This window comes from Geomonas edaphica (assembly GCF_004917075.1).
GTDB classification, from domain to species: Bacteria; Desulfobacterota; Desulfuromonadia; order Geobacterales; family Geobacteraceae; genus Geomonas; species Geomonas edaphica.
Genome location: NZ_SSYB01000001.1, coordinates 461,016 through 518,450 on the forward strand (window position 1 = coordinate 461,016; position 57,435 = coordinate 518,450).

Consider the following 57,435-nt stretch of genomic DNA (forward strand, 5'->3'; position numbering starts at 1 on the left):
GGGAAGACAAAATACCTGGCCCTCAAGACCAAAACGCCCTTTCTGGATATCAACCACGGCCGCAGCCACCCCTACGCCGGTTATTCAGGCATGGTCACCTTCGCAAAGCAGCTCGACCTGACCGTGAACAACCCGATCTGGACCGCTCTGAACGCGAAGGCGCCGTGGGAGAAGGACGCCGCCTCGCTGGAAAAGGATCTCGCGTTCGCCGCGGGACACGCAGAGCGCCTTGCCGCCCTCGACATGAAAGCTTCCCGTGTGAAAGTCCCGACGAAGCACGCGACGGTGAACCCGCAGAAGAACTCTCCGGCGCTCGGCGCCACGCTCGCGTACCTCGGTATCGACGGGATGCTGGGACTTTTGCACGGCGCCCAGGGGTGCTCAACCTTCATAAGGCTGCAGCTCTCGCGTCACTTCAAGGAGTCCATCGCTCTCAACTCGACCAGCATGAGCGAGGAAGCCGCCATCTTCGGCGGGTGGGAGAACCTGAAGCTCGGGCTGAACCGCGTCATGGAGAAGTTCAAGCCGGCGGTGGTCGGCGTGATGACCACCGGTCTTACAGAGACCATGGGGGACGACGTGCGTAGCGCGATCGTGAAGTTCCGCGAGGCGCATCCCGAGCACGATCAGATCCCGGTGATCCACGCATCCACCCCGGACTACTGCGGCTCCATGCAGGAGGGATATGCCGCCGCGGTCGAGGCGATTCTCGCCACCATCCCGGAAGGGGATATCCCAGTACCTGGACAGGTAAGTATCCTGCCTGGGTGTCATTTGACACCGGCGGAAGTGGAGGAAATCGCGGAGTTGTGCCAGTCTTTCGGGCTCGACCCGATCGTCGTACCCGACATCTCCAACGCGTTGGACGGACACATCGACGCGACGGTCTCCGCCCTGTCCGTAGGGGGGATAGCCGTGGAACGGATCAAGGCTGCGGGTAGAAGCCAGGCGACGCTCTATTTTGGAGATTCGCTGGCCGATGCCGCCGCAGTTCTGAAGGACAAGTACGGCATCCCGAGTTACGGCTTCACCTCGATCACGGGACTCGCCGAGTCCGACCTCCTGATGGCGACGCTTGCCAAGGTTTCCGGGCGTCCCGTTCCCGAGAAGCTCAGGCGCTGGAGGAGCCGTCTCATGGACGCCATGGTCGACTGCCATTACCAGTTCGGGCAGAAGAAGATCGCTCTGGCGCTGGAGGCCGACCACCTGAAGGGGATGACCACTTTCCTCGCAAGCCTTGGCTGCGACATCCAGGTGGCCATCGCCGCGACAAGGACGCGGGGGCTTGACCAGTTGCCGGTGGAGCATCTCTTCGTGGGAGATCTGGAAGATCTGGAAAAGAGTGCTGCCGGTGCAGACCTCCTGGTGGCGAACTCGAACGGCAGGCAGGCCGCGAAGAAGCTGGGCATAGGGGCGCACCTGAGGACAGGGATGCCGGTGTTCGACCGGCTCGGCTCGCATCACAAGATGTGGGTGGGCTACCAGGGAACGCTGAACCTCATCTTCGAGGTTGCCAACATCTTCCAGGCAAATGCGAAAGAAGCGCAGAAGCTGGCGCACAACTAAAACAGTCCCCTCTCCCCTTGGGAGAGGGGCAGGGTGAGGGCGTCGGCAGATGTAATATCCTGGCATCGCCTTCAAAGGAGACCGCTATGAAGATCGCTTTTACGAGTAAAACCGGTGAATCCATCGACATGCACTTCGGGCAAGCTGATTCGTTTCACGTGTGGGAAGTGGGGCCGGAGGAAGCGCACTACGTTCAGACCCTCACCGTCGGCGAAAGCGGCAGCGACGAGGAGGACCGCATCGCCGCGAGGGCGAATCTTCTTAGTGACTGCGCCATCGTCTATACCATGCAGATCGGCGGTCCGGCCGCGGCCAAGCTGGTCGCCAAACGCATCCATCCCATGAAGACCAACGTGGAGGTGGGGCTCAAGGAATCGATCGAACGGATGCAGGAGGTGCTCAGAGGTAACCCGCCGCCCTGGCTGCGCAAGGCGATGAACAAGGACCATGCGACTTCTTTCCTCGACGAGGAGTAGCCAACTCCTCCCCCTCCAGTGGAGCGGACGCCTGGAGAGTTGCAGGAACAGTAAAGGTTAAAGCAATGAATCGATAATCAGCAGTCAATACATCGAAAAAAGGAGATTTGCCATGGCTTACATCACCGGTTTAACCAAGGACAAGAAAGAGTGGACCCCGCAGTTCATCACCTCCATTGACGAGGAAACCTGCATCGGCTGCGGCCGTTGCTTCAAGGTCTGCGCCCACAGTGTGCTCAATTTCGAAGAGGTCGACGAGGACGATTCCGCCAAGATGTTCATGAAGGTGGAGAACCCCGGCAACTGTATCGGCTGCCAGGCATGCGGCAGGACCTGCTCGAAGAAATGCTTCACCTTCGAACCGGTGGTGGCGTAAGGACAGATATTCAGGATCTACTAGTTCCCGCCCCCGGAGGGGGAGGGGAAGGGAGGGGGGCGCAGCGGCTCGATCAGTTTTCCCCCCTCCCATCCTCCCCCCTCCGGGGGGAGGGGGCTGGATCTTCCAATTGATTTGTGTTTAGGAGGTTCCGATGCTTTTTGCAGTCGCGTCCAGAGATGGCAAGGAAATCAACCAGCACTTCGGGCATGTCGAGCGCTTCCTGATCTATCGGGTCGAGGACGACACGGTCAGTTTCGTTGAGGAGCGTCCGGTCGAGAAGTACTGCCGCTTCGATCCGGAGCACCCGCTCAGGGCCCACACGCTGAAGGATACCGCCGACGCCCTCAAAGGATGCCGTGCCGTGGTCTGTTCCATGATCGGCGAAGCCCCCAAGGTTGAGCTAGAACGCCTCGGTGTCGAGCCGTACGTGATAGAAGGCGAGATAGAGCCCGTCTTGAAGGATCTTGCCAAAGTGCTATAGAAAGCCGGGTACTTGCTGGGGACTCCGGCTAACCCGTGCGAGTCCCGGATTCCAACCTTAACCTTAATCCGTAACAAAAGTGGCGATTCAATGGAGAATTCATTCAACCACTGCAACCTTCCCCCGTGGGTCATCGCTTCCCGTCACTTCAACGACCACCCGCAAACCCTCGAGATCCAGGGGGTGCGTGCGGTGAACCGTTTCCTCTTCGACAAGCTCGACGGCATTGATTCCGCCGAAGAGCGCGCCTCGGTCTTCAACGACTACATGTCGGTGAAATTCCAGTTGCATCAATGGCAGCAGGAAACCGCCCTGGCGCGCAAGAGCCTCAAAAACAGCTACCTCCGCTTTCTAAGGGGGTGGATGATGGATTCCAACTCGGTGGAGGGCGCCGTGCTGAAGGGATGGGTTGAGAGCCGGATGGGGCTTCCACCTACCTTCCACAACGTGCGCATAACCGGTATCCATGACCAAAACTACCTGCAGTACGCCGTCGACCGAACCAAGGGGAGTGCGCGGACCTCCGCCATCAATTCCCAGTTGGACCTGCTTTACGAATACTGCCAGTACGAACTCGCCAAACGCTATCCCGACCGTAAGCACCTCATCCTGTACCGCGGGACCTTCGAGCGTTCGGAGTACGATATACTGGAGACCGTTTCGAAGCGCGAAGAGATCGTGCGCCTCAACAACCTGAACTCATTCACCACCGATGAAGAGCGCGCTTGGGAATTCGGGTTCATCGTCTGGGAGGTTCAGGTCCCGCTAGCCAAGATCTTCTTTTTCAGTGAGCTGTTGCCAAACTCGATACTGAAAGGGGAGGGGGAGTGTCTTGTGGTCGGCGGGGAGTTCCGGGTCCGACGGATCATATGTACGGTGTAGATAGATGGATAAGCGGTTGGGAGCGATGCACGAGTCGTTGAGAGCGATGCACGAGTCGTTGAGAGCGATGCACGAGTCGTTGAGAGCGATGCACGAGTCGTTGAGAGCGATGGACGAGTCGTTGGGAGCGATGCACGAGTCGTTGGGAGCGATGGATGAGTCGTAGGGAGCGTTGGATGAGTCGTTGGGGGCGACGGATGAGTCGTTGAGAGCGACTGATGAGTCGTTGAGCGCGACTGATGAGTCGTTGAGCGCGACTGATGAGTCGTTGCGTGCGATGGACGAGTCGTTGGGAGCGGTGGATGAGTCGTTGGGAGCGGTGGATGAGTCGTTGAGAGCGATGGATGAGTCGTTGGGAGCGACGGATGAGTCGTTGAGAGCGATGCACGAGTCGTTGGGAGCGATGGACGAGTCGTTGGGAGCGACAGATGAGCCGTCGGGTGCCATTGATAAGCCATCAATAGTGATGTAGAGAACTTTCGTGCTTATAGTTCCTTTCTTTGAACAGCGGCGATAGCTGCACCAACTGCTCCGAGAGCTCAACAATCTCGCGCAAAAGTGCCTTGGGCAGCTTCTTCTTCCACCGTGCGGGAATCGATTCCTCACCGTAGTACGCACCGGCAAGTGCGCCGGCTATGGCGCCTGTCGTGTCGGCGTCACCTCCCTGGTTTACCGTTTCTGTAACACATCCCTCGAAAGAACGTGATCTGAAGAAGCAGTGGAAGACGGTCTGCATGGTGTCGACCACGTAGCCTGAGGCAAGCCCTTTGTACGGCTCGAAATTGAAACTCGGGTAGAGGGAAATCAGGTCGGCAGATTCGCGTCTCATGCGCTGCATGGAACGGCCGGCAAGGGCCAGATGCAGCAAGCGGCCGAGGTAAAGGGTGGCCGCATCGGAGAGAGGGTGATTGTGGGTCAGGTGGGCATGGTCGATGGTGCAGGTCTCGAGAAGGGTGGCGTCCCCAACGGTACAGAGGGCGACTGGAAGGGTGCGCATGGCGGCGCCGTTGCCGCCGTCCCATTCGTTCGGTTGGGTCTCCGTGGTGCCGTGCAGCATGTAGTTCCGAATGCCGCGCCGGCAGGTGTCTCCGACGTCTATCGGCTTGGACTTAAGCCAAGCGGCGAGGTTGTCGGCGGCGTCCCTTAGGCTCCAACCTCCGGCCCTGCTGATGGCCCGTGCGAGGCAGAGCGACATCTCCGTGTCGTCGGTCACCTGTCCCGGTTTGAGCCTGAGCCATCCGCCGCCAACCATTTCCCTTAAGACGCCGTACTTTCCCTTTATCTCGCCACGGGTCATGAATTCAACCGGAGCCCCGAGCGCGTCACCAACCGCGAGACCGATGAAGGCCCCCCGCGCTCTGGATACTGTCTCGCTATGGAAGGAATGGAAGCTCATGCAGACTACGGTGCAATATCCACTCCGATCGCCTTGAAATTGCTCATGCTGCGACGGAAGCGCGTGAAGCTGCGGTTTGCGCTTCTCTTCGAAACGTGTTCAGGAAGGTTATGCCGGCCTGCCGTGCACAAAAAATAGTCTCATGGGTACCTGATAGGCATCACAGCCTGTTGCTGACAGCGCCACCGCCCATTTACAACTGGCACTGTCAGGCACAATCAGGCACTACGGCGGCGATGTCGTATAAAAGCCCTTAAACCCTTTTGCTGCAATGGATGTGGAGGCGCTGAGACCGCCATGAATCCGCTTAACCGCCGTATCGTGAGGTTGTGTAGACGTCTTCAGCCCGGAAGCTGGCACGCTAAATGCTCAACGAGGATCAACAGATACAAAGAGGTATCTCACATTGACGGCAACGATGCCCGGCGGAGAACACTATCCGACCGGGCATTTTTCGTTTTCAGGACCAGCCTAGAGCGAGGATCAAGGAGGATATCATGGCAACGGCGTGCAAAAAGATGGAGAAGATCCAGGGGCATCCCTGCTTTGGCGGCAACCACCACAAAAACGGCAGGATGCACCTCGCCGTGGCTCCCAAATGCAACATCAAGTGCGGTTACTGCACCAGGCGGCACGACTGCGCCAATGAATCGCGCCCCGGCGTGACCAGCCGTCTGCTTTCTCCGGAAGAGGCGATCGTCAGAGTCCGCGAGGTGATGGCGAGCCCCATAACCGGCCCGATCATCAAGGTGATCGGCATAGCGGGTCCGGGTGATCCGCTTTTCAACGACGAGACTTTCCGGACGTTCCAGTTCGTGGACCAGGAATTCCCGCACCTCATCAAGTGCATGAGCACAAACGGCCTGCTGTTGCCTGACAAGATGCCGATTCTGCATGCGCTTGGGCTGCACAGCCTCACCGTAACGCTCAATACCCTCGATCCCAGGGTGGGGGGCAGGATTTACTCCCATGTGCATTACAACGGCACCACCTATACCGGCGAAGAAGGGGGCGAGATCCTGATGAGAAACCAGTTGGAGGGGATCAGGCTGGCGGCCGAGCTTGGGATGACCATAAAGATCAACACGGTGCTCATCCCGGGAGTCAACGACGAGCAGATACCGCTCATCTCCAAGAAGGTCAAGGAATTAGGCGCCTTCGTGATGAACATCATGCCCCTCATCCCGCAGGCCGACTTCGCCCACATCGAAGCCCCCTCGGTGGAAAGGCTCGATGCCTTGCGCCGCGACAACGAGAAGACCATAGGGCAGTTCAAACACTGCAAGCAGTGCCGGGCCGACGCGGTCGGGCTCATCGGCGAAAACCTGCAGCTTGCCACGACGCCCCTTTGATCATGACGGCACCGTTTCGCGACGACGATATAGCCCCTTTTATCGCCCTGGGTACTGACGAGGGGTGGGTTTGCGGCGAGTGGGAACTGAAGTTCCTGCTGCAGACCTTCCCAAAGGGGTGTCTTGTGAAGCGGGAAGGAAACGAGGTTCTGGGTTACGTAACCGCGGTGCGCCACGACAAAAGCGGCTGGATCGGCAACCTGCTAGTTGCCCCGCGACACCGCAGGCGCGGCATCGGGATGGAACTGATGCGCGGCGCTATTGACGCGCTGCTTTGTGCGGGTGTTAAAACGGTCTGGCTCACCGCATCGGCGAAAGGTGTGGATCTTTACCGCAAGCTTGGTTTCGTCACCATCGACAGCATCAACCGCTGGGTGGGAGAGGGGGGTGTCGTGCGCACACCCTTTTCCGCAGCTCCCATTGACCGGAACGTCATCGGGAAGGTGGATGCTTACGGCTGGGGTGACCGGCGCGAGTCCTTGCTACAGGTAACCAGCAGCAGGGGGCGGGTGTTCTGCGCGGAGGCCTCCTTTCTTTGTACGCAGCATTGGGAGGGGGGGATGCAAGTGGGACCGTGGGGTGCGCTCGGAGACGAGCAGGTGGCAGCTCTCTTTGAACTCGCTATATGTAGCACCGCCGAGCCTATCTTTCTGGATGTTCCCGCCGGCAATGTTGCGGCAGCCTCGCTGCTTGCACGCAAAGGTTTCTCGATCCGTGGCAACAATGCACTGATGTATCTTGGAGCCGTTCCCTACTACCATCCTCAAAGCGTCTATGCCTTGGCAAGTATGGGAAGTATGGGGTGATTAGCGATGATGAATCATAAGTTGGTAATTTGATATGTTAATACTGCTGTAAGCCGGTAAGTACAATGTTTAACCCGAGGCTATGCCATTAATGGAGGGCGTATGATAGTCGTTGCCTGTATCAAGCAGGTTCCTGATACGACGCAGGTACAGATCGATCCAGTGACCAACACGCTGGTGAGAGACGGGATTCCGTTCATCATCAACCCATATGACAGTCACGCCCTGGAGGAGAGTCTGCGCCTCAAGGACAGTCATGGTTTCAAGGCGGTGGCGCTTTCCATGGGGCCGCCCAACGCGGAAGCCATGCTCAGAAAAGCGCTCGCGCTCGGAGCAGACCGAAGCGTCCTTCTCTCCGACCGGGTCTTCGGCGGCGCCGATACCCTGTCCACCAGCAACGTCCTTTCCGCTGCCATCGCCAAACTCCGCGAAGATGAAGAAGTGGGGATCGTTTTTTGCGGCAAGCAGACCATCGACGGTGACACCGCCCAGGTTGGGCCCGGTATCGCGGTTCGTCTGGGCTTTTCCCAGCTGACCCTTGTCGACCGGATCGAGAAGATAGATCTGGTGGAGAGGACGATTACGGTGAGGCGCAAGCTGGAGGGGCGCTACGAGATCGTGGAAGCGCGACTGCCCGCGATGATCACCGTGGTGCGCGAATTGAATCGGCCGCGATACCCGACTGTCCCCATGCGGCTTGCTTCAGCTAAGGCCGAAGTAGAGGTTTGGAGCAACGAGCAGTTGCGGCTCGATGTGAACAGCGTCGGACTCAAGGGCTCCCCCACCTGGGTAAGCCGGATCTTCTCCCCGGAGAGGAAGGAAGGGGAGATCGTCGGCGATGGCATGAACGACCCCGCTGGTGCCGCCCGCCTGCTGCTCGAGCGGCTGATCGAGGGGGATATGCTGGCGGTGTAGCAGTCGAAGCTGCTGGAGCTCTCGAGCTGCCAAACCAGTCGGACCAGTCGGACCAGTCGGACCAGTCGGACCAGTCGGACTGGCACTAAAACAAACAGGTGACCCCATGACTGAACCACAAAAGTTGAAAAGGCCGCGCGGCAAGGCGCGGGTGATAAGCGGCAAGTGCATCGCCTGCGGCGCACGCTGCCAGAGCGTCTGCCCCGTGAACGGCGTAGAGATGAGCGAACAGGGCGAGCCGGTCATCGCTGCCGACAAATGCATCGGTTGCGTGAAGTGCGTTAAGGCGTGCCCGGCCGGCGCCCTGGAGATGTTCTACACCCCGGAGGAGCTGACCATCATCGCGAGCTTCGAGAAACACGGCGGCGAGGAGGCGGATGACGAGGAACTCGAGCGCCGACGCAGGATCTCGGCCTACAAGGGGGTCTGGGTCTTCATCGAACAAAACGACGGCGAAGCGGCCAAGGTCTCCTGGGAACTCACCGGCGTCGGGCGCGAACTAGCCGACAAGCTAGGTGTCCCGCTCTCGGCGGTGATCATCGGCAGCGGCATCCAGCCTCTTGCCGACCTCGCTTTCAGCTACGGGGCCGACCAGGCCTATCTCATCAACGATCCCGTGTTCCGCCAGTACCGCACCGAGCCCTTCCTCGAGGCGATGTGCTACCTTATCGGCAAGCATAAGCCCGAAGTCGTGCTGATGGGGGCGACGGGGATGGGACGCGATCTCGCGGGCGCCGTGGCAACACGGGTGAAGACCGGGCTCACCGCCGACTGCACCGGTCTCGGCATCGATGAAAAAGGGAACCTGATGCAGACACGCCCGGCCTTCGGCGGCAACATCATGGCCACTATCATGTGCGACCGCTTCCGTCCCCAGATGGCGACGGTCCGTCCGCACGTGATGCCCATGCCGGCGCAGCGCGCAGGCACCACCGGCATCATCATAGAGGAGAGCTGTCCCGTCACCGAGGCGTCGATCTTCACGCGCGTTCTCGAGGTCATCACCGAAAAGGGGGGCAAGGAGAAGGTCGACGTGGCAGGAGCCGAATTCATCGTCTCCGGCGGCCGCGGCCTCATGGCGAAGGAGAACTTCGCCATGCTCGAAGAGCTTGCCGATGAACTGGGTGGTGTGGTGGGGGGCTCGCGCAGCGCTGTCGACGCAGGTTGGCTCCCGCAAGACCGACAGGTCGGACAGACTGGGAAGACGGTGCGTCCGAAGATCTACATAGCCTGCGGCATCTCGGGCGCCATCCAGCACCTGGTCGGGATGCAGGACTCCGACGTCATCATCGCCATCAACCGCGACGCCGAAGCGCCCATCTTCGAGGTGGCGACCTTCGGCATCGTCGGCGACCTCTTCGAAGTGATCCCGGCACTCACCGCCGGGATCAGGGATGTGAAGGGAAATGCCGGGGAGGCATGTGCGCTAGTCTCGAAGCAGTGAGCATGGCAGCACGTTCCCACCTTTGCGAAGGTTTTTCAGGAAATTACGTGGAGGCACGTGAGTGTTGCCTCGGAGCAGTAAGCCTGCCAAACGTTCCCCCCTTCGCAAAGGGGGGAGCGCGAGATCACCTGCGGCGCGTCGTGGGCCACTTTTTTCGCCATCCCCGGAATTTCCATATGAACCTCCCGCAAGGGGAGGGGGCAAAGGCCGCTTCTTCCAAATTTCCTGCAACTTTAACGGAGCACCCATGGAACAGACTCTATTCATCTCCCTTTTGACTCTTTCCCTTGCCGCTTTCGCGGTGAGCTGTTATCGCCGCCTGGCGCTGGTCGCCGTCGGCACCAGTGACAACCGCTTCGACCGGCCGGTCGCCCGCTTCAGGGAGATGCTCATCTACGCCGTGGGACAGAAACGAGTGGTGAGTCGCCCCTTCGGCGTGAACCACGGTGTCATCTTCTGGGCCTTCCTTGTCCTCGCCGCTGCCAACCTTGAGTTTCTCGTTTCCGGCGTCGTTCCTGCGCTATCCTTCGATCTGCTCCCGGCGCCGGTCCATGCGACCCTGCTGTTCCTGTTCGACGTCTGCTCGCTTGCCGCGCTGGTCGCGGTGTCCGTGGCCGCGGTGCGCCGCACCGCGAACCCGCCCTTTAAAGGTGCCAGGACCTTCGAGGCGTACCTGATCCTGTCGATGATCGCGGCCCTGATGCTCGCCTATTTCGGACTGAACGGCGTGCGCATTGCGCAGGGGGCACTTGCGACGTCCGCGGCAACGCCCGTGTCCAACCTTGCCGCGCATCTGCTCCAGACCTCGCCCCTTGCCGCCAACCTGGATTCCGCCGGACGGCTCTTCTGGTGGATCCATGCCGTAGTGCTGCTCGGTTTCATGAACTTTCTGCCGTACAGCAAGCACATGCACATACTCACCGCCATACCGAACGTCTTCTTGCGGACCATGGGGAAGAGTAACACCCAGGAGCGCGAAGAATTCATGGAGAACAGCACTTACGGAGCCGCCACCGTGGACCGGCTTTCCTGGAAGGACCTGCTCGACTCTTTCTCCTGCACGGAGTGCGGCCGTTGCCAGCAGTCATGCCCAGCGGCGGCGACCGGCAAGGCGCTGAACCCGCGTGAGGTGATCCATGCCATCAAGGAGAACCTGCTGCGAAACGGTGCCGTGATGGAAAAACTCGCCGGCGATACTGAAGCGGAGCGCTGCGTCTCGCTCGTCGGGGGGGAGGGGAAGGATGCGACGAGCGAAGCCGCCCTTTGGAGCTGCACGTCTTGCGGCGCCTGCATGGAGGCGTGCCCGGTCTTCATCGAGCATCTGCCGAAGATAGTCAAGATGAGGCGTCACCTGGTGCAGATGGAGGCGCGGTTTCCGGAGGAACTGTTGAACCTCTTCGAGAACATGGAGCAGCGTTCGAACCCGTGGGGGATGGCGCCTTCTGAGCGGGGAAAGTGGAGCTCGCAGCTGGAGCTGCGCCCGTTCGAGGCGGGAAAGACCGAGTATCTGCTTTATGTTGGATGTTCCGGGGCCTTCGATGCGCGCAACAAGCAGGTTAGCGTAGCGCTCACCAGGGTGCTCGACGCGGCGGGCGTCTCCTACGGAGTCCTTGGGAAGGAGGAAAAATGCTGCGGCGACAGCATGCGGCGCCTCGGCAACGAATACCTCTTCGACCAGATGGCGCAGGAGAACGCGCGGCAGTTCCGGGAAAAGGGGGTTGCGAAGATCATCACCCAATGTCCGCACTGTTTCACCACGCTCAAGAACGACTATCGCCAGTACGGGATCGAATTAGAGGTGATGCACCACAGCGAGCTGATCCTGGATCTCATGCAGCGTGGAAGGCTCGAGTTATCGCAGAGGGTTGATCTCGGGAAGGTGGTGTTTCACGATTCATGCTATCTCGGGCGTCACAACGACGTGTACGATGCGCCGCGCGAGGTGTTGCGGAAAAGTACCGGAGCGGAATCCGCTGAGATGGAGCGCAGCCGCGAGAACGCCTTCTGCTGCGGCGCAGGTGGCGGCAGGATGTGGCTCGAAGAGCACGAGGGGACGCCGATCAACCGAAACAGGGTGGGGGAAGCGCTGGCGCAAAGCCCGGCTACCGTCTGTGTCAGCTGTCCGTTTTGCATGACCATGTTCGAGGACGGCATAAAGGAAGTATCCGGAAGCACGACTCAGGTGAAGGACATCGCCGAGGTCGTCGCTCTAGCGCTTTAGTGCCGGACGGTATCATGTCGAAGGCTGTCGTCCTTCCTCGAGCCACTTCATAAGCGCGACCGCCTGCTCTTCGGTCATGTGCAGGTTCGAGTAGAGGTATTCAGCCTCGGTCTCCGGGTGCACCAGCTTCCTTATGTCTTCGTATTCTGTTGCATTGAGCACCCGAACGATGCACGGCTGGAGCGTTGTGGGGGGGATGCTGTAGACCTGACTTGTGAAGGCGGAGACCTTCGTCGGTCTCGGGTAGAGGCGCGACTCTTCCCGTACCGTATCGACTATGGTCTGGCAGGCGTCGCTGACCGCGGATTTCGCAAGCATGCTTGCGTACTTCTCTGTTACATGGGCGTCGCAGTAGAGGTAAAGTTCGCCGCTCGTGGAAGAGACCGTTTTTATATCCCGGTAGTGCGCCTGTGTCTGCATCTCGTTCAGCATGGCACAGACCTTCACCGGAGTTATCTCTGGGAAAAGCGCAAACATAGCGTTTAGTGGCGTGAGTGCCGAGGCGATGCGTGAGTCTCTGCGGATCCTTTCTGCCATGGCTAACTTTACTTCCTCTAGTTGCCCTTTGGTCGCGGCATCTTCGATGCTCATATGGGCGATCGAGTAGAAGAAGAGCTGCCCCGACTGAGTCGAAAGGGTACGGATGTCACTGCAGAGCGGGTCGTGCGAGATGGATTCCAGAAGCGGGCGATGAAAGTTGGCGGGGAGGTCCTGGGCGATGACGGTCAGGATGTGAGAGGAGGTAAGAACGCCGTACCTTTTGGAGTTTCGTCTGACGTTGTGAATCAGCTTTGCCTTTACCTCGGCAGCCTGCTCGGATATAGAGATACGATGAAACGCTTGCGCTGCGGGACTATGGCTGTGGTTGCCTAGGAAATCCTCGTGCATTGTCATTGACACCTCGCTGTGAGACTGGCATGTAAAGACAATGGCTATGATAGATGATTTTATCCTTGTGTAAATGAGGCCGGTTAGTTTTTTTTCACCGTTGTCCTGCTCGCTCCGAGCTCCTACGTTGAGCCGCAATTCATGCACCACATTAATGGTAGGTCTGCTTGACATTAATTTAGACTAATATATATTTGCCACGCTGGATCCTGAGATTACGACGAAGGAGGTTGGCGTGGGATATTCCGGGTTCATTCTGGTGCTGGGGTGCGTGCTTCCTTGTCTGGGACTGGGACTGTTTTGTTACCTGTTCAAGTTGTACCTCGACTACCTGTCCGAATTGCGTGGCCTGTCCAAGTCGGAACCTGAGTATGTGCGGGAAATCAACAAGAAACTCTATATGAATAACGTCGAGACCGAACGCGACCTGTTGTAGGGTGTTGCTTCTGTTGCGTCCCTCCTGTTAAACTGCCGCCTGCATTCTCCGCCGTGAGCGGATACAAGGCGGTCCTTCCATGCTTCGAACCGGTTTATTCAACCTCATCCTTATCGTTTTTCTGAGTGCCGGCGCTGCCTTTGGCGGTGCCATCGACGACTGCGGCGAGTACGCTGCCTTCGGCGTCCCGGGGCATTCCGGCGACCTTCTGTGCCGCAAGGGGTACCTGCTGAGCCACGACGCCGAGAAAAAGACGCCGCTCTGGGTCGCCGAGCGCATGACGCGGGAGCGCTTGCTTGCGAAGCTGAAAAGGGGAAACAACTTCCGACCTGACGTCGACCTCCCGAGGGGGAGTCGTGCCGAGCTTTCCGATTACAAGGGATCGGGGTACGACAGGGGGCACATGGCGCCTGCAGCTGATATGGCGTGGGACGAAGAGGCCATGTCGGAGAGTTTCTATCTCTCCAACATGGTGCCCCAGGCCGGTGAGGGGATGAACCGTGGCATCTGGGCCGAGCTGGAAGGGAAGGTGCGCGCGTGGGTCCAAAAACGCGGCGAGCTTTTCATCTACAGCGGTCCGATCTATCCGATTACCGGCGGAAAGACCATCGGACGCAACCGGGTCGCGGTTCCCGAGGCGCTATACAAGGTGATTCTTGATCCGAAGCGGCGCGAGGCAATCGCCGTCATCATGCCGAACGAGCCGCTCGAAACCGAGGACATGCCCAAGTACCTGGTCCCGGTGCGCGAGGTCGAGAAGCGGACCGGGCTCGACTTCTTCTCGGTCCTGCCGCGTGAGGAGCAGGACCGGATCGAAACGGTGCAACCCGCAGGGCTTTGGCAGTAGAGCCGCTCTAGCGCTTCACGGCCGATCCGATGAACTGCGCGGCATCCTTTTTGAGCTGAGCCAGCGCTTCCGTCTCGAGGTACATCATGTGTCCGGAGCGGTAACGTCTGATCGTTATGTTCTCCCGCAGCTTTTCACCGACGCCCAGGTGGGCCATGGTGTACTCGGCTGCGTAGTGCGGCGTGGCGAGGTCGAAGAGCCCCGAGGCGACCCAGACCTTCAGGTACGGGTTCTTCACCATGGCGTTGCGCAGGTTTTCCGCCGTGTCGGCATAGCTGTTCTTTGCCTCCCAATCCCACCGCCCGATGCCGCCCCCCAGGGTGAAATACTCCTGATCCGACTGGTAGCCGAGTTCCTCGCGCAGGTACGTGTTGATCGCCGCGGTGAAGGGGGGGCGGATCGTGGTGATCGTCGCATCGAAACCGGCAGATTTCGCCGGTTCGGGGTTCTCGGCGTTGAACCTGCTGTCCATGAACCCCACCATCCGTCCCTCGTTGTGCAAAATTTCACGCGCGAAATCCCTGTTGTCGATGCGCAGGTTTCGGTTCAGTACGAACACCGGGTCCAGTCCGGTTAACCGGGCGAACTCCGTCGCCACCCTCTTTTTCCCTTCCGCGTCAAGCCGATCACCTCTTTCCAACGCCAGTGCGTAATCCGTAGATGCCCAATGTTCCGCCTGCGCGAGAGTCCGGTCGAGGTCAGCCAGAAGCTCAGGTGCGAGCTTTTTGTGATAAAAGGCGGTTGCCGTGTAGCTCGGGAGGATGAGCTGGTAGGGGAGATCGTTGCCGTAGTCGAAAGCGATGGTCAGGAAGTTCAAGATGCTAGAGATGAGGATGACGCCGTTTAGTGCTACGCCGTGCTCCACCAACAGGTCGGAGAGCCCGGCACAGCGGAAGGTGCCGTAGCTTTCCCCGACCAGGAAGAGCGGTGCGCTCCACGCCTGGTTGCGCGTGAGGTAGAGCCTGATGAAGCGCTGCAGGGAGTCGATGTCTGGCTGTACTGCGGAGAACTTCTTGGTGAGCTCCGGTTTGGTGCCGCGGCTGTAGCCGGTTCCTACCGGATCCACAAAGACTAGATCTCCGAGGTCTAGCCAGCTTGAGGCGTTTTCGATGAGCTTGAATGGAGGGGCCGGCATGTTGCCGTCGGGAAGCATCTGCACCCGTTTCGGCCCGAGCGCTCCTAGGTGCAGCCATACCGAAGCGGCGCCGGGGCCGCCGTTGAAGATGAAGAGCAGTGGGCGTGGAGGCGCCGTTTTTGCCTGCGGCACGCGGTACGAGACGTAGAAGATCTCGGCTTCGGTCTCCCCCGCGTCATTTTGCACCGGGAGTGTGCCCGCACTCGCCTCGTAGGCAATCTCCCTGCCGTCGATGCGCACCTTGTGCCGGGTGGCCGCGGCGGTTGCGGCGGAGGGATGTTGTTGCGGCTCCTGACGGGCTGCGGGCTCCTGTTTGGTATCGGGTGTCGACGCGGCGAAAGAAGGTACGGAGAGCGAGGCTGCAAGCAGGGCAACCAGCAGGACCATTGGTTTCATTTTTGGAGCGCCTCCTTGAGGGCAAATGCATGACATCACAAGGAGTCATAGTAGCGGAAGGCGCTCTCCCGGTCAAACGTACATGTTAGGCGATACGCCTTGCACTTGTTCCCTCTCCTTCCGGGCCTGCGCCGGAGCGCTTCGGTTCGCGAAGGCGGGAGAGGGTGCCCGGAGGGGAGGTGAGGGAGGTGAGGGAGGTGAGGGAGGTGAGGGAGGTGCTGCGAAGTGACATGTTTGCCGCGGCAAGGCCCTCACCCCGGCCCTCTCCCGGGGGGAGAGGGCGGGGGGGGCTGCGCCCACGGGACGGCGGTTAAATAGAGACCTCAATAGGCGACGTACGGCCCGGTACCCAGCGGCGAGGTCTCGCTCTCGATGCCGAAGGCGACGCTGCGGCCCATGAAGAATGGAAGTCCCCAGTCGAAGCCGAAACTTGATGGGCCGCCGATGTCGACGAAAACGTTATTCGATGTGTTGAGTAGCGTTTCGAGGCTGGTGATGCTGAAATTGACGGTAGAGGAGGGTGAGCCGGTCGCCGCGGTGTTGGTCGCGGAAAGCGTCCTGGTTGCCGGTGGGCAGTACCAGTCCGTGTTCGGGGAGGGGCAGACCGGCAGCAGCGACGAGTCCGGGTTTGGGGAGAACAGCGCATTGGAGCCGGTATCGAAGAAACCAAAGGAACTGATGCTGTCGATCACTGTGGTCACGTCGCCGGTGGAATCGGTACGGAGCACGGTCGGGGAGGTGAGCGTGTTGTTGCTCCTGGTGCCGATCCCGAGGATGAGCGAACCGTCGATGGAGGAGGCGCCGCCAAGCGGTACCGACGGTAGTTGGACGATAACGCCGTTGCCGTCCGTGGACAGGGCTGCCACCGGGTTTTGCACCTGATCCGAGAGCGGGACCGCAACGCCGGTGCAGGATGTACCGATGCAACTGTAGTAGACCCCGTTCGCGGCGGTAAAGGCACAGTCAAGACCGCAGTCCTCCTTGAAGAGGCCGACCCCGAGGATGCCGGTGAAGCCGGAAGATACCGGTGTGGGGTCAGCGTTGGAGCAGGGGAGGGGGAGCGATCCGAAGCTGGAGTTGATTACCTGGATTGGCACTGAGACGTAGGGCTCGTCGCCAAGCTTCACCATCGCCCTTCGGATCGGTCCCCAAAGCGAGCTCCCGTCAGCAAATTCTACGCATCCGGTGAGGGCGCCCTCACCGCTTGCGACCTGCGGCAGGGTGAGTGTTGGAATGGCCTGCTGGAAAATACGCAGACCGAAGCTGCCTGTGTCGAGCAGGATGTCGTTCACGGTCTGACATGCGGAGAGGTCGGGGTTGCAGATGGTGACGCTGACGCAGGGCTTGTTTATGTAGCTCCCTGCGGCACAGAGTGATCCGTTCACCGTAATCTTCATGACGTTTGCCGCGTTGGCGGATGGTGTCGTAGTGAGTGCGGTGGAATCGGAAACATCCCCAAGCGACGCGGTGATGGTTACCGCCCCTTGGGAGATGACGGTGACCATCCCCTTGCTTCCTTGCGTGTTGCTTACTGTCGCCGTGCCTGCGGCAGATGAACTCCAGGTGACGTCGTTTGTGATGTTCTTGGTGCTGTTGTCGGAATAGGTGCCTGTCGCGGTAAGTTGTGTGGTCGAGCCGACGGCGAGCGTGGAGGCGTCAGGCGTGATCGTGATTGAGGTTAGGGAGGGGTGCGAACCGCCGCCACCCCCGCCGCCGCATCCGGTCATGATGAAGAGGCAACAGATGGTGAGCAACGCCGATAGGTTAACGTATCTCATCGATGTTCACTCCTTCGGGGAGCAGTGCCGGAAGGTATGCCCGCCCTTGCAGATTGCGCATGTGTCCCCACGTCTCCACAACCAGCCGCTCCGACACGAGTTTCATCTCTCTGCGCCCAGGGTTGCGAGCCCGGCGCGAGAGCGCCTTTCGGTAGTCGTCGTGGTAAGAGCCGAGGAGCACCTTGAGATCCGGGTGAACGAGTCCGTTCCAAGCAACCGCGAAAACGACGCCGGTGGGAGACACGTATTCCCTGATTGCTGTTTTGGTCGTTCCTGATGCCATTTGCTGCACCTTGAAACGCGCGCTGCTGAGTGACTTTTGGGATACAGCCGACAACGCTTTTTTGTCCTTTGCGATCGTGTCGGCCGGCTCACCGAGTGTGGCTTCTGCCAGGCCGTGACAGAAGCAGATGGCGGCCGCAAGGCAGAGCGGCATGAGGCAACGCATGTTCATGATTTCCCCCTTCATGTCGTGGAAATTCCTTCCTGACGCAAACAAGGGGGGATTCTACCATGCGCGGGTGAGGTTTGTTGGAATGTATTAATTTTTTGTAGACAGAAGGTGGGAAATGCAGAACGCCAAGGAGGCGGGACAAATAAAGAGCCGCCCCTTGGTGAAGTGGGGCGGCTCGTGTTTCTCGCGTGAAATGCGGGTTACTTGGACTTAGCCATGAAAGCTATGATCTCGTCAGTGAGGTCCTTCGGTTTCACCTTGTCGTCGAGGAAGAGCACGGCTTTCTCCTCGGCAACGAGAAGGTACCCGTTCGCTTTGGCGTAGTCGGATGCCGCTTTCTTGAGGACCCCGCCGACCTCTTTGGTCAGCCTGTCCTGCAGTTTGGTCACCTCGAGCTCGCTGGCGCGCACCGTTTTCTGGTACTCGTCGACTTTCTTCTCGAACTCCTTCCCTTTGGCGGCACGCTCTTTCGGAGTCATGCTGGGAAGCTTCGCCTGGATGGCTTCTTTCTGCTTCTCCAACTGCTTTTGTTGCGACTCAATCTTCTTGCGGAGCTTCTCGGACTTCGCCTTCAAAGTGTTGGTGGCGGCCTTTCCCTCTGCACTTTCCTCAGCGATCTTGCTCATGTCCACGAAGCCGATTTTGATTGCTGCCGGAGTGGCATCGACAGACGCTGCGGGAGCGGCAGGAGCGACGGCGGCCGGAGCGGCAGATGTTGCAGCGGGCTTTGCCGCTTCAGGTGCGGACTCTGCGGCGAAACCATGGGCGGCGACAAGCGAGCTGAGGGCGGAGCCGATGAGTAACGTTGCGAACCTGTTCATGTAATCGTCCTTTTGTCTGTGTAGTGGTGACTGCGAAGGGAGAGCATAGAACCTTTATGGCTGTTTGGCAATTAAAAGAAACGCTCTCCTTCTGCGTGAAAAGGCTCTTGAAACCGTGAAAACAGCAGCCCCGTGCGCAGATAAACGCTGTTGACTCGTATACGGCACGCTGATAGGATGCCTCCACTCAAGAGGAGCGATCCATGACCGATATACTACAGAAGCTGCAGTCGGCGATCGAAAGTCAGAGTGCAGAGAAGGCGCTGTTGCAGGAGGCCCTGCTGGAGATCCGCGAACTGAGAGAGCAAAGGGATGCCCTCGAGGAGATCCTCATAGTGCTTGCCCGCACCAAGCTTCCCTGGGACGACGAAGAGGACCCCGCCGAGACCCTGCCGCACTTCAAGGAACGGTACCTGAACGCGATGCACGAAGCGTCCAGGCTGCTCGGTCTCGACGTGCGCAGCACCATCACCAGGACCGAACCCAAGACCTGATTGACATTCCCTCTCCCCCCAGGAGAGGGTGGCCGAAGGCCGGGTGAGGGCGTCGACAGCTGCAATTTCTAACCTGAAACCAGATGCACGTGGAGCAGACATGCCTAAAGAGATCATGGAGTGGGGCTACATCGGCGTCTTTTTCCTGCTGCCCGGGCTTATCGGTGCCTGGGTCGCCTACACCAAGGGGAGAAATCCCCTCATGTGGTTCCTGCTTAACTTCTGCTTCCCCCCCACCGTGATGGTCACCATCTTCCAGCGCCCGCTGCGCCCGGTGGATGGACACTATCGCCAGTGCCCGAAATGCCGCGAGTTCTCCAAATGGCGGGAGACCTCGTGCCGTTTCTGCGGCACCGAGCTTTCCTGAGTTCCACATGCTTTTCTGGAAACAGCCTGATTTCGCCCAGTTGCTCCGCGAACTGGGGGCCTTCACCCGCCGGGACGTCACCCAAGGGCTGAAGCTTGCCCGGTATCGTAAGGCGGCGCATTCCCTGCTCAAGAAGGACCCGGTCTCGGCGCATGCCCTCCTCGGCATGGTGGCCTGTCTCGAACACAACCTCGAGGCGATGACTGCCGAATACGCCCAGGCTATCGAGCTTTCCCCGTCCCACCTGGGGCTCATGTATTACGCCTTCTCCCTCGAAACCTCCTGCCTCTGGAACGAGTCCGCCAAGTACACCCTGCTCGCGCTCGACCGTGCGCCGAAAGACCAGAAGCTTCTGAACGCGGCGATCGGCATCGCCCCGCTCACCGGCCGCTTCTCCCTGTTGAACAAGCTCCTCTCCCAGTGGCAGGAAAGCCATGAGGGGGTGCACCACCCTAGGCAGGGTGACTTCGAGAAGGTGACGGCGATACTAGCCGCCCAAGGACTCGCCGAGCAGGATCTCAAGGTCGTTTTGGCTTCGATAGGCACCGCCTTTTCCGAGACCGACGTGATCCTGTCCAGTTACCGTTACGAACTGGTCACCGGCAGGGCTTCCTCCTTCATCCATTATCGATTCGTGCTTCCGGACAACCTGGTCGCCACCTATTACGAGGACCTGATCTCCGAGAGGCTCGCGAACGTTGCTTGTCATCCCCGCATTTTCGATGTCTTCTCCTTCTCCGTCGAGAACGGGACCATATACGAGCTCTATGACTACATGGAGCGTGAGCTGGCAGGCAGCGCCGACAACATCAAGGTGCCGGACCCGGACAAGATGAAGCTGATCGAGGAACTGGTGCGGGGCGTGGAGGTCTGATCATGGTGAGTAATGAATCGCGCATCCGGTTTCACGCCGCGTTCGAGCAGGTGCTCGATGAGCTGATAAACGTGGTCGCGAAGGAGCGGGAGAGGAACCCGCAGACGTACATGAATTCGCCGCAGGCGAAGCTTCTGGCGCGGGTCTATCGGGCGATCAAGGACGAGATACCGGCGGACCCGCAGCACGCCTCATATTACCAGGGTGAGGCGGAGGGACATGCCTACCGGCAGTGGCGCAGGGCGAAGCCGACCAAGGAGCACCGGCTCTTCTTCAAGTGGGACAAGGAGACCAACGCGATCATCTACGCCTGGCTGAACAGCGAGGTGAGCCTCACCAAGTACAAGAGCCACATGGATGCGTACCGGGCGTTCAGGAGCAAGGCATAGATGCCGGAGGGTGACCTCCCCCTCCCTTGACGGGAGGGGGCTGGGGGGTGGGTGAAGCTGCAATCTGCACCTTTGATGGCCTTTACCCCCACCCCCTGACCCCCTCCCGCGAGGGGAGGGGGAGGGTTAGGTATGGGACTTTTTGTCACGGCCTCTCACACGCCAGCGCGGCGCAGTAGCCGGGACCGGCATCGAGATCGACGATGCTCCATCTTTCGACCTCTCTCGGATCCCCGCGATGCGCCAGCATGGCCGGCTGTTCGCCTGGAAGAAGCGAAACGTCGAAGCCGGTGGAGGGCTGCGAAAAGCCGCTTCCAGTCCCCTTCATGTACGCTTCCTTCCTGGTCCAGCAGCGGTAGAAGGCCTCCAACTGCTCCGCGGGATCCAGCCCGAAAAGCTCCTCTTTCTCCCGCAAAGAAAAATAGCGCTCCGCCATGGGGCGAAACGCCAGATCCTCCCTGATCTCTTCCAGGTCGACGCCGATCTCGCAGCCGCGAGTTGCCGCTAAAAGCAGCATCCCGCCTGAGTGCGAAACGTTGAAGCGCCGCCCGTCTTGAAGCTCATCCTCACCGCGCAGAAAAGGCTTGCCGAACTCCCCTTCAGAGAACTCGACTTCACGCGGCTCCACGCGCAGAAGCCCCGCGAGCACTTCCCGAACCAGTCCTCGTCCCACCAGGAACTCGTCACGCTTTTTCGCGTCCAGGAGCCTCGCACCGCGGCGCAGCTCCGCATCGGACAGAAAGCTTTCCAGACGCGCCCGCTCGGCCGCCGTGCGATCGAGGGAAAGAAGACCGTAGCGTACCGCCGCGTCTTCCAGTCCCGCTACCGCTCTCACCGTCCGCTCCCGAAGGAGCGGCGCAGAAGTTCCATCCCCTCGTCGATGCTGACGCGTGGGACGTAGCCCAGATCCCTGCGTGCGGCGGAGATGTCGAACCAGTGCGCGGTGGCGAGTTCCTTCGCGACGAACCGGGTCATGGGTGGTTCCCCTGAGAGCTTGAGGTTTTTCCAGAGGTACTCGCAGACGACACCCGCCGCGTAGGCCACGGCGGAAGGTATGGTGCGGGTCACCGGGGGAACGCCTGCGGCGCCAAGGATGCGGTTCACCATGTCCCAAAGCGGGATCGGTTCGCCGTTGGAGATGAAATAGGCCTTTCCTGAGAGGGGAGCGCCGGGGGCGAGACGGTCGGCCGCGTTTAAGTGCGCCTCGGCTGCGTTCTCAACGAAGACGGTATCGACCAGGCAGGGCCTCTTGCCGATGCGCCGGAGGGCACCCGCGCGCCCCTTGGCAACGATGCGGGGCACAAGGTGGTTGTCGCCGGGGCCCCAGATCAGGTGCGGGCGCAAAGAGACGGTCGCGAGTTCGGGGGAGTTGGCGGCGAGCACGGCCTTCTCGGCGAGCGCCTTGGTCTGAGGGTAGGGTGCCTCGAAGTGGGCGGGGTAGGGTAGCGCTTCGTCCGCGCTCTCGACGTCCGAGCCGTCGAAGACCACGCTTGGCGAGCTGGTGTAGACGAGGCGCCTTATGCCCAGGGCGCGGCAGGCGGCGATGACGTTCTCAGTCCCGGTCACATTGGCGCGGAAATATTCCTCGAAATCACCCCAGATCCCGGCCTTGGCTGCGACGTGGAAGACGTTGTCGCATCCGGCGGCGGCCTGCAAAACGGCCTGCGCGTCGGCCAAATCGCCGTGACGCTGCTCGACGCCCAGTGCGGCAAGCTCAGGATAGTCGCTGCGCGAAAAGCTGACCACCTCGTCGCCACGGGCGCGTAGTTGCCGAACGATGGCCGAGCCGAGAAACCCGCCTCCGCCGGTGACTAATGCGCGCATTTAAGCCTCAAAGCGGCCCAGACCGCGAGCTTCTCGCGGAAGATCTTCGCGTTGTGTCGGATGTCCACCGGAAAGGCGGGGTGGAAGAGGAAGGTGTCGATGGAGCTCGTGTGGATGTGTTCCTGCGCAAGCTCAGCGAGCTCTTTGCGCACCTTTTCCTGGTCGACCTGGAGCCCTTTCTCAAGTTCGATACAGATGACCGGACGCTGGCTGCCGGGCTCGCCCACGCCGACGAGCGCGCTCCTGAAGACGGCCGGGTGCGTGTTGAAGACTGCCTCGCAAGGGATGGTGTAGATGGGGCCGGTTTCGGTCTCGACGCGGTGCGCCTTGCGGCCGCAGAACCAGACGCGTCCCTCCTCGTCCATTCCACCCAGATCCCCCATGCGGTGGAAGAAGGAATCCGTGGCCGGGTCGGCGATCTTAGAGATGTGGTCCGATTCCGGGCGGTTGTAGTAGCCGCGCGTCACCTGTTCGCCCTGCACGACGATCTCACCTATCGTCCCGGTCGGCACGCGCAGCGATTCGTCCCAGCCGCAGATCGGGTTGTCGGTGATCTGAACGATCTCGAGGCGGATACCCTCCACCGGACGTCCCACGCAGACCCCGCCCCCCGCATCTGTGATCTGGCGCGTCTCCTCCAGGATCTCCCTGCTGCCGATAGAGCAGACCGGGAGCGCCTCGGTGGCGCCGTAGGGGGTGAAGACCTGGACGCCGGGGTTCAGCATGCTGGTGAAGCGCTCGAGTACCGAGGCGGGAACCGGCGCGCCTGCAGAGATGGCGCGGCGCAGGGTCGGCAGCTTCACCCCGTGCTCGACGCCGTAGCGTCCAACGCGGTTGATGAGGGCCGGGGAGCCGAACATGGTGGTCACGCCGTACTCGTTGATCGGTCCCACGATCTTTCTGGGATTGACGGAACCGGGGCGGGTGAAGTCCATCTCCGGGATCACCGCGGTCATGCCGAGTGCTGGGGCGAAGAGGGCGAAGAGGGGGAAGGTCGGCAGGTCGATCTCTCCCGGCTCTATGCCGTAGACCTGTTTGAGCGCCTGCACCTGCGCGGCGAAGTTACCGTGGCTGTAGACGGCCCCCTTGGGTACGCCGGTGCTGCCGCTCGTGAAGAGGATCGCGGCGACGTCCTCCTTCATGGTAGGCGCCAGGGTGAAGGGGGAATCGTCCTTTTGTCCCTCGATGATGGCGGCGAGCGTGGTCCCCTCCCAGAAGAGGCGCGGCCCGACGGTGATGCAGGTGCGGATGGTTTCCTTGCCCCAGGAGAAGAGCTTGCGGGCAATATGCGCCTTTGGGATGCCGATGAAGGCGTGCGGCTGCGCCTCGGCGAAGCACTGCTTGAGGTTCTTGATTCCGAGGCCCGGGTCGATGAGCACCGGCACCGCGCCGACCTTGAAGAGAGCGAAGGTGAGGGCGAAAAACTCAGGGCTTGGCGTCACCATGAGCGCGGTGCGTACGCCGCGGCAGATGCCGTTTTCGAGCAGACCGCGCGCGATACGGTCGCTCAACCGGTTCAGCTCCGAGAAGGAAAGGCTGCGCTTTCCCTTCGGGAAGATGATCGCCCTGGTGTCGGGCTGGCGGCGAGCCATCTCCGGCAGGTGTGCGGCGATATTGACGAGTTCGGTCTCTGCCATGGTCTCAGGTGCTCTCCGGGATCAGGTGCGTTTCAGGAAGTCAGTGATGAGCGGCACCACCTCGTCCTTCATGTCTTCGAGGATGTAGTGTCCGGCGTCGGGGTAGCTGTGTACCTCGGCTTTCGGGAAACGGCGCTTCCATTCGGCGAGGAAGGTGGTGTCGAAGACGAAATCGAGCTCCCCCCAGAAGATCGCCATCGGGACATCGGCGAAGCGCGGCAGGCCGTCCGCGATCTCGCTTACGAGCGCGTAGTTGCGGTCGCCGGGTGCGAGCGGGATGTCCTGCACGAAGCGCAGCGTCGCGATGCGGTTCGCCCAGGAGTCGTACGGCGCGCGGTACGCCTGCATCAGCTCGTTCGACATCGGGTTCTTCTTGCACCCGACGATGGAGGCACCGACGCTGAAGGCGTTGAAACCGCGTACGAGCAGGGTTCCGAGCATGGTGTCGCGGCAGATCTTGAGCCCGAGCGGGAAGGTCTTCTCTTTGGGGAGATGGAAGGCCGCCGTGTTGAGGATGACGATGCGGCCGATGCGCTCCGGGTGGCGGCTCGCGTAACCCATGCCGATCATCCCGCCCCAGTCGTGCACCACAAGGTTGATCTTCCCCTCGAGGTTGAGGGAGTCGATCAGGCGCTCGAGGTCATCGATGCGGCGCGCGAGTGTGTAGTCGTAGCGGTCGTCACCGGGCTTCTCCGAGAAGCCGCAGCCGATGTGGTCCGGAACGATGCAGCGGTAGCGGTCCCTGAGCGCGAGCACGAGGTTTCGGTAATAGAAGGACCACGACGGGTTGCCGTGCACCATGACCACCGGCTCGCCGGTACCCTCGTCGAGGTAGTGGTAGGAGAGTCCGTCGAGGTTGAGGGTGCGGCCGGTGAAGGGGTAGTGCTTGCTCACTTCGTCTCTCACCAGTCGACCCCCAGCATGAGGCAGTTCAGGCCGCTGCCGATTCCCAGCAGGGCGACCCGGTCACCGGCGGAGAGGACGTCGCGCTCGTCGGCCAGGGCAGCGGTGAGCGGCAGGGAGACGGTACCCATGTTGCCGAGGAATTCGTAAGTGGTGAAGTCCTTGTGCAGCGGGATGCCGAGCGTTTTGAGGATGGCGCTTTGGTGCGCGCTGCCGACCTGGTGGCAGACGACGCGGTCGACGTCGCTCTCGCGCCAACCCACCTCGGGGAGAAATTCATCCCAGGTGCGCCGCCCGAGGTCGACGCCGTAGTTCATCACGCTTACCGCGTCGGTGCTCATGGACTGCTCGTAGCCACCCTTGCCGTCCGGGGTGATGCCCCAGAGGCAGAGCGCGTGGTGTTCCGGTGCGGCATGGGTGATGCCGCCGCGCAGCCTCCTGCGGCCTGACTTGGAGAAGGAGCCGTCGGTGAGAAGCACCGCAACAGCACCGGAGCCGCCGGTGAGGGTCGCAAGCGAACTGGCAAAGTTCTCCATGCTGCGGTCCTCGAGCATCTTCTTGATCATAATGTCGTTGATGTCGCGCGCGCTCTCGCATGAGACCACGAGGCCCGCCCTGATCTGGCCGAGCTCAATGCGGTTCGCCACCTCGAGGATGCCGTTCAGCACGCCAAGGCAGGCGTTGGAGAGGTCGAAGACCGCGGCGTTTCCGGAGACGCCCAGGCCTGCTGCCACGCGGCATGCCGTGGCCGGTTCGAAGCGTTCACGGCAGACGCCGGTGTAGAGGAGGGCGCCGAGGTCGCCTGCGGAGATCCCCGCAGCGGAAAGGGCCTTCTTGCCTGCGGCGATGGCCCCCTTGGAGAGTTGGAAGCCCGGCTCCCACCAGCGGCGTTCGCGGATCCCGGTCAGCGCCTGGAGCTGTCCGGGGGAGAAGTGCAGCGTCTTGTAGAGCGGCTCGAGGCGCGCTTCCAGTTCGTCGGAGGTGACTACGACCGGGGCGAGCTCGTAGCCGAAAGATTCAATGTATACCTTGGAATACTTCATCTATCACCTTAACTTGGGATGCTTGAAAACTTTGTAAGCTGAACGCCTTTACCGCTCCAGCTGCACCGTGAAATCTTCCATCTGGTAGATGGCACGGCCGTCCACGTAGAGATAACCGGCGGCGGTCAGGATGTGCCTTTCTTCGTCGACGGCGGTGATCCAGGCCAGTACGGTGACTTCCTTGTCGGTCGGCACAACCTGGCCGCGGTAGAGCCAGCGGTGCTTATGTCCGAGCGCGACGGCGGCAAGGGTATCTCCCTGGTGCCATCCCCAGCGCTGCACGGCGGCGAATTTCACCAACTGCAGGAACGATTCGAGCCCGAGCGACCCCGGCGTGACAGGGTCCTCGTAGAAGTGCGCCTTGAAGTACCAGTCCTCGGCTACGACCCGCTTGGTCCCCTTCAGGTAGCCAAGCCCGGCGGGACCGCCGTCGGCCACGTACAGTTCGATCCGGTCGATCATGCGGAGCGACTTCTCCGGGAAGGGGTGGGACTCGGGATAGGGGAGCGAACGCCCGCGCGATACCTCGGCCGCGGTGGGCTGGTACGGTGCCGCTTCGCGTATCCCGACCTGGTTCGCCAGCGCCTCCTTGGCGAAGAAACCGAACATGGTCTCCCCCTCGTAGATGACGCCCTGACGGTCCGATACCGAAAAGTCGAACTCCTGGATGATCATGCCGCCCGAGGTGGCTGCCTTGGTCAGCTTCGCGGTGGCGGTCAGGGTGCCGCTTTGCGGGGTGACCGGACGGTGCTGCACGGCCGTACCGCCCAGGTTTCGGAAGGAGATGTCGGTCGGGCTCACGAGCGCGGAGCCAACGTATGCGGCGAGCCAGCCGCAGGGCTGCAGAGCGGCTTCAAGCAGCACGCAGAAGGGCATGCGCGGTTGGCGATCCGCAGCGAAGTACCACTCGTCCACCGGGATGTCGTACTGCGCCTCGGCCATGGCGCCCGGCGCCATCACCCACGGTTCCCCCGCAACGGCGGTGACCCGATCCATGAACTGGAAGGGAGGACCCGGCAGACGGGCGATCTTTCTCTCGCTGTCGAACACCTTGTAGCGGTCGCCGAACCCTTCGGACGGCTTGCCGTTACTGTAGGCGAGGATCTGCTCTTTGGTGTAAATCGCGGGCTTGCGGTCGTAGTCCGCCGCCGGTACTGCCGCGTGGAGCGCTGCAGCGGGAGCTTCCCCCTGCCAGAGACGCTGCAAGGTCTGCTGATCGGTGCCGGTGAGGCGGGCCGACATGTTGGTGATCTCCACGATCGGCTTGCCGTCGGCGTACATGAGCGCGTCGACGATGGCGTAGGGCTCGGGGCGGTACCCCAGTTCGCGCACCGTCACCTCGTAGGTGACCACCTTGGTCGTCTCGAGCACCTGGCCGCGGCAGCAGAGCTGGCTTGCCACGCCCGGAACCGGCTGCCATGCGGCGCCATCGGCCTCGGCGACCCACCCCAGGCGAAGCAGGAAGATGCGCAGCGTGTGCATGCAGCACTCGTACATGAGCGTGCCGGGCATGACGCGGTCGTCGACGAAGTGGCAGGTGATGAACCAGTCGTCCGGGTGGATGTCCGCCTCAGCCCTTATGAAGCCGAGCCCGCAGCGTCCGCCGTCCGGGGAAAGCTCGGTGACGCGATGCACGAGTTCCATGCGTCCACCCGGGATGGTGAGCGGGCGCTTGATCGGCAGACCGGCGAAGAGCGGGCCGAAGCAGCCGGCCAGGTCGCCACGTCTGAGGGCGCCCAGGTGCGCCGCGCTGAAGGAAGCGGGCTGCATCGGCACGAGGTAACGCCAGTCCGCGGGGAGCTTCCCGGTACGGGGGCGCAGGTCGACCGCACCGCGCACGATCCCTTTGCCGGCGTCGAGCTCCTCCTGGGTGAAGAACCCGGCGCAGCCGTTGCGCATGGAGAGAAGCGGCTCCCCGTTCACCGTTGCCTCGAAGTGGAAACGGAACAGGTAGGTTTCCCCCTGCCTGAAGAAACGCTCGATGTGGATGTCGTAGTTGATCGTCTCGCCAGGCGCCGGAAGCTCGCGGTGGAAGGTCACCACGGCGTCGAGGAGCCGATAGACAGCGAGCCCCTTGGTGATGAAGTCGATGCCGAGGTAGCCGGAAAGGAACAGGTCCGCCTGGCCTGCTTCGACTGCAATGCAGGTCGGGATGCGGCCGCCGTCCAGGTACCAGGCGCCGGGGTGAACGTCGTGCTGGGTGACCACGCGGCCATGCGTCATCGATTTCGGCTCGCCCTCGAGGGCGACGATGCGGTGCACGAGCTGCAGCGGCACGTCCGGCAGTCTTACTCTGGTCGGATAGCTGTCGATCTCGGCGAACTCGGGGCCGAGCATCTTGGCGGCGGAACCTACCGCGAACTCCAGGCACGCGTCGTAGTCGTACAGGGCAGGGAGAGCGCCGGGGTAGGGGGCGGGTGCAGGGATAGGGGAGGTGGACGGCTGAGCCACTAGGCCCAGCGTCAACGAGCCCGGGGCGGCTGCGAATGTTGCAGCATCTACCGGAATCCCGGCAGCAAGCATCTGCTGCTGGAGCGAGATCTGCAGCGCGAGGGTCTGCGCGATGGAGCGGTTCAGATCGTCGGCGATACGTAGGTAGGCCTCGTGAGCCTGACGGCTCGCGTCCTGCGTCTTGGCGAACTGGCGCAGCAGCGGTTCGGTCACCTGCTCCCGTTCGGGTTGAAGGGCCGCCGCGGCGGGCCTTGCTTGAGCTTCCGGTTGCCTCATCTGCGACTCCGTTGCCGATACCTGTGCCGCATGTGAAACGGTCGGCGCTGCAGGTGCGGGTTGCACAAATGCTTGTTGTGACGCGGGCTTTGGCCGGGTAAGTACCGGCGCATCGGCGTGTTGCCTTATCTGCGGCGCCGTACCCGATGCGGAAGCCGCAGCCGTCTCTTTTTCGACGGGCGTGGCGCTTGAACTGAGCGGGGCGCTGGACGGCGCGGCGGCAGACGCAGGTTCAGGCTGTGCCGGTTGCGACTGCAACGGTCGCGCGGGTTGCGGAGCAGTGGGTGCGAACGGTGATCCGCCGGTGGTGAAGCGCAGGCCTTTCTTGGCCGCGGACGGCAGGATGGTCGTCGTCGCTGCCGCGGCGAAGAGCGGCTCCAGGTCGACAGGGACCCTCTCGGCGGTCAGCTGCGCCAGTAGCCTCAAAAGTCCAGAGTTGGCGTCGGTACCGGGCTGGCAGACGGAACGGGCCACGTGGGGACGGTTCCCGAGTATGCGCCCGATCATGCGGCTGCAGGATGCGCCCGGACCCATCTCGATGAAGTAGCGCACCCCTTCGGCATAGGCCGCTTCGATCACCTTCGGGTAGTCGATCCCCTCTACCGCCTGGGCCAGGATGGACTCCGCGGCGCTGCGGCGGTTCACCTGGTAGGCGCTGCCTGCTGCGCCACTGTAGAAGGTGACCCCGGCGGGCGGGTTGGTGTTGAAGACGTGCAGGTCGCGGTAGGCGTTGCCGACCTCGCGCGCCACCTCGCAGTGGACCGTGGTAACCCCCTGCAGCGCGAAGAAACGGCAGTTAAGCATGGCGACAAGGTGCTTCACCCATTTGACGTCCCCGCCGATTACGCACTCGTCCGGGGTGTTCACGATGAGGAGGTAGACGCGGGAGGTCTTTTTGAGCGCGCGGCGCACCTCGCGCTCCGGTGCGTCGACGACGCCGATGCACCAGTTGATCTCCTTCCCTTCGGGCTCGCCCCACGCCTTGCGCGCGGCGCGGCACTCTCCAGCTAAGTCGCGGGTGAAGAGGGTGGAGGCCTTCATGCGGGTGAGCATGAGGTCGCGCTCGGTCCAGGTCCGGGTGCCGAAGAGACCGGCCGATTCGCCGAGGCTGTAGCTGATCACGGCGTTCGGCATGATCCCGAAGCGCAGCACCACGTCGGTAACGGCACATCCCGTCGCCACCTGGCCGAAGATGACGGCGAGGTGGTCTTCGTTGACGCTCTCGAGCGAAGCGCCGTTCCAGAACTGCTCGGGCTGGAACTGGTCGCGCAGGTAGAGATTTTCCGCGTCCTGGCGCCGGTAGACCTCCGGCCAGCGTGCCGAGAGCTCCATCCCCATGCCGAGGAAATGGTTCCCGGAACCAGGATAGACGAAGCCGATTTTCGCGGCGGCGCCCATCGGAGTCGCGTTGAAGAAGAGTCGGTCGCGCAGCGACGGGTGCAGCACCGCGTCGGCGTAGACGGCATCTTCTCCCAGCATCCGCTCTCCCTGCAGGCAAAGCGATGCCAGTTCGGAGGCGCTCCTAGCCACGAGCGCCACGGCGAGGGGCATCTCGGCGCCGACTTTTGCGTCGGAGCAGGTCTTCCTGGAGAGGGCGGCGAGGTCCGGCGCGGGCTTTGCCTCCGCCGCTTCGCGCAACTGCCGCAGCCTCTCGGAGAGTTCCTGGCGATCGGAACCGGTGAGGCAGAAGAGGAACTCGTCCCATGCGCCAAGCGGCGCCACCCGCTCCTGTGCGGCGCGTTCCGGTACCTTTTCGTAACCCTTCAGCACCACGTGACTAACGCTGCCGTCCACCCCAAAGACGCTGACGCCTGCGTGGCGCGCGCCTTCGCTGCGGTTTCTGAGCCAGTAGCGCGACCCGGCGGGGAGGAAGAGGGCGCCGGAGCCGGAGAGGGCGTCCATCGGACGTTCGCCGGTGCGTGCGCCCGGGATGATCTCCTGGTAGAGGGCAAGGCAGCCGCGCACGAGCGAGGCGAGGCCGGAAGCGGCACCGCTGTGGCCGATGTCCCCCTTGAGGCTCGCGACGGCGAGACGGCGGGGGGTGGCCACGGCGCCGGGCTGATCGAAGAACGCGGCCAGGGCCGCGGCTTCCATGCGGTCTTCACCGGCGTTGCCGCTGCCGTGGGCCTCGATGAGGTCGACGCTCTGCGGGGTCAAGCCTGCCTCGCCGTAGGCGCGTTCGAGGGCGTTGCGGTAGGCGTCCGCGCCGGGGAGGATGACTGCGCCGCTGGCGGCGCCGATCCCCTCGATGACGGCATAGATGCGGTCGCCGTCGCGCTCCGCGTCCTCGAGGCGCTTGAGGACCACGGTGGCCGCTCCCTCGCCGATGACGGTGCCGTCGGCGGACTGGTCGAACGGGGTGGCGCTCCCGAAGGCGGAGTAGGGGCGGGTCAGGTGCTGGCCGATGACCGCCCTCAGGTCGCCCGCGAGGTCTACGGCACCCACGATGGCGCGGTCGATCTCTTCGGACTGCAGCTGGCGCACCGCGGTTTCCAGGGCGCGCAGGCCGGAGCTTTCTTCGCTCGACATGGTGAAGCTCGGCCCGCCGCAGCGGAACTCGCGCGCGACGCGGCTTGCCACCACGCTCCCGAGGGCGCCCATGGTGCGGTTCGCGGTCAAAGCAGGCCCGCTCTGATCGCGCAGTTCGGCGGTCCACGCCTCAAGCTCGGCGTCGGAAAGTTCCAGGCCGAGCTCCTTCGCCCATTCCCTCGCCTTTTCCGCGATGGACCAGCGGAAGGCGAAGTTGGTGCTGTTCAAATCGAGCGCGATCCCGACGAAGACCCCGGCGCGCAGGTTGTCGCTGCCGTCGACCCCCGCGTCCTTCATAGCGGCCGCAGCCGACTGCAGCATGAGTAGCTGCTGCGGGAGTGTCTCCTCCAGCTCGCGCGGCGGGATGCGGAACTGGTCCGTTACCTGGGTGAACTCGTCCAGGAAGTAGCCGGCGAAAGGGGTTTCCTTGAACTTTTCGCGATCGAACCAGGCGCATTTCTCGCCCCCCCACCAGTCGGTCGGGCGGGAAGGTTTCGCATCCTCGTCGCCGCCGAGCACGCGGGTCCGGAAGGAGGCAAGATCCTGCCACTTGCCGAAGCGGGCATCGATGCCGACCACGGCCACCGCTCCACCCTGTTTCGGGGGCGCTGCCGCGGCGGCTTTGCCTTCCGGGAGCCATTCCTCGACGAGGAGGTGGGCGTTGATGCCGCCGAAGCCGAAGGCGGATACCGCGGCGCGGCGCGGGACGCCATCGGCGCGTCGTTTCCATGCCTTGGCGTGCGTGAGGACCTGGAACGGGCTTTCCTCGAGCCTGAACGTTTCGGGTGCCTGGCTGAAATTGGCTGTAGGGGGCAGGGTCTCCTCGCTCATGGCGAGAAGCACCTTGGTGAGAGCGGCGGAACCGGCGGCGGTAAGGAGGTGCCCTATGTTAGACTTCACCGACCCTATCACGCACGGCTTTCCCGGGACCTCGCCCCAGAGCTCCCTGAGGCTCGAGACTTCTGTCGCGTCCCCAACCGGGGTGCCGGTCGCGTGGCACTCGATCAGGTCGACGTCCTGCGGATTCCACCCGGCCTTGACGTAGGCCGCACGCATGGCGCGCAACTGGCCGTCGGCCATCGGGGCGAGCAGGCTTCCCCCCACGTCGTTGGAGAGGCCGATCCCTCTGATAACGCCGTAGATCCTATCCCCTTGTGCGATGGCGTCGTCGAGCCGCTTCAGGACGAAGATGCCGGCACCTTCTCCGACGACCAGGCCGTCGCCGGACGCGTCGAAAGGCGAGCAGATGCCTCGGCGCGAGAGGGCGCGCAACTGCGAGAAGCCCATCTGGGTGAAGAGGGGGTCGGGGCGGGAGAGACCGCCGGTGAGCATGGCGTCGGCGCGCCCGGCGAGAAGTTCGTCACAGGCGAGCTTGATGGCGTAAAGCGACGAGGCGCAGGCTGCGTCCAGGGTGGAGCAGCCGCCGCCAAGGCCGAGGGCCGCGGCGAGAAGCCCGGCGGGAAGTCCGGCAACGTAGCGGTTCAGCGGGTTGGGGATCGGATCGCTGCCCGCGTGCCCCAAAAGCTTCTCCTTGAAGGAGCGCCCGAGCAGGGCGCGGGAGAGCTGTGCCGACGATTCGCTCGGCAGGGCGAGGTTGCCTATGATGACGCCGACACGGGAGCGGTCGAGCTTTGCGGTTACCGCGCTGTCGAAGGCCCTTTTGCCGGCGTTAAGCAGAAGGTGGATGGCGGGATCAAGCCCGTCGGCGAGCTTCGGGTCCAGCTGCAGGCCCGAAAGCTGTGATGCGGAGGGGATCGCTTCGATGAAGCAGCCGCGCCTGGAATAGACGTGGTCCGGCTTCCCCGCCTCCGGGTGGAAGGCGGTATCGGCGGAGACGGCCCAGCGCCCCTGCGGGACCTCCCGGGCGGAGCTTTTGCCGTTGCGGATATTCTCCCAAAAAACGGTCAGTTCAGGCGCGTCGGGGAAGATTCCGCCGATGCCGACGATTGCTACGGATTGGGACTGCTGCTTCATGCTTATGCGGCCCCCACGACCGTCACGGTGCGCAGTTTGTTGCGCTGGAAGGCCTGTTTGAGGGACGGATCGATGATGCATTCATAACCTTCGAGGCGCGCCACGAGTTTGCCGCTGGCGCGGTCGAGGAACTCCATGTCGGCGCTGGCGCCGTGTGCGCTCTCCTGGGTGACGCGGATCACCGCCTGCACCCCTTCGCGCGGGAAGGATTCCTGGAACTGGCGGTAGCGTGCCGCGAAGCACGGCAGCGAACCTGACCCGAAGCGCTCGAAGCTCCAGAGAATCATCAACTGGAAGGCGCTGTCTAGAACGAGCGGGTCGGTGATCCAGGCGCTTCTCAGCGGGCGCCTGATCCATTTTGCGGGCGCCGGGGCCCCCTTCACCGTGGCGGCGATCCCCTTCGCGGAGCAGCCGACCACCTGCTCGATGCCGTGCAGGTCGGGGCCGTGGAAGAGACGCTCGTTGTTGTAGATCACCCCTTCGAGCGGCTGATAGGTGGTGCTCGGGATCTCGGTGATGGAGCGGATCCCCTCAGGATGCTTCGTGGCGAGAACGATCTCGGCGCGGGCGTGGAGTACGGTCTTGCCGTTCACGCCCGGGCTGCAGAGTTCGACAGGAACGAGCCAGAAGGACTCGCGTTTCTCGGCGCGCCCGGCCATCACGTTCACCGTGAAGGGGGTGTTGTCCTCGAAAACCACTCCCTTGCAGATGCGCAGGTCGTTGAAGCCGTGGAAGCGGAAGCCCGGGTTGCCGTGCAGAGCGCCATGGGCAAGCCACTCGACGATCACTGCCATGGGGAGGACCGCCTTGCCGTCCAGCACGTGGGAGCGCAGGAAGGGATATTCGGGCACGGTCAGGGTGAGCGCGAAGGCTTCAGAGAGGTTCTGTGCCCTTGCCTGTGCGGGCGGCGTGACGCTTGCCTGCTCGGGAAGCTCGGCGATGGCGACGATCTCGACCGGCGCATCGCTGGCTGACATCTCGCGGGCAAGGAACGCGCCCCCCTCGGTGAGGCCGATCACGCCGATCCCTTCGGAAGCGAACACCTTCTTGAGGGCAGGGGTGACCATGCCGCCGTCCCAGGGCCCCCAGTTGACGCTGACGCAGCGGCAGTCGGAGCGGCGACGTGCCTCGACCTGGGCGGTCTTGTTGAGCACCTCGTTGGCGACCGCGTAGTCCACCTGGCCGACGCGGCCGAAGCGGCCGGTCGAGGAGGAGAAGAGGGCGATGACCTTCAGTTCGTCGTTGCGGGTCGCGTGCAGGAGGGAGCGGAGGCCGTGCACCTTGGTGCTGTAGACCTGCTCGAACTGCTCGGCCGTTTTGTCGACGATGAGGCGGTCGGCGAGTACCCCGGCGCCGTGGACGATGCCGCGGATCGGGCCGTGGGCGCGGCGCACCTCGCCCAGAAGGAGTTCCATGGCGCTCTGGTCACGGATGTCGACCGAACGGTAGATGGCCTGGGCGCCGGTGGCGGCGATGCTTTCCAGGGTGGCGCGCAGCTCGCGGCCGGCCACTACGGAGCGGTAGCGTTCCTCGATCTCGCGCGGGTGCAGCTTGCCGGTCGCGTTCTGCATGATGGCGCGCTTGATCTCCGCCTCCTCGGTGAGGCCTGCGAGGTAGGCAGGCTCTTCCTGCGGTTCGGGCGAGCGGCCCAGAAGGACCAGGAAGGGGTGGTACTCGTTAGCCAGTGCAAGAGCGGAAACGGCGGTAACGCCGCGTCCCCCGCCGGTGATAACGACCACGTCGCCGTTTTCCAGCGCGGCGCGCTCCGGCGCGGGAGCCGCCGGGAGTACGGTGGTCTGCAGAGCAAAGCGCCCTTCCGTTGTGAGGCCGATTTCGCCCGGGCCGCGGCGCAGCATCTCGATGGCGACGGCGCCGGCCGCGCTTGCGGGGTGTGCGAAATCGCCGAGGTCGATCGCCTTGCAGGAGACTTCCGGCCACTCGAAACCGGCGGTCTTGGCAAGTCCGGCGAGGCCGCCGGAGAGCGGGTCCTTGAGGGACTTCGTGGAGCCGAACCCGAACGCGCCGTCCAGGCGGGAGACGGTGACGAAGACGGCGCCTTCGGCGCGGGCGGACTCGATGAGTGCCGCTGCCGCGTCTTTAGCCAGGAGGAAGGCGTTCTCCAGGAACTGGTCGTCGGTGCCGGCAACGGGCGCGCAGATGACAAGGCCGGAGAGTTTGCCGGCCGGGGCGATCTGGCCCGCCTGTGCGGCGTTCACCTTGCGCACCGAGCAGCCGTGTTCGAGCAGGATGCCGCAGAGTTCCGCAGCGAAGGCGGAGCCGTCGTCGGTAACCCAGATTTCGCCGTCGTTGGCGAGGGTGATGGTGTCGGCATCGTCGTTCTCGGTGAGGAGCATGGGGACGACGGTGCTGCGCTGGATGTTTTGCGGTGCGACCTGTACCGGTTCGGCGACGGGTGCCGGAGTTGTTTCTGCGGCGGTTGTCGCGGGCTGACCGGCGGGGGCGGCAGTCTTTGCGGAAGCGGCGAGGTAGTCGGCGATGTCGCCCAAGGTGCGCAGGGTGCCTAAGTGCTCGGGGCCGATGGTCGGGCACTCGGGGAGGCGCTCTTGCAGGGTGGAGAGGATCTCCACGCGCTTGATGCTATCGATACCGAGATCGGAATCCATCCCCATGGTGAGTTCGAGCATTTCGGCAGGGTAGCCGGTTTTGTCGCTCACTACCGCGAGGAGGGTTTCCGTTACCTTGGCGGCATCAATGGTGGACCCGGTGGACGCATTGGACGCGGTGGATGCGGGTGCAGCGCCTGATGCTACGGCGCTTGCGGCTACGGCGCCTGCGGCGAGGTGACCTGCGATGTCGCCGAGGGTGCGCAGGGTGCCTAAGTGTTCGGGACCGATGGTCGGGCACTCGGGGAGGCGCTCCTGCAGGGTGGAGAGGATCTCCACGCGTTTGATGCTGTCGATGCCGAGGTCGGAGTCCATCCCCATGGTGAGTTCGAGCATCTCGGCGGGGTACCCGGTTTTGTCGCTCACAACTGCAAGCAGGGTTTCGGTGACCTTGGCGGCGCTGATGGTGGACACCGCGGACGTTGTGGACGCGACGGCCCCGACGGGCGCGGCAACTGCTACTGGGGCTGCGGAGGCGGCGCCTGCGGCGAGGTGACCGGCGATGTCGCCGAGGGTGCGCAGGGTGCCTAAGTGCTCGGGACCGATGGTCGGGCACTCGGGGAGGCGCTCCTGAAGCGTGGAGAGGATCTCTACGCGTTTGATGCTGTCGATGCCGAGGTCGGAGTCCATCCCCATGGTGAGTTCGAGCATCTCGGAGGGGTAGCCGGTTTTCTCGCTCACTACGGTGAGGAGAGTCTCGGTGATCTGGGCAGCACTGGTGGTGGACCCTGCGGACGTTGTGGACGCAATGGCCACGGTGGACGCGGCAGCTGCTACTGGGGCCGCAGATGCGGTGCCAGCGGCGAGGTGACCTGCGATGTCGCCGAGGGTGCGCAGGGTGCCAAGATGTTCGGGGCCGATCACCGGGGCGCCCGGGAGACGCTCCTGCAGGGTGGAGAGGATCTCTACGCGCTTGATGCTGTCGATGCCGAGATCGGAGTCCATCCCCATTTCCAGCTCAAGCATTTCCATCGGATAGCCGGTTTTTTCGCTCACCACTGTGAGGAGGGTTTCGGTGACCTTTGCGGCGCCAGCGGTGGAACCTGGTGCGACGGACGCGGGCGTGGTGGTTGCGACGGACGCGGGCGCGGCTGCGGACCCGGCGGTGAGGTGGCCGGCGATGTCGCCGAGGGTACGCAGGGTGCCGAGATGCTCGGGACCGATCACGGGGCTGCCGGGCAGACGCTCTTGCAGCGCAGAAAGGATCTCCACGCGCTTGATGCTGTCGATGCCAAGATCCGAATCCATGCCCATGTCAAGCTCAAGCATCTCAACGGGATAGCCGGTTTTTTCGGCGATCACGGCAAGCAGTGCCTGGGTGATTTTCTCATTGCCCACAGCGGGCGTGGCAGATGCTACGGGTGCGGTCTGTGCCACGACGGATGCTGTCTGAATAGCTGCCGCAGGCTGCAAGACTGCTGTCGGTGCAACCGGTGCTGCGACAGGTGCCGACGGCACGGGTTGGGCGACGGCTGCCGGAGTATAGGCCGGTGCGGGCGCGACATAAGCTGCAGCTTGTACTGGTGCTACGGCGACTTGAGGCGCAACTCCAGCGACAGGTGCTCTCATACCGCCCATAACGAGCTGCTGTTGCTGCTCGAGAAGTGCCTGGAAGGTTTTGGCGGCCACTTCCTGCCCTTCGAGGAAACGACGGTGCAGTTGGGCCGTGTCTTCCTGCATCTTTTGCAGTACGGACATCCCTTCACGCGCTAGCCGCAACGATTCGCTGAGCGAGTCCTGGCCTGCTCCCTGGACGGGAGCGAAGGCCGGCTGCGCCATGGACGCTGCCGGCACTGCAGCCTGCTGGGGCATCTGGGAAACCGGTGCCTCATTCTGGACCGGAACGGCTGCCCGGGCTGCGCCTGCGGGTGCCGCTTGGACCGGAGCGACGGGGGGCGCAACCGGCTTGGGCTGGACCGGCGGCTTCTTCTGCCTCGGTTTCACGTAGTTCGCACCGCTGATCGGGATGCTGAGGGCCGGTTTCTTGCCGGTGACGGGGGCAGGGCTATGCCCTTCGTCCCAGAGGGCAAGGTTGACGCCGTAGCCGAGTACGCTCAACTGAGCCAGGGTGCGGGCGAGATCGGCGATGCCGGAGCGTTTGCCGGAAGAGGCATCGAGGGCCACCGCGAGATGCGGACGCTCGGCGAGGATCGCCTGGGCGAGACCGGTCAGCCTGTTACCGGGGCCTACTTCGACGAAGGTCGTGACACCAGCCGCGTACATCGCCTCGATCTCGGCGACGAATTCGACCGGTTTGGCCAACTGTGCGGCAAGCTGCGCCTTCGCCTGCGCCGTGTCGGCGGGGTAGAGGGCGGCTGTGGTGTTTGCGTAGACCGGGATCCGCCCCTGCGGCATGTCGATCTTTTCCAGCGCTGCCAGGAACGGCTTCGCTGCGTCGGCGACCAACTGGCTGTGGAACGCGGCGGCTACCGGGAGTTCCTTGCAGGTGAGCCCGCGCTCCTTGAAGATGGCGACGGCGCGCTTGATCTCTGCTGTGGCGCCGGAAAGGACGGCCTGGGTCGGCGCGTTCTTGTTGGCGATGACGAGGTCGAGCTTTTCGGCTGCGACCGCCTCGGCAATCTTCGCGAGCGGGGCGGAGACCGCAAGCATGCTCCCCTTGTCTCCGTCGCCTGCCCCCATGAGCTTGCCGCGCAGGCGGGAGAGCTCGTGGAAGGCGCTTTCGTCGAGCCTTCCGGCAGCGCAGAGCGCGGTCAGTTCGCCGTAGCTGTGACCGGCGACCGCTTCCGGGGCGACGCCGAAGGCCTGGAGCAGACGCAGAGCACCGAGGCTCGCCGCGCCGATGGCGGGCTGGGCGGCCTGGGTGGCGCGAAGCGCTTCTTCCTGGCTCACCCGCGTTGCCTCGTCATAGGCGGACGGCGGATAGATGAGGTCGGACAACCGCGATCCGTTCTCGGAGAAGAAGCCTGCATCGGCGGTGACGAGGGCGTCGAGCACCTGCGGGAAACTGCAGGCGAGGTCGTTCAGCATGCCGTTGTACTGCGAGCCCTGACCCGGGAAGAGGACGCCGAGTTTGCCAGGTACGCCACCGCAGGCGAAGTAGGCGCCGTCCGGTGTTTGCCAGGCCGACTTGTCGTTTTTTGCCAGCATGGCACGGGCGTTTTTCACCAGCGATAAGAGGTTCGTCCTGTCGTGTTCGACGACGAGCGCGAGGCGGCAAGGTGCCTTGGCGTCGAACGAGGAACGGGAGGCGAGGGCGAAATCCCTCACCGCGGTCCATGCCGAAGCGGCTTCCGCGCTCCCTGCCGGGACCGTGTCGAGCTGTGCCGTGATGGCTGCCGCATCAGCGCCGGAAAGGGTGATGATCTGGGTGTTGCCGTCCCAGTCGGCGGCTTCCTTTTCCGGGTGGTATTCCTCGAGCACCACGTGGAAGTTCGATCCGCCAAAGCCGAAGGCCGATACGCCGGCGCGGCGCGGCACGTCGGGACGCGGGAACCAGGGACGCTTGTGGGCCGGGAGATAGAACGGAGAGTTGTCGGCCACCACCTCTTTCTGCGGAGTCTGCACCTTGATCGTGGGAGGGATCACCTTGTTGTGCAGCGCAAGGGCGGCCTTGATGAGGCCTGCGGAGCCCGCCGCAGCCTTGGCGTGGCCGATCTGCGACTTCACCGAACCCAGTGCGCACCACGGCGCATCGGACTTCCCGTAAACATCGCGCAGCGCGCTCACTTCGACCGCGTCGCCAACCTTGGTGCCGGTGCCGTGCGCCTCCAAAAGTCCGATGCTCTGAGGGGTGACGTCGGCGTTTTTATAGGCGTCGAGGAGCGCCTTCTTCTGACCGGCAGCGCTCGGCGCGTAGATCGCGTCACCCTTGCCGTCGCTGGAGGAGCCAACGCCGCGGACGACGGCGTAGATCCTGTCGCCGTCTCGCTCCGCGTCGGCCAGACGTTTGAGCACCACGAGGCCGAGACCTTCGCCGAGGATGGTTCCGTCCGCCGTGACGTCGAAAGGCTTGGCGTTGCCGGTCGGGGAAAGGGCAGGGGTCTTGCTGAAGCACATGTACATGAAGATATCGTTGAAGGTGTCGATGCCACCGGTCACGACGATGTCCGATTTGCCGGAGTTTAGCTCCATGGAGGCGAGATGCAGCGCGCTTAAGGAGCTAGCGCAGGCGGCGTCGACGACGCAGTTGGTACCGCCGAGGTCGAACTGTTTGCTGATACGCCCCGCAACGACGTTGCCGAGAAGCCCCGGGAAGGAGTTCTCCTGCCAGGAGACGTAGGAGTCCGAGATGCGCTCGACCACGTCCTTGGCTGTCTCTTCGTCGACACCCGCATCCTTCAGGGCGGAGCGCCAGATCGGGTGCCCTAGACGCGCTCCCAGCGGGATGACCAGTTCCAGCGTGCCGGTGACCCCGAGGACGACCGAGACGTTGCTCTTGTCCCAGGTGCGCTCGGGACCGTAACCTGCGTCCTTCAGCGCCTGGCCGGCCGCAATGAGGCCAAGAAGCTGCGAGGTATCGATCGCCTCGAGCACGTTGGGAGGGATGTTGAACTCCATCGGGTTGAAATCGACCGGAGAAAGGAAGCCGCCGCGACGACCGTAGGTATGGTCCGGGCTCTTCTTGTCCTCGTCGAAATAGGCGTCCACCGGCCAGTGCGTGGGGGGGACTTCGGTGATCGCGTCGATCCCGTCGGTGATGTTCGCCCAGTAGGCGTCCTTGTCACCGGCCTTCGGGAAGAGGCAACCGATGCCTATGATGGCGAGCTGATTTCCGTTGCTGGAAGTGGCGGGCTTCAGATCATCAGTTTTCAACAAAGGTACTCCTTGATTTGTGCGATATCGAGAGGTTGCGGTGCGATCTCTTCCTGCCTGAGTTCGAGCCCCTGGGCGCGCAGGAAGTTGGCGCGGGTGAGGTGCGCCGCACCGTGCAGGATGTTGAGCGCGACGGTTACGATCCTGCGCTCGGCGGGCGTTTCGAGGAAAGAGCCCGCGGTCCATTCGTTGAAGGCCCCCATCGCGGGGCCGCACCATACCTGGTAGTCCATCTTGCGGTTTTCGACGCCGTCTTTCGCCCAGTGGGCGCCCATGCCGAGGTACCAGCGGAAGACGAGCGCCATCTTGTGCTTGGGATCGCGCTCGCTGCGCTCGACCTGGGACGGGTCGCGCTTCGAGAAGTAGTCGCGGGTGCCACGCCAGATCTCATCAAGCGGCGCGAGGAACATGGTCTTTTCCAGTTTCTCGCGTTCCGCGGCCGGGATCTCCTCGAGGCTGCCGTAGGCGCGGTAGATCTCGTAGAGCTTGGCGGCGCGCATCGGGAACATGGTGCCCCGTTTCAAGACCTGCACGGTGACTCCCATCTCGAACATGTCGGCGGCGGGGGCCATGGTGACGTCGGCCTGGCGGGTGCCGGCCAAGAGGGCGCGCACCGTGTCGGAGGTGCCGGACTCGACGCAGGCCTGGTTGACGGAACCGGTCATAACGTACGCGGCCCCCATGGCGAACGCCGCGGCGCAGGAGGCCGGGGTGGAGATGCCGCCGCCAAGGCCAACGCGCAGCCGGCAGTCGTAGCCGTACTGGCGCTCGAGGCGTGCGGCAAGCGAGAGGATGGTCGGGAAGAGCGCCATGGCGGGGCGGTTGTCGGTATGCCCGCCGGAATCCGCCTCGGCGGTCACGTCCTGGGCGAGAGGGATATGAGCTGCGAGCTCGGCCTGTTCCGGCGTGAGCGAGCCGTTCTCGACGAGCGCGCGCAGTAGTTTTTCCGGGGCGGGGGCAAAGAACTTGGCGGCAAGTTCCTCGCGGGACACCTTTGCTATGATCCGGTTCGGCGTGACGATGCTCCCGTCGGCGGCGCGGCTTATGCCGTGCAGGCGGTACCGCACCAGTGGAAGGGTGAGGCCAAGGAACGCGGACGCCTCGATGATGCGCACGCCTTTCCGGATGTAAAGTTCGGCCAGCTCCTTCTCGAGCTCGGGCTCGTGCGGGGAGTGGATCAGGTTGAAGCCGTAAGGGATGTCGCCCAGGGAGGCCTTCAGGCGGTCGGCCGTTTCGGCGACCGTAGCTATGGGGAGCCCGGCGGCGCCGAAGAAGCCGAGCATCCCGGCACGCCCGAGTTCCTCGGCCATGGCGGCGGAACTGATCCCCTTGGCCATGGAGCCGCCAAGGTAGGGGTAGCGGATGCCGATCTCGCGGCAAAAGGAGGGTTCTCCCAGGTTCTCCGGGAGGCACGCGGGGGCATAGCCGGCAACGGAGGTCAGTTCCTCGGCGCTCCCCAAGTGGGGCACCAGACGAGCGCCTTTCTTCTGCAGGTACAGGGGCTGGCGTATCTCACGAAGCGCGTCTTTGAGGCTCATAGCGTCAGGCTCGAAACTGTCGGCTCTGGCAGAGCGAGCGCTTGCATCACCCTGAAGTGAAAATAGATCCAATCGGGATTCTCCTGTTGCCAGCGAATCAGCTGCGGAATTGCGATGGCGTTAAGGTGATGAATCGGCTGAAGGACAAGAGTCGGGCATGGAGGAGACTGGTCCGCCGACTGTAAGCAAAGATGCCCAGTTAAACAGAGCATCTGTACATTAAATCGTGTGAAAAAGCAAGAGAAGACGCGGGTTCAGGGCAACTTTTAGCCGTTTCGGAACGGTCACCGCCGCGTCTTCTGACTTATCGCCTTGATGACGTAGGGGTAGATGTTTTCGGTGATGATGGCGTACCCCTTGCCGGTCGGGTGGACGCCGTCGGAGAGGTTGAGCCCTTCCTTGCCGGCGACCTTGTCCAGGAAAAACGGGATCAGGATGGTCTTGTGCTCTTTCGCGACGCGGCGGTACACCTCGGCGAACTTGCTTGTGTAGGCAGGACCCAGGTTTTTCAGCATGCGCATCCCGGCCAGTACCACGATCACGTTTCTTGACTCGAGTTTGGCGATGATGCTGACTAGGTTCTTCCGGGTGAGTTCCGGGTCCTGGCCGCGCAGGCCGTCGTTCGCGCCGGTTTCGAGGATCACGATGTCAGGTTTGAGCTTCATGACCCAGTCGACGCGGGCGAGCGCTCCGGAGCTTGTTTCGCCGCTGATTCCGGCGTTGATCACGGTCCACTGATGCCCGGCCTGGTGCAGCTTGCGCTGCAACTGTGCGGGATAGGAGTCACTTTCGGCGACGCCGTAGCCTGCGGTGAGGCTGTCGCCGAAAGCGACGATGGTGCCCTGGGAGGAACTTGATGCGGGCTTCGCGGTGCCGGCAGCGATGGCCGGACCGGCGCCTATGGACGAGCAGAGGGTTAGGGCGAAGAGGGTGAGCAGCTTGCGGGGGGTGGGGTGAAGCATGGGGGCTCCTTGGTTTTGGCAGCAGTGGAATTATGGACTGGCGTTCCTTGGCCTATTCATCGGTCTGCTCGCGGAGGAAGATCACCGGCTTTTGACGGACCAGGGGGATGGTAACCGACAGGGCGACCAGCTCCACCAGGGCGGTGGTCGCTACCACCAGAAGGAGGCTCTGGACGGGGTAGGGAGCGTAGGTCATGTCCAGCCCCTTCGTGCAGATCAGCCGGCTCGCAACCTGGGACATCAGCAGGGCGATGATCCCGCTCACACTGCCGATCACGAGGTTCTCAACGGCAAAGACGCCGAGCACGAACCGCCTCCTGGCTCCCAAAACCGTGAAATAAACGGCTTCCTGTATGCGCGCGTAGCGGGTTGCGAACACCGATCCTACCACGATGAGTACCCCGGCGACGATACTGAACGAGGTGAAGACACGGACGATGGTGGAGAGCTTCCCCATGATCCTGCCGAAAAGCTGTGCGGTCTCGGTAAGATCGATCACGTTGACGTTGGGAAACCGGGCCACCACCTGGTTCTGCAGCAAGGAGATCTTCCGCTTTTCCACGCGCACCGCCGCGAAGATCGTGTGCGGCGCGTCGGAGAGCGCCTGCTCGGGAAAGACGAAATAGAAAAATGGCGTGAAACCGCTGCTGGTGCGGGTTCTGATGCTGGCAACCCGCGCGGTCATCGGCACCCCCTGGATCCGGAAGGTGATGCTGTCGCCCACCTTCATCTCGTGCATCTTGAGCACGGTGTCCAGCACGGAGACCTGCAGCGCGTCGCCCCAGTCATTCCTGAAGAGCGTCTTCCCGGCGACGATCTTCTCGTCGGAAAGAAGCCTGTCCCGGTAGGTGAGATTCATCTCGCGGCCGAGGTTGTCCCCACGCGACTGCCGCTCCTTTTCCGGATCGATGACCGCTTCGTTGATGGCGCTTACCGTCCCCTTGACGATCGGATAATAGGTGGCGCCGGGGCCGAGTAGCGTGGCCATCTCCTCCTTCTGCCCGGGCTGGATATCGATCAGGAAGACGTTGGGAGCCCCCGGGGGGAAGGACTCGATGAAGGAGGCGTCGAGGTTTTTTTCCACCAGGGTGATCGAGAAGATGACGCCGAGTGCCGCCGAGAGCGTCACCATGATGGAGAGGGTCGCGTTGTGCGGCCGGAAGAGCCCCTTCAACGCCTGCCGCAGCACGAGGTTTCCGGGAACGCTCTTTCTGAGCAGGTACAGTGCGACACGGGCAAACAGGTAGGAAACAAGGATAAGGAGCACCAGAGCCGCCATGAAGTAGAGCCCCGTCTTCAGGTCACGCAGCCGCAACAGCACCATGCCGAGGAAGAAGAGGGTTCCCGCACCGGCGATGAGCCAGGTGGACCGGCTCCAGAGGGTGGTGGTTTCCTCCTTGCCGAAGATGGCGCGCGGCTTCACTTCCTTCAGGCGGTAAAGGGGGAGGGCGGTGAAGAGCAATACCGCCAAGAGGCCGATGGACATCCCCTGCCATACGGCGCTGAACGAGATCTGCAGGGTCACCCGCGCGGGGATCAGGCCGCTGAAAAGGGCGGGCAGAAGGTGCTGCAGGAAGAAACTGCCGCATAACCCAAAGAGCGTCCCGACGAAGCCTAGCGCAAGGGTCAGGGCGAGGAAGTGGCCGATGATGAAGCGGCTCCCGGCACCCAGGGCCTTCATCACCGCGATGGTCTTCTCCTGTTCCTTCAAAAGGGCGAACAGCGTGCTCTGGATCCCGAAGCCGGAGAGGAGCAGGGTGAAGATGCCGCTCAGGTTCAGGAAGAAAAGGAGGTTGTCGAAGAAGCGCTTCACCCGGGAGCCGGCGTTTTTGTAGGTCTCTACGCGCACCCGGGACTGGTCCGCCAGTTTGCCCAGGTGCTCCGCCGTCGCATCGAGCTTCCCCTGGTCCGCGAGCTGCAAAAGGGTTACGTGATCGACCCGGCTGCCGAGCCCGATCAGCCCGAGGGCGTCCCGGTCGGCGGCGGCGACGAAAACACGCGGTCCAAGCGAGAAGAAGTTCACCGGCCGGTCCGGCTCGGCGAGCACCACATCGCGCACGACGAGCGTCGTGTTTCCCACCCTCACAGCATCCCCCAGGCGCACCCGCAAACGGTCCAGGAACTGCTGCTCGACGACCACACTCCCAGCCTTCAGCACCTCTTTCAGGGGGCGGCCCGAGCGAAGCGTCACCTGCCCGTAAAAGGGGTACGCGGGCTCGGCGACCTTCAGGTCGCATAGAAGCGATCCTTCATCCTTTGCTTTCTGTACCACCGTGTAAAAGTCCCAGTAGCGGGCAGTTTTTACTTCGCCTTCCCTTGCGAGCCGCTCAATTTCATTCTCGAGAGGAACGGGTAGGGGGGCGTGCGACCTGACGATGATGTCGCCGGCGTGTAGCGATCGGGCGTCGCGCAACAGCGAGCGGTCGACGCTCTCCCTGAAACTGCCCAGGGAGACGAGGGTAACCATGGAGAGGGCGACGCAGAGGATGAAGACGGTGCACTGGCGTTTCGCGCCGGTGATCTGGCGCAGGACGAAGCGGGTGTTAACCATGGTCGGCGCCTGTGACGATCCGGCCGTCTTTAAGCGTGATCACCCGGTCGGCACTCCTGGCTATTTCCGGGCTGTGGGTGACGAGGATCATGGTGGTGCCGCGCTCGCGCTGCAGTTCCAGCAGCAGGGTGAGGATCGCTTCGCCGTTCACCGAGTCGAGGTTGCCGGTCGGCTCATCGGCAAAGATGATGCGCGGGGCGTTGATCAGTGCACGGCAGATGGCGCAGCGCTGTTTCTCCCCTCCCGAGAGCTGATGCGGAAAACTGGCGACCCGGTGAGAAAGGCCTACCCGGTCCAGAAGGGCAAGCGCCTTCGTGCGGGCCTCCGTGTCCCCCTTGAGCTCGGCCGGGAACATGACGTTTTCCAGCGCGGTGAGGGAGGGGACCAGGTGGAAAGACTGGAATACGAAGCCGAAGGTGCTGTTTCTAAGCGGAGCAAGGGCGTCCTCGTCCAGGTCGGTGATGTCGCGCCCCTCGATGGAGATGCGGCCGAGGTCCGGGCGGTCCAGACCGGAGAGGATGGTGAGGAGCGTCGACTTGCCGCTGCCGCTCTCTCCTTTCACCACCAGGAATTCGCCCGGGGCTACCTCGAGGGAGATGCTGTCGAGGACGGTGATGTCCCGGTTGCCGATGCGGTACTGCTTCGTGATCTCGTTGGCCTGCAGGATGGTCATCGGGTGTGGTTCCAGTGTGGCGCTGTCTCTCCGGCCTTTTTTGCCGGCCGGGTTTACAGTTAGAATTTTTTTATTATACTCTCCCGCACTATGCAACCAGGAGAGGGTGCCATGGCCATTGTCAAAAGTCGATGCCAAAAAAGAGTTGACCGCTACGGCGGCTGCAAGACCAGCAGTGTAGGCGCCGTGGTGCCCGGACTCGGCAGGGAACTGTACTACTGCTGCCTCGACGAGACAGAGTGCGGCTACGCCCTGCCGGTCGGCTATGACGTAGTCTGCAAACATCCGGAGTCTGAGCGGTTCCAGGAGCGGCCTACTGTAAGACCCGCACGCCGCAGCGAGGCTAGCCTCAAAAAGAAGAGCAGGTCATAAGACCTGCTCTGCAGGTTGTCCGTACAGCCACTCCGTTCGTTGTGTCAGTGCGGTTCTTCTGCCAGGGGCTCGAAAAAACTCTTGGCCGCCTCGCACACCGGGCAGTGCCATTCAGGGAGCAGTTCTTCGAAGGATATGTCAGGCGGGACATCGTTGACAGGATCACCTTCGGCAGGATCGTAAACGTACTGGCAGATGGTACAGATCCATCTCTGCATTGGCATTCTCCCGTCGCTTCCGCGACTACCACTCGACCGATTCGGGCTCGCGTTTTATGAGCAGGATACTGCAGGGCATCCTGCGCAGGACGGCGTCGTTGTCCCTTCCGAAGAGCATGTGCTCCAGGCGTCCCTCCTCGTGGGAAAGGAGCACCATCAGGTCGATCCGCTCGTCTTTCACCGTCTGCACGATCTCGTCCACCGGTTTGCCTTCCTTGATGATCACCTTTATCGGCAGCCCGGACCGGATCTCCTGCCCGATCATCTGCTCCAGTTCATCCTTGGCCCGCTCCTGAACGCTGGCGTAGTTTTTCACCTCGTCGGGAATGGCACTCGGGGCGTTCAGCGCACCTCCCGCCATGCTTATGGTCCCTTCCGTGTTGGTTGCGATATGCAGGACCATGAGCTCCGCGCCGTACTTCCTGGCAATCGAGATACCTGCCTGCACGGCATCCCGGCAGTACTCGCTCATCCTGTTTACCACGAGAACGCGTTTGAAATTTTCCATCGCTTGCCTCCTGATTTAGTGGATGTGGCCCTGGGCCGGGGCTTTCGGCCGACGAGACCCACCCAGTATATACGATTGCCAACCCGCAGCAACTTGGTATAAGTATTCGGGTCTTCTGCCCGGGCACCGGATGAACCGCCTTAATCACGCAACTTCAGCTTGTTGTCGGAGGTGTCACATGCGTAACCTGCTCAGGATAGCCGCCCTTATCTGCCTCACCGTCATGCTTTGCTCCTGTGCTTCGGTGTCGATGGTCGATACCTGGCGCAACCCGTCGCTGCGCGGCGAAGGGATCCGCAAGATACTGGTGGTCGGGTTCTCACCGAAACAGTCGAGCCGCGTGGTGTACGAGGATACCCTGGTGAGCGAATTGAGCCGCCACGGCGTCGAAGGGGTCGCGAGCTACTCGATCATCCAGGGCAGCGCGCTTCCCGACTGGTACGCACTGGACCGCGCCGTCAGACGGGTCGGCGCGCAGGCCGTCCTCACCGTGCAGACCATCAAGGTCGAGCGGCAGACCACGGTGCAGCCGAGCGCCATCGCCACCCCGTACCCAGGCTACTGGTACCCGCCCGCCTTCCCGGATTGGGATTTTCCCGGTTACTATCGCTCCATGGCCATGTACGGCCCGACCTACGTTACCACCTACGACATCGCCACCATGCAGGTGAACCTGTTCGACGCACGTTCGGACAAACTGCTCTGGGCGGGAACCATCGAGGCGACCGAACCTGAGAAGGTGACCCGCGTCGGCAAGGAACTGGCCCGCGAGGTGGTCAAGGCGCTCAGAAAGGAAGGGGTCCTTTAGGGGCGGCGATGCGCTCCCTCCCTTTGACACCGCTTCCGCGCTCCTTCTACGACCGGGACACGGTAACCGTGGCCCACGAGCTCTTAGGCGCCTACCTCGTCCATGATGCTGCCGGAGAGACGCGGGTGGGAAAGATCGTCGAAGTCGAGGCCTACCTGGGGGAGGAGGATCTTGCCGCCCACTCCTCCAGGGGGCTCACCCCCCGCACCCGCATCCTCTTCGGTCCGCCAGGTTTTGCCTACGTCTATCTGATCTACGGCATTCACTGCTGCTTCAACGTCGTAACTGAGCGAGAGGGAAACGCCTGCGCCGTGCTGCTGCGCGCCCTCGAGCCCGTACGCAACGTCCACGAGCGCACCAGCGGCCCGGGCCTTCTCTGTCGCGCCATGGGGATCGATTTGCGCTGCAACGGTCACGACCTTTTGAGTGGGGACCTCTTCGTCGCGGCACGCAGGGACGAGGAGGAAAGGTGCATCGTCACGCGTCCGCGCATCGGCGTCGCCTACGCCGGTGATTGGGCCGCCAAGCCGCTTCGCTTCTACCTCGAAGATAATCCACACGTATCAAAACGTTGACTCCCGCCACTGCATCTCCATCCAGACCCCGTCATCCCCGGCTTTGTCCGGTTTGGTACGTGCATCACCAACATCCAACCATTTCCAGCCTCCCCCTCCCTTGACGGGAGGGGGCCGGGGGGGGGGGTGAAGCCGCAAGCCAAGGGAAATGATGGCACCTTACCCCACCCCCTAACCCCCTCCCGCAAGGGGAGGGGGAACTTTTCCGGCTACTGCAACATCCTAACCGGACAACGCTGCGTCATCGCCGGACTGCCACGGCGACCTACGCACCTGCACGCATCCGTTGCCATGGCTAGGGCAGCCGCCACTCAAGCTTGCTAAAGCGCACTACCTGTTGTGAAACATTGGTGCAAATTAATAACCCTCCGCTATACTCTTCTGCGTTTGCCCAGGGAGAGGCCATCATGGACATGGAACAGGCCGAACAACTCTACCGACTGATGTTCACCAACATGAGAGAAGGGCTGGCCATCCTGCGTCTGGACGTGAGAGACCCGGAGGCAATGCCCCTCATCGTCGAAATGAACCCGGCTGCTGTGAAACTATGTCAGTGCCGGTCCTTCAACTTCGGCAATTGCCGGGTCAGTGATTGTTTCCCCGGCTGGTTCGAGGCGGAGGGGTTCCGTGAGACGTGCCATCGAATCGCCGCCTTCGGCGGCTCTCAGGAGCTGGGCGAGGTAAGCCACGATGGCCACTTCTACCGGATCAGGATCTTCGCGCTCACCGAGGAGCATCTTGGCTTCGTGATCAGTGACTGCACGAAGTACAGGCAGGAGGAGGAGAAGATAGCGCAACTGAACGCGCGCCTGGAGTACGAGGCTGCCACCCTGGAGCGCCGCGTCGCCGAACGCACCTCTCAGCTCGAGGAGATCAACGAGGAGCTCGACACCTTCGCCTTCTCGGTTTCCCATGACCTGCGCGCTCCCATCCGTGCCATGCACGCCTTCGCGGAAATCCTGCTCGACGATGAATTCCAGTCCCCCGCCGAGCGAAATGCCTACCTGGTGCGCATCAAGACGGCTGCCCAGGGGATGGACCGTCTGATCCAGGATCTACTTGCCTATAGCCGTCTGAGCCGCCAGGAGATCACCCTGGAGCCGGTGAGCCTGCAACAGGCGGTCCGCGATGCCTCTCAGCAGCTGGAGCTCGCCAGCGGAGGCAAGGGGTACCGCATTGAGGTCGCGGGAGATCTCCCCGATGTGATCGCGCACCACACGGTGCTCGTGCAGGTACTGCTGAACCTGATGACCAACGGCATCAAGTTCGTACCGAAAGGGGTGGTGCCGCTGCTGCGCATCTGGGCAGAGGACTCCGGTGAGTACTGCCGCCTCTACATCCAGGACAACGGCATCGGCATACCTCCACAGCATCAGGAGAGAATCTTCAAGATCTTCGAGCGGTTGCACAGTATCGAAAGTTACCCGGGTACCGGGGTGGGGCTCGCCATCGTCCGGAAGGCCGTGCAGCGGCTGGGTGGACGCATTGGGCTCGAGTCGCAGGAGGGGGAGGGGAGCAGGTTCTGGATCGAACTTAGGAAGGAGTAGTAGGGAGGCTTCGCCATGAGCTACGTGCACCACACCGTTCTCCTCGTCGACAGCGACCCCGATCAGGCGCATTTCACCCGGCTTGCCCTGCAGCGGGTCGGGGTGATCACGCCGGTGCAACACGCGCACGACGGCGAGGAGGCCATCGCCTACCTAAGCGGCGCTGGAGACTTCGGCGACCGTGAACTGCATCCCCTACCTATGCTGATGCTGCTCGACCTCAAGTTGCCGCACATCTCTGGGGTGGGGCTTCTCTCCTGGCTGCGCGAACAGCAGGCGCTCAGGCGGCTGCCCGTTGTTGTGCTCACCGTCCCCGTCCCCGCCGCTGACTTGAACCGCGCCTACGAACTCGGCTGTAACTCCTTTCTTTTCAAACCCAATTCTTTCAACGCCCTCCTTGTGCTGATGCAGGGGGTGGCGCAGTACTGGCTTGGCTTCAACGTTCCTCCCGGGGTCGGCGCGGCAGTTGCGGAGGCCGGTGGGCAGTACGGCCCGGCCGCCTAGACGGCGTCTGGAACTCGCCCCGACTGCGCCAGTCCGCGCTTCCCGGGGTACCCCTGCGAGGTTTCCCATGGGAGACGCGGTACCGAGACTTCATGTCGTTTCCTCCGATGCGGAGAGTCCAGCCACCGGCAAGAGTGTCAGCCGCAGCCATCTGGTGAACCGTCTGAACTACATCAACTTCCAGAACCAGTCCATCCTGGTGGCGCTCAGGCACGTAGCCTACGACGAGTCGATCTTCCTGAAAGCCATGCCTCTTCCCTGCGCCGGTGAGAGGCTTGACTGCCTATGGGAGGACGTCCCGAGCCTCAGGGAACTCCTCAAGAGCTACCGCTTCGATTACCTGCTCATCGCCGACGGCAGGAAATACCTGGTGGTAAATCCCGAGCCGGTCACCATAGACGATTGCGGCTTTGCCCTCATGCTCCCACCAGCCTGTCGCGAGTTCCAGGCGCGCAAGATCCGGCGGCACCTCTCCGACGGCGTATCCGCCCAGATCATGCAGAACGGCGTCCTCTTTGACGGCAGCCTGGTCGACTACACCCCGGTATCGCTTCGCATCTCAGGTACGTGGGAAAAACCGGAAACGCTGCGCTGGATAAACACGGAAGAGCCGGTGCATTTACGCCTGTTTCGCGGCGAAACCATGCTCTATTCGGGCGTCTTCGACGTCCATGCCATGGAGTCCGCAGGCGGCTCCTGCTCTTTTGTTCTTAGCCTGCGGCACAGCTCGATACGACGCTTCAAGCCGAAGAAATATCGTAACTTCCGGCAGGAACTCGTCCCGACGCCGAACGCCGTCTTCAATCACCCCCTGATCGGCAAGCGCGTCAACTTGATGGTCACCGACATGTCCGGCACCGGCTTTTCGGTCCAGGAGAGCGAGGGCGATTCTCTGCTCATGCCCGGTTTGATGATCCCGGGTCTTAAGATTACCTTCGGTCACGGCATGAGCCTTTGCTGTCTTGCCCAGGTGCTTTCACGCAACCCCGCGGGCGAAAAGGGGGACGAGAAACTCGTGCGCTGCGGCCTCGCTATTTTGGATATGGAAATCGGCGACCACGTAAAACTCCTCTCGCTGCTGCACCAGGTGACGAACCGTAAGTCCTACGTCGACACCGAGGTCGATCTCGACGACCTCTGGGATTTCTTCTTCCAGACCGGGTTCATCTACCCGTCAAAGTACGCCCATTTCCAGGAGAACAAGAAGAGGATCAAGGAGACCTACGCGAGGCTTTACAGCGGCAATCCCCAGATCGCCCGCCACTTCATCTACCTTGACCACGGCGTCATTTTGGGGCACCTGGCCATGGTCCGCTTCTACAGCAATTCCTGGCTGATACATCACCACGCGGCGCGCAAGTCAGCGGCCAAGGCGGGTATCGCCGTACTGGACCAGGTGAGCCACTACCTGAGCGAACTGGAAAGTTTCGCCTTCGCGCGACTGCGCTACGCCTTTTGTTACTACCGTCCCGACAACCGCTTTCCGGCGCGTGTCTTCGGCGGCTTCTCGGCGAAGCATGCGGACCAGCGCAGTTGCTCGCTCGACCTCTTCGCCTATTTTCACTACCAAAACGAGGGGGGGGGCGAAGCACTTCCGCCGCAATGGGAGCTCTCCAAAAGTAGCGCCTTTGATCTCTCCGAGATGGGTAGCTTCTACCGGCACGTCTCCGGCGGCGCCCTCATCGAGGCCTTCGACCTTCGCCCGGGGGGCAACGGCGACAAGGGGCTTGCGCGCGAATACAACGAGCTTGGCTTTCGTAAGGAAGTCCACCTTTACTCACTGCGCCGCAAGGGGAGCCTTAAGGCCTTCTTTCTCGTCAACTGCACCGACGCCGGTTTCAACATGGCGGAACTCACCAACTGCGTGACCATCTTCGTGATCGATGACAGCATGCCGCGCGCGTTGATCGAGATGTCGCTGCGCCACGTGAGCCGGCACTACGAAGGTGGGGCGATGCCGGCTCTGGTGTTTCCGCACTCGTATGCCGTTGAAAAGGCCCTTCCCGTCGAAAAGACCTACCTGCTCTGGATCCTCGACATGCGATACACGGACCATTTTCTGCACTACTGCGACGCGCTCCTCAAGGGGCCGCGCAAGACGCAGTGATCCCCGGAGCCGACATGGAAGCTTCCCAGCGCGACAAGCCGCTATACAACAGCAGGATCATCAATTCCTTCATCCTGCTCATAAAGCACAAGTACAGCCACGTCGACATCGCCGAACTCCTTGAGTACGCGGGGATGAAGGAGTACGAAGTGGCCGACCAGGCACACTGGTTCAGCCAGACCCAGGTGGACCGTTTCTATGAAAAGCTCCTGCAGATGACCGGCAACCCGCGCATCGCAAGGGAGGCCGGACGCTACGCCGCCTCCCCCGACGTATTGGGCGCCATGCGCCAGTACATCCTGGGTCTCGTGGACGCCTCGAGCACCTTCGAGATCATCAGCAAAGCGACCGCTAACTTCACCAGAAGCACGAGCTACCGCTCGCGCCGCCTCGCCTCGAACTCGGTGGAGATTACGGTCACCCCGGTGGATGGGGAGATGGAACAGCAGTACCAGTGCGAAAACCGCATCGGTTTTTTCGAGGCGATCGTCCTCATGTTCAACCACAAGCTGACCGACCTGCAGTACTTTCCTGAGATCAGACACCTCCCGACCATCCAGCAGCCCGAGTGCGTCTTTCGCGGCGACCCGGTTTGCCGCTATGTGGTCACCTGGGAGAAGAGCGCTTACACCTACCTGAAGAAGCTGCGCAATACCTTGGTGCCGACCCTGGCGCTTTTGAATATCGCCCTTGTTGTCGCCGGCATGGCCTCGGGATACGCCCTGCTTGGATCGCTGGTCCTACTGCTCCTCGTGGCGCTGGCCGCGGAGACGAGCGAGAAACGGGCCGTAAAGGACAGCCTGAGCAGCACCAAGGACTCCATCGACAACCTCCTGGAACTGATCGATTTGAACTACAACACCGCGATGCTCACCAACGAGATCGGACAGCGGCTCGGCAATTTCACGCGCATCGAGGAGATGCTCGTCGATGTCGCCGACATCATGCAGCGTCGGCTCGAATACGACCGAGGCGCCATTTTCCTCGCCGACGGCAACAGCGGCAGGCTCGAGCTGCGGGCCTCGTACGGCTACGGCGCGCGGGAGCTTGAATGTCTGAACGGGCTGTCGCTTCACCTTGACAAAAACGGCGCCGGTCGTGACGTCTACGTCGCCTGCTTCAACGAGAAACGCCCCTTTCTCATAAACGACCTCGAACGTGAGCAGGAGACCCTCGGCAGACGCACCTTGGCCTGCGCCGTTAAAAACGGCACGAGGTCGTTCATCTGCTGCCCCATCACCTCGGAGGGAATGTCCATCGGGGTTTTGACTGCGGAGAACGTGAGGAGCAAGCGCCCTCTCGTGGAGCGTGACGTGAGCCTCATGATGGGGACCGCCTCGGTGATCGGCATCAGTTATCGCAACTGTGAGCTCATCGGTGCCCTGGAGCAGGCAAAGGAGGATCTGGAGGCCCGGGTGGTCGAACGGACCGCCGATCTTGAGTTAAGTCGGAAGAAGGTGGAACTGCAACACGAGGAGCTTTCGCGGACCCTTTTCGAGCTGGAGGAGGAGACCGCACAGAGGCTGAAGGCACTTGAGGAGTTGGGTGAAAAGGAGCGCATGCTGCTGCAGCAAAGCCGTCTGGCGGCGCTTGGAGAGATGATCAGCAACATCGCGCACCAGTGGCGTCAGCCGTTGAACGAGCTCGGTCTCATCGTGCAGGAGATGCCCGTCATGTACGACCATGGCAGCTTTACCCGTGACTACCTAAACGACAGCGTGGCGAGGTTCATGAAGGTGCTGAACCATACCTCGCGCACCATCGACGATTTCCGCAACTTCTTCCGGCCGGACAAGGCCACCGCGCCCTTCAAGGTCGTAGAGGTGGTGGGGCGCACGCTGTCGCTGGTCCAGGACAGCTTCCGCCACCTGCAGATCGACGTAGCGTTAAACGCCGTGGACGACCTGGTAGTGACAGGGCACCAGAACGAGTTTTCCCAGGCGATCCTCAACATCCTCTTCAACGCCCGCGACGCCTTCCTCGACCGCAAGGTCGAACGACGCATCATCACCATTACGGTCAAAAAAGAGGGCGGATACGCCGCGGTGAGGATACGGGATAACGCGGGCGGGGTCCCGGAAGAGATAATGGACCGCATCTTCGATCCCTATTTCACTACCAGAGGCCCTGAACAGGGGACCGGGATCGGTTTGTACATGTCCAAGGTGATCATTGAAAAGAACATCCCTGGACGGCTCACTGTTCACAATGTGGACAGGGGGGCGGAATTCACCATCGAGGTTCCCATAGGGTGAAGTACGGACGGCGCCGTTTGACAAGGGGGTGCATGTGGATAGAATAAGCGGGTGCTAATGTTAAGTGGTAAATGTACTGCGTCGCAGCACAATCAGCCGAGCCGAAACCTTACTCCAAGCGCTCGGCTGTTTTGCGGTCTGCAGTTACCCTCCGGGGCGCGGAGATGCCGATGGCTCAGTCATTCATCCTGCTCGTTGAAGATAACCCCGACGACATGTTCCTTGCCTGTCGCATCATCCGTAAGGTCTGCACTGACGAGATACTGGTCGCACGGGACGGCGAAGAGGCGAGTGAGCTTTTGCGGCGCATGGAACAGGAAGGTGGCCATGACAGGATCAGGTTGGTGCTTTTGGATCTCAAGCTCCCAAAGATAAGCGGCCTCGACATACTGCAGTTCATACGTCAAAACGAGCGGCTGTGCCAGCTTCCAGTTGCCATACTCACCTCCTCGGACAACGAGACCGATCAGGAAACCTGCTGGGAGCTCGGTGTCGTTGATTACATCTACAAGCCGATGACCGCGGACCGGCTCAAAAGTGTCCTGTCGCGGGGCGGAGGGCACGAATGAGCGAAGGGGCCAGGGAATTGGGTGCTGCCAGCATGCTCTACGTCGAGGACGAGGCGGATGCCCGTCAGATGGTGACGAGGATGCTCGCCATGAACTACCCGATGCTCGAGGTCTACGTCGCGGAGAACGGCCTTGCCGCACTGGAGGTGTACCGCGAGCACAAAGCCGACATCGTCATGACCGACATCAACATGCCGCTGATGGACGGGATCAGGATGTCACGCGAGATCAAGGAGATAAACCCCGCGGTGACGATCATAGCCGTCACGGCCCACAGCGACACCTCCTACCTTTTGAGCGCCATAGAAATCGGCGTGCACAACTACGTACTGAAACCACTTAATTACCAGGAACTCTTCGCGGTTCTCGACAAGGTGCTGGAGCAGATCGCCTTGAAACGGCTCGTGGAGCAGCAGCACCGGCGTCTTGAAGAAAACGAGCGGCAGCTTGCGGTGGCGCAGCGTATCGCACGGCTGGGAAGCTGGCAGCAGGACCTGGACTCCGGCGCCATGAGCTGGTCCGAGGAACTGTACCGCATCTGCGGGGTCGAGCCCGGCACCGTCACCCCCTCGCCTGCCTCCTTTCTGGAGCGTTTCGTCCCGGAAGACCGCGACCTAGTCCTGAAGGCGATCTGGGGGGCAGGGGAGTCGGGGCTTGCCGGACCGCTTTTTTGCCGGGTCCTGCGCCCGGATGGTTCGTTCAGGACCGTAAGACTCGAGGCGGAGACGATCGTCGACACCTGCGGCATCAGGACCGTGATCGGCACATGTCATGACGTAACGGAGCTGAAACGTGCCGAGGAGCAGGTGCGCACCCTCACCGGGGAACTGGAGCGGCGTGTGGAGCAGCGGACTTCACTGCTCCAGGCTACGGTGAGCGAACTTGAGAGCTTCAGCTATTTCGTCTCTCATGACCTCAGGGCCCCGGTGGCCCGCCTGGAGGGGTACTGCACCGCGCTCTTGGAAGACTGCGGCACCTGCGGCCACGCCGACTGCCGCCGCTACGCCGAGCGGGCGGGGCTCGTGGTGCAGCAGATCAAGCTGATCATGGACGCTTTCAACAGTCTTACCCATCTCGCGCGCTGCACCCTCTCCATCGCCGACGCCGACTTAAGCGGCATCGCGAAAACCGTTGCCGGAGATCTCGCAGTCTTACATCCCGGACGAGAGGTGGAGTTTGTCATCGCCGAGGGATTGAGGGTGAATGGAGACCCGGCCCTTTTGAAAAAGGCGCTCGAGCATCTGCTGTACAACGCCTGGAAGTTCACCTCTAAAAGGGAGCGCGCCCGTATCGAGTTCGGTATCACCGAGCAGCAGGGGGTACCGGTCTACTTTGTTTCGGACAACGGCGTCGGGTTCAACATGAAATACGCCGACAAGCTCTTCAAACCTTTTCAGACCATCCATACGCCCGGCGA

47 protein-coding genes (2 of these 47 running past the window's edge) are annotated in these 57,435 nt (G+C 62.3%); 26 read left to right on the top strand and 21 right to left on the bottom strand.

The window, feature by feature from the left end; translation table 11 throughout:
• From E8K79_RS01965 to E8K79_RS21050, 6 genes are all read left to right on the top strand, one after another.
• On the top strand, positions 1-1,566 hold the 3' portion of the coding sequence (locus E8K79_RS01965) for a bifunctional nitrogenase iron-molybdenum cofactor biosynthesis protein NifEN (protein WP_136513243.1). 1,191 nt of this gene lie to the left of the window's left edge; the window shows 1,566 of its 2,757 coding nt (coding positions 1,192-2,757); its start codon lies beyond the left edge, outside the window; the stop codon is at positions 1,564-1,566.
• Between the two features lie 86 nt (positions 1,567-1,652).
• A complete protein-coding gene (nifX, locus tag E8K79_RS01970) occupies positions 1,653-2,042 on the top strand; it encodes a nitrogen fixation protein NifX (RefSeq protein ID WP_135870022.1) in 390 nt (129 codons plus the stop codon).
• Between the two features lie 112 nt (positions 2,043-2,154).
• Positions 2,155-2,418, top strand: coding sequence for a ferredoxin III, nif-specific (gene fdxB, locus E8K79_RS01975; protein WP_135870021.1), 264 nt, complete (start codon positions 2,155-2,157; stop codon positions 2,416-2,418).
• A gap of 154 nt (positions 2,419-2,572) precedes the next feature.
• A complete protein-coding gene (locus tag E8K79_RS01980; protein ID WP_135870020.1) occupies positions 2,573-2,902 on the top strand; it encodes a NifB/NifX family molybdenum-iron cluster-binding protein in 330 nt (109 codons plus the stop codon).
• A gap of 90 nt (positions 2,903-2,992) precedes the next feature.
• On the top strand, positions 2,993-3,784 hold the full coding sequence (locus E8K79_RS01985; RefSeq protein WP_136513244.1) for an NAD(+)--dinitrogen-reductase ADP-D-ribosyltransferase: 792 nt from the start codon (positions 2,993-2,995) through the stop codon (positions 3,782-3,784).
• 4 nt (positions 3,785-3,788) lie between these two features.
• On the top strand, positions 3,789-3,950 hold the full coding sequence (locus E8K79_RS21050; protein ID WP_162604582.1) for a hypothetical protein: 162 nt from the start codon (positions 3,789-3,791) through the stop codon (positions 3,948-3,950).
• A 291-nt stretch (positions 3,951-4,241) separates the two neighbouring features.
• Here E8K79_RS21050 and draG read toward each other — a convergent pair whose 3' ends face one another.
• Complete coding sequence (gene draG, locus E8K79_RS01990; protein WP_136513245.1) at positions 4,242-5,180, bottom strand: ADP-ribosyl-[dinitrogen reductase] hydrolase; 939 nt, start codon at positions 5,178-5,180, stop codon at positions 4,242-4,244.
• 497 nt (positions 5,181-5,677) lie between these two features.
• Here draG and E8K79_RS01995 point away from each other — a divergent pair, with 497 nt between their 5' ends.
• From E8K79_RS01995 to E8K79_RS02010, 4 genes are all read left to right on the top strand, one after another.
• Positions 5,678-6,532: a radical SAM protein gene (locus E8K79_RS01995; protein ID WP_136513246.1), complete on the top strand. Its 855-nt coding sequence runs from the start codon at positions 5,678-5,680 to the stop codon at positions 6,530-6,532.
• Positions 6,533-6,534: 2 nt separating this feature from the next.
• Entirely contained in the window at positions 6,535-7,338 is an 804-nt protein-coding gene (locus E8K79_RS02000) for a GNAT family N-acetyltransferase (protein ID WP_136513247.1), read from the top strand.
• Positions 7,339-7,440: 102 nt separating this feature from the next.
• On the top strand, positions 7,441-8,253 hold the full coding sequence (locus E8K79_RS02005; RefSeq protein ID WP_136513248.1) for an electron transfer flavoprotein subunit beta/FixA family protein: 813 nt from the start codon (positions 7,441-7,443) through the stop codon (positions 8,251-8,253).
• A gap of 106 nt (positions 8,254-8,359) precedes the next feature.
• Entirely contained in the window at positions 8,360-9,697 is a 1,338-nt protein-coding gene (locus E8K79_RS02010) for an FAD-binding protein (RefSeq protein ID WP_136513249.1), read from the top strand.
• Positions 9,698-9,732: 35 nt separating this feature from the next.
• Here E8K79_RS02010 and E8K79_RS21055 read toward each other — a convergent pair whose 3' ends face one another.
• Entirely contained in the window at positions 9,733-9,873 is a 141-nt protein-coding gene (locus E8K79_RS21055; protein ID WP_162604583.1) for a hypothetical protein, read from the bottom strand.
• Between the two features lie 71 nt (positions 9,874-9,944).
• Here E8K79_RS21055 and E8K79_RS02015 point away from each other — a divergent pair, with 71 nt between their 5' ends.
• Positions 9,945-11,918 carry a (Fe-S)-binding protein gene (locus tag E8K79_RS02015; RefSeq protein ID WP_136513250.1) on the top strand — a complete coding sequence of 658 codons (1,974 nt, stop codon included), beginning with the start codon at positions 9,945-9,947 and terminating at the stop codon, positions 11,916-11,918.
• A 12-nt stretch (positions 11,919-11,930) separates the two neighbouring features.
• On the opposite strand, the gene E8K79_RS02020 is transcribed toward E8K79_RS02015, so the two are convergent.
• On the bottom strand, positions 11,931-12,812 hold the full coding sequence (locus E8K79_RS02020; protein WP_246043671.1) for a hypothetical protein: 882 nt from the start codon (positions 12,810-12,812) through the stop codon (positions 11,931-11,933).
• 229 nt (positions 12,813-13,041) lie between these two features.
• On the opposite strand from E8K79_RS02020, the gene E8K79_RS02025 reads away from it, so the two are divergent.
• Entirely contained in the window at positions 13,042-13,242 is a 201-nt protein-coding gene (locus E8K79_RS02025) for a hypothetical protein (protein WP_136513251.1), read from the top strand.
• A gap of 79 nt (positions 13,243-13,321) precedes the next feature.
• Positions 13,322-14,089, top strand: a complete 768-nt coding sequence (locus E8K79_RS02030; RefSeq protein WP_136513252.1) for a DNA/RNA non-specific endonuclease — start codon at positions 13,322-13,324, stop codon at positions 14,087-14,089.
• A gap of 7 nt (positions 14,090-14,096) precedes the next feature.
• Here the strand turns inward: E8K79_RS02030 and E8K79_RS02035 are convergent, their stop codons facing one another.
• From E8K79_RS02035 to E8K79_RS02055, 5 genes are all read right to left on the bottom strand, one after another.
• Entirely contained in the window at positions 14,097-15,620 is a 1,524-nt protein-coding gene (locus tag E8K79_RS02035; RefSeq protein WP_136513253.1) for a S10 family peptidase, read from the bottom strand.
• 85 nt (positions 15,621-15,705) lie between these two features.
• On the bottom strand, positions 15,706-15,852 hold the full coding sequence (locus E8K79_RS21060; protein ID WP_162604584.1) for a hypothetical protein: 147 nt from the start codon (positions 15,850-15,852) through the stop codon (positions 15,706-15,708).
• Positions 15,853-15,943: 91 nt separating this feature from the next.
• The gene (locus E8K79_RS02045; RefSeq protein WP_136513254.1) at positions 15,944-17,398 is read right to left on the bottom strand and encodes a DUF3443 family protein; all 1,455 of its coding nucleotides are present in this window, start codon (positions 17,396-17,398) and stop codon (positions 15,944-15,946) included.
• Positions 17,385-17,852: a DUF2844 domain-containing protein gene (locus E8K79_RS02050; protein WP_246043673.1), complete on the bottom strand. Its 468-nt coding sequence runs from the start codon at positions 17,850-17,852 to the stop codon at positions 17,385-17,387. Before E8K79_RS02050 ends, E8K79_RS02045 begins: the two co-directional genes overlap by 14 nt.
• 200 nt (positions 17,853-18,052) lie before the next feature.
• Positions 18,053-18,673, bottom strand: coding sequence for an OmpH family outer membrane protein (locus E8K79_RS02055; RefSeq protein WP_136513255.1), 621 nt, complete (start codon positions 18,671-18,673; stop codon positions 18,053-18,055).
• A 203-nt stretch (positions 18,674-18,876) separates the two neighbouring features.
• Here E8K79_RS02055 and E8K79_RS02060 point away from each other — a divergent pair, with 203 nt between their 5' ends.
• From E8K79_RS02060 to E8K79_RS02075, 4 genes are all read left to right on the top strand, one after another.
• Positions 18,877-19,167 carry a hypothetical protein gene (locus E8K79_RS02060; protein ID WP_136513256.1) on the top strand — a complete coding sequence of 97 codons (291 nt, stop codon included), beginning with the start codon at positions 18,877-18,879 and terminating at the stop codon, positions 19,165-19,167.
• Between the two features lie 100 nt (positions 19,168-19,267).
• Positions 19,268-19,534, top strand: coding sequence for a hypothetical protein (locus tag E8K79_RS02065; protein WP_135870003.1), 267 nt, complete (start codon positions 19,268-19,270; stop codon positions 19,532-19,534).
• Between the two features lie 7 nt (positions 19,535-19,541).
• A complete protein-coding gene (locus E8K79_RS02070; RefSeq protein WP_136513257.1) occupies positions 19,542-20,408 on the top strand; it encodes a hypothetical protein in 867 nt (288 codons plus the stop codon).
• Positions 20,409-20,410: 2 nt separating this feature from the next.
• Positions 20,411-20,797 (top strand): type II toxin-antitoxin system YhaV family toxin, encoded by a 387-nt coding sequence (locus E8K79_RS02075; RefSeq protein WP_136513258.1) that lies wholly within the window; start codon positions 20,411-20,413, stop codon positions 20,795-20,797.
• A 145-nt stretch (positions 20,798-20,942) separates the two neighbouring features.
• On the opposite strand, the gene E8K79_RS02080 is transcribed toward E8K79_RS02075, so the two are convergent.
• The 11 genes from E8K79_RS02080 to E8K79_RS02130 form a co-directional block, all read right to left on the bottom strand.
• Positions 20,943-21,632 (bottom strand): 4'-phosphopantetheinyl transferase family protein, encoded by a 690-nt coding sequence (locus E8K79_RS02080; RefSeq protein ID WP_136513259.1) that lies wholly within the window; start codon positions 21,630-21,632, stop codon positions 20,943-20,945.
• On the bottom strand, positions 21,629-22,621 hold the full coding sequence (locus tag E8K79_RS02085) for an NAD-dependent epimerase/dehydratase family protein (RefSeq protein WP_136513260.1): 993 nt from the start codon (positions 22,619-22,621) through the stop codon (positions 21,629-21,631). Before E8K79_RS02085 ends, E8K79_RS02080 begins: the two co-directional genes overlap by 4 nt.
• Positions 22,609-24,258 carry a fatty acid CoA ligase family protein gene (locus tag E8K79_RS02090; RefSeq protein ID WP_136513261.1) on the bottom strand — a complete coding sequence of 550 codons (1,650 nt, stop codon included), beginning with the start codon at positions 24,256-24,258 and terminating at the stop codon, positions 22,609-22,611. Before E8K79_RS02090 ends, E8K79_RS02085 begins: the two co-directional genes overlap by 13 nt.
• 21 nt (positions 24,259-24,279) lie before the next feature.
• Complete coding sequence (locus E8K79_RS02095) at positions 24,280-25,164, bottom strand: alpha/beta fold hydrolase (RefSeq protein ID WP_136513262.1); 885 nt, start codon at positions 25,162-25,164, stop codon at positions 24,280-24,282.
• Positions 25,161-26,204 carry a 3-oxoacyl-ACP synthase III gene (locus E8K79_RS02100; protein WP_129125511.1) on the bottom strand — a complete coding sequence of 348 codons (1,044 nt, stop codon included), beginning with the start codon at positions 26,202-26,204 and terminating at the stop codon, positions 25,161-25,163. The genes E8K79_RS02095 and E8K79_RS02100 overlap by 4 nt, the downstream gene beginning before the upstream one ends.
• Before the next feature lie 48 nt (positions 26,205-26,252).
• Positions 26,253-33,434, bottom strand: coding sequence for a beta-ketoacyl synthase N-terminal-like domain-containing protein (locus E8K79_RS02105; protein ID WP_136513263.1), 7,182 nt, complete (start codon positions 33,432-33,434; stop codon positions 26,253-26,255).
• 2 nt (positions 33,435-33,436) lie between these two features.
• Positions 33,437-40,831: a type I polyketide synthase gene (locus E8K79_RS02110; RefSeq protein ID WP_136513264.1), complete on the bottom strand. Its 7,395-nt coding sequence runs from the start codon at positions 40,829-40,831 to the stop codon at positions 33,437-33,439.
• On the bottom strand, positions 40,828-42,369 hold the full coding sequence (locus E8K79_RS02115) for a PfaD family polyunsaturated fatty acid/polyketide biosynthesis protein (protein ID WP_281276036.1): 1,542 nt from the start codon (positions 42,367-42,369) through the stop codon (positions 40,828-40,830). Before E8K79_RS02115 ends, E8K79_RS02110 begins: the two co-directional genes overlap by 4 nt.
• 284 nt (positions 42,370-42,653) lie before the next feature.
• Complete coding sequence (locus E8K79_RS02120) at positions 42,654-43,331, bottom strand: arylesterase (RefSeq protein ID WP_136513266.1); 678 nt, start codon at positions 43,329-43,331, stop codon at positions 42,654-42,656.
• 52 nt (positions 43,332-43,383) lie between these two features.
• Positions 43,384-45,882, bottom strand: coding sequence for an ABC transporter permease (locus E8K79_RS02125; RefSeq protein ID WP_136513268.1), 2,499 nt, complete (start codon positions 45,880-45,882; stop codon positions 43,384-43,386).
• Positions 45,875-46,555, bottom strand: a complete 681-nt coding sequence (locus tag E8K79_RS02130; RefSeq protein WP_136513269.1) for an ABC transporter ATP-binding protein — start codon at positions 46,553-46,555, stop codon at positions 45,875-45,877. The genes E8K79_RS02125 and E8K79_RS02130 overlap by 8 nt, the downstream gene beginning before the upstream one ends.
• Before the next feature lie 111 nt (positions 46,556-46,666).
• On the opposite strand from E8K79_RS02130, the gene E8K79_RS02135 reads away from it, so the two are divergent.
• On the top strand, positions 46,667-46,927 hold the full coding sequence (locus tag E8K79_RS02135; protein WP_136513271.1) for a hypothetical protein: 261 nt from the start codon (positions 46,667-46,669) through the stop codon (positions 46,925-46,927).
• Positions 46,928-46,971: 44 nt separating this feature from the next.
• On the opposite strand, the gene E8K79_RS02140 is transcribed toward E8K79_RS02135, so the two are convergent.
• Both E8K79_RS02140 and E8K79_RS02145 read right to left on the bottom strand, forming a co-directional pair.
• Positions 46,972-47,145, bottom strand: a complete 174-nt coding sequence (locus E8K79_RS02140; RefSeq protein ID WP_135869989.1) for a rubredoxin — start codon at positions 47,143-47,145, stop codon at positions 46,972-46,974.
• A 25-nt stretch (positions 47,146-47,170) separates the two neighbouring features.
• The gene (locus E8K79_RS02145) at positions 47,171-47,653 is read right to left on the bottom strand and encodes a universal stress protein (RefSeq protein ID WP_136513272.1); all 483 of its coding nucleotides are present in this window, start codon (positions 47,651-47,653) and stop codon (positions 47,171-47,173) included.
• Between the two features lie 178 nt (positions 47,654-47,831).
• Between E8K79_RS02145 and E8K79_RS02150 the strand changes: the two genes are divergently transcribed.
• From E8K79_RS02150 to E8K79_RS02185, 8 genes are all read left to right on the top strand, one after another.
• Positions 47,832-48,461: a DUF4136 domain-containing protein gene (locus E8K79_RS02150; protein ID WP_136513274.1), complete on the top strand. Its 630-nt coding sequence runs from the start codon at positions 47,832-47,834 to the stop codon at positions 48,459-48,461.
• Positions 48,462-48,469: 8 nt separating this feature from the next.
• Positions 48,470-49,036 (top strand): DNA-3-methyladenine glycosylase, encoded by a 567-nt coding sequence (locus E8K79_RS02155; protein ID WP_136513275.1) that lies wholly within the window; start codon positions 48,470-48,472, stop codon positions 49,034-49,036.
• A 407-nt stretch (positions 49,037-49,443) separates the two neighbouring features.
• The gene (locus E8K79_RS02160) at positions 49,444-50,583 is read left to right on the top strand and encodes a sensor histidine kinase (protein ID WP_136513277.1); all 1,140 of its coding nucleotides are present in this window, start codon (positions 49,444-49,446) and stop codon (positions 50,581-50,583) included.
• A gap of 15 nt (positions 50,584-50,598) precedes the next feature.
• A complete protein-coding gene (locus E8K79_RS02165) occupies positions 50,599-51,087 on the top strand; it encodes a response regulator (protein WP_136513278.1) in 489 nt (162 codons plus the stop codon).
• A gap of 67 nt (positions 51,088-51,154) precedes the next feature.
• Complete coding sequence (locus E8K79_RS02170; protein ID WP_136513279.1) at positions 51,155-53,194, top strand: pilus assembly protein PilZ; 2,040 nt, start codon at positions 51,155-51,157, stop codon at positions 53,192-53,194.
• 14 nt (positions 53,195-53,208) lie between these two features.
• Positions 53,209-55,449 carry an ATP-binding protein gene (locus E8K79_RS02175; protein WP_136513280.1) on the top strand — a complete coding sequence of 747 codons (2,241 nt, stop codon included), beginning with the start codon at positions 53,209-53,211 and terminating at the stop codon, positions 55,447-55,449.
• Between the two features lie 170 nt (positions 55,450-55,619).
• Positions 55,620-56,018, top strand: coding sequence for a response regulator (locus E8K79_RS02180; RefSeq protein ID WP_135869981.1), 399 nt, complete (start codon positions 55,620-55,622; stop codon positions 56,016-56,018).
• Positions 56,015-57,435, top strand: the 5' portion of a protein-coding gene (locus E8K79_RS02185; protein WP_136513282.1) for a sensor histidine kinase. 163 nt of this gene lie beyond the right edge of the window; the window shows 1,421 of its 1,584 coding nt (coding positions 1-1,421); it begins with the start codon at positions 56,015-56,017; the stop codon falls past the right edge of the window. The genes E8K79_RS02180 and E8K79_RS02185 overlap by 4 nt, the downstream gene beginning before the upstream one ends.

Bases quoted from the DNA above. Each gene is read 5' to 3' on its own strand.
- nifX (WP_135870022.1), top strand. From the start codon at position 1,653: ATGAAGATCGCTTTTACGAGTAAAACCGGTGAATCCATCGACATGCAC.
- fdxB (WP_135870021.1), top strand. From the start codon at position 2,155: ATGGCTTACATCACCGGTTTAACCAAGGACAAGAAAGAGTGGACCCCG.
- E8K79_RS01980 (WP_135870020.1), top strand. From the start codon at position 2,573: ATGCTTTTTGCAGTCGCGTCCAGAGATGGCAAGGAAATCAACCAGCAC.
- E8K79_RS01985 (WP_136513244.1), top strand. From the start codon at position 2,993: ATGGAGAATTCATTCAACCACTGCAACCTTCCCCCGTGGGTCATCGCT.
- E8K79_RS21050 (WP_162604582.1), top strand. From the start codon at position 3,789: ATGGATAAGCGGTTGGGAGCGATGCACGAGTCGTTGAGAGCGATGCAC.
- draG (WP_136513245.1), bottom strand. From the start codon at position 5,180: ATGAGCTTCCATTCCTTCCATAGCGAGACAGTATCCAGAGCGCGGGGG.
- E8K79_RS01995 (WP_136513246.1), top strand. From the start codon at position 5,678: ATGGCAACGGCGTGCAAAAAGATGGAGAAGATCCAGGGGCATCCCTGC.
- E8K79_RS02000 (WP_136513247.1), top strand. From the start codon at position 6,535: ATGACGGCACCGTTTCGCGACGACGATATAGCCCCTTTTATCGCCCTG.
- E8K79_RS02005 (WP_136513248.1), top strand. From the start codon at position 7,441: ATGATAGTCGTTGCCTGTATCAAGCAGGTTCCTGATACGACGCAGGTA.
- E8K79_RS02010 (WP_136513249.1), top strand. From the start codon at position 8,360: ATGACTGAACCACAAAAGTTGAAAAGGCCGCGCGGCAAGGCGCGGGTG.
- E8K79_RS21055 (WP_162604583.1), bottom strand. From the start codon at position 9,873: ATGGAAATTCCGGGGATGGCGAAAAAAGTGGCCCACGACGCGCCGCAG.
- E8K79_RS02015 (WP_136513250.1), top strand. From the start codon at position 9,945: ATGGAACAGACTCTATTCATCTCCCTTTTGACTCTTTCCCTTGCCGCT.
- E8K79_RS02020 (WP_246043671.1), bottom strand. From the start codon at position 12,812: ATGACAATGCACGAGGATTTCCTAGGCAACCACAGCCATAGTCCCGCA.
- E8K79_RS02030 (WP_136513252.1), top strand. From the start codon at position 13,322: ATGCTTCGAACCGGTTTATTCAACCTCATCCTTATCGTTTTTCTGAGT.
- E8K79_RS02035 (WP_136513253.1), bottom strand. From the start codon at position 15,620: ATGAAACCAATGGTCCTGCTGGTTGCCCTGCTTGCAGCCTCGCTCTCC.
- E8K79_RS21060 (WP_162604584.1), bottom strand. From the start codon at position 15,852: ATGTCACTTCGCAGCACCTCCCTCACCTCCCTCACCTCCCTCACCTCC.
- E8K79_RS02045 (WP_136513254.1), bottom strand. From the start codon at position 17,398: ATGAGATACGTTAACCTATCGGCGTTGCTCACCATCTGTTGCCTCTTC.
- E8K79_RS02050 (WP_246043673.1), bottom strand. From the start codon at position 17,852: ATGAACATGCGTTGCCTCATGCCGCTCTGCCTTGCGGCCGCCATCTGC.
- E8K79_RS02055 (WP_136513255.1), bottom strand. From the start codon at position 18,673: ATGAACAGGTTCGCAACGTTACTCATCGGCTCCGCCCTCAGCTCGCTT.
- E8K79_RS02060 (WP_136513256.1), top strand. From the start codon at position 18,877: ATGACCGATATACTACAGAAGCTGCAGTCGGCGATCGAAAGTCAGAGT.
- E8K79_RS02065 (WP_135870003.1), top strand. From the start codon at position 19,268: ATGCCTAAAGAGATCATGGAGTGGGGCTACATCGGCGTCTTTTTCCTG.
- E8K79_RS02070 (WP_136513257.1), top strand. From the start codon at position 19,542: ATGCTTTTCTGGAAACAGCCTGATTTCGCCCAGTTGCTCCGCGAACTG.
- E8K79_RS02075 (WP_136513258.1), top strand. From the start codon at position 20,411: ATGGTGAGTAATGAATCGCGCATCCGGTTTCACGCCGCGTTCGAGCAG.
- E8K79_RS02085 (WP_136513260.1), bottom strand. From the start codon at position 22,621: ATGCGCGCATTAGTCACCGGCGGAGGCGGGTTTCTCGGCTCGGCCATC.
- E8K79_RS02090 (WP_136513261.1), bottom strand. From the start codon at position 24,258: ATGGCAGAGACCGAACTCGTCAATATCGCCGCACACCTGCCGGAGATG.
- E8K79_RS02100 (WP_129125511.1), bottom strand. From the start codon at position 26,204: ATGAAGTATTCCAAGGTATACATTGAATCTTTCGGCTACGAGCTCGCC.
- E8K79_RS02105 (WP_136513263.1), bottom strand. From the start codon at position 33,434: ATGAAGCAGCAGTCCCAATCCGTAGCAATCGTCGGCATCGGCGGAATC.
- E8K79_RS02115 (WP_281276036.1), bottom strand. From the start codon at position 42,369: ATGAGCCTCAAAGACGCGCTTCGTGAGATACGCCAGCCCCTGTACCTG.
- E8K79_RS02120 (WP_136513266.1), bottom strand. From the start codon at position 43,331: ATGCTTCACCCCACCCCCCGCAAGCTGCTCACCCTCTTCGCCCTAACC.
- E8K79_RS02125 (WP_136513268.1), bottom strand. From the start codon at position 45,882: ATGGTTAACACCCGCTTCGTCCTGCGCCAGATCACCGGCGCGAAACGC.
- E8K79_RS02130 (WP_136513269.1), bottom strand. From the start codon at position 46,555: ATGACCATCCTGCAGGCCAACGAGATCACGAAGCAGTACCGCATCGGC.
- E8K79_RS02135 (WP_136513271.1), top strand. From the start codon at position 46,667: ATGGCCATTGTCAAAAGTCGATGCCAAAAAAGAGTTGACCGCTACGGC.
- E8K79_RS02140 (WP_135869989.1), bottom strand. From the start codon at position 47,145: ATGCAGAGATGGATCTGTACCATCTGCCAGTACGTTTACGATCCTGCC.
- E8K79_RS02145 (WP_136513272.1), bottom strand. From the start codon at position 47,653: ATGGAAAATTTCAAACGCGTTCTCGTGGTAAACAGGATGAGCGAGTAC.
- E8K79_RS02150 (WP_136513274.1), top strand. From the start codon at position 47,832: ATGCGTAACCTGCTCAGGATAGCCGCCCTTATCTGCCTCACCGTCATG.
- E8K79_RS02155 (WP_136513275.1), top strand. From the start codon at position 48,470: ATGCGCTCCCTCCCTTTGACACCGCTTCCGCGCTCCTTCTACGACCGG.
- E8K79_RS02160 (WP_136513277.1), top strand. From the start codon at position 49,444: ATGGACATGGAACAGGCCGAACAACTCTACCGACTGATGTTCACCAAC.
- E8K79_RS02165 (WP_136513278.1), top strand. From the start codon at position 50,599: ATGAGCTACGTGCACCACACCGTTCTCCTCGTCGACAGCGACCCCGAT.
- E8K79_RS02170 (WP_136513279.1), top strand. From the start codon at position 51,155: ATGGGAGACGCGGTACCGAGACTTCATGTCGTTTCCTCCGATGCGGAG.
- E8K79_RS02175 (WP_136513280.1), top strand. From the start codon at position 53,209: ATGGAAGCTTCCCAGCGCGACAAGCCGCTATACAACAGCAGGATCATC.
- E8K79_RS02180 (WP_135869981.1), top strand. From the start codon at position 55,620: ATGGCTCAGTCATTCATCCTGCTCGTTGAAGATAACCCCGACGACATG.